Origin of the sequence: Lysobacter capsici (assembly GCF_018732085.1) — a bacterium.
In the GTDB taxonomy this organism is placed as follows: domain Bacteria; phylum Pseudomonadota; class Gammaproteobacteria; order Xanthomonadales; family Xanthomonadaceae; genus Lysobacter; species Lysobacter capsici_A.
In genome coordinates this window covers 2,982,357-3,040,027 of sequence record NZ_CP076103.1, presented here as the reverse complement: position 1 = coordinate 3,040,027, position 57,671 = coordinate 2,982,357, and the positions used below count along the sequence as shown (strand labels likewise).

At 67.2% G+C, this 57,671-nt stretch carries 44 protein-coding genes (2 of these 44 cut by a window edge); 18 read left to right on the top strand and 26 right to left on the bottom strand.

The window, feature by feature from the left end:
- The 8 genes from KME82_RS12855 to KME82_RS12820 all read right to left on the bottom strand — a co-directional run.
- Positions 1 to 228, bottom strand: partial view of a hypothetical protein gene (locus KME82_RS12855; protein WP_215498861.1) — the 5' portion only. It extends 69 nt beyond the left edge of the window; only the first 228 of its 297 coding nucleotides appear in the window; it begins with the start codon at positions 226 to 228; the stop codon falls past the left edge of the window.
- 47 nt (positions 229 to 275) lie between these two features.
- On the bottom strand, positions 276 to 437 hold the full coding sequence (locus KME82_RS12850; RefSeq protein ID WP_215498860.1) for a hypothetical protein: 162 nt from the start codon (positions 435 to 437) through the stop codon (positions 276 to 278).
- Positions 438 to 863: 426 nt separating this feature from the next.
- The gene (locus tag KME82_RS12845) at positions 864 to 1,685 is read right to left on the bottom strand and encodes an OmpA family protein (protein WP_215498859.1); all 822 of its coding nucleotides are present in this window, start codon (positions 1,683 to 1,685) and stop codon (positions 864 to 866) included.
- A 2-nt stretch (positions 1,686 to 1,687) separates the two neighbouring features.
- Positions 1,688 to 2,674, bottom strand: a complete 987-nt coding sequence (gene tagF, locus KME82_RS12840) for a type VI secretion system-associated protein TagF (RefSeq protein WP_215498858.1) — start codon at positions 2,672 to 2,674, stop codon at positions 1,688 to 1,690.
- The gene (gene tssM / locus KME82_RS12835; protein ID WP_252255734.1) at positions 2,674 to 6,447 is read right to left on the bottom strand and encodes a type VI secretion system membrane subunit TssM; all 3,774 of its coding nucleotides are present in this window, start codon (positions 6,445 to 6,447) and stop codon (positions 2,674 to 2,676) included. The genes tagF and tssM overlap by 1 nt, the downstream gene beginning before the upstream one ends.
- A gap of 37 nt (positions 6,448 to 6,484) precedes the next feature.
- Positions 6,485 to 7,963 (bottom strand): hypothetical protein, encoded by a 1,479-nt coding sequence (locus KME82_RS12830; RefSeq protein WP_215498856.1) that lies wholly within the window; start codon positions 7,961 to 7,963, stop codon positions 6,485 to 6,487.
- 101 nt (positions 7,964 to 8,064) lie between these two features.
- On the bottom strand, positions 8,065 to 8,328 hold the full coding sequence (locus KME82_RS12825; protein WP_215498855.1) for a PAAR domain-containing protein: 264 nt from the start codon (positions 8,326 to 8,328) through the stop codon (positions 8,065 to 8,067).
- A gap of 133 nt (positions 8,329 to 8,461) precedes the next feature.
- The gene (locus KME82_RS12820) at positions 8,462 to 9,355 is read right to left on the bottom strand and encodes a M15 family metallopeptidase (RefSeq protein WP_252255732.1); all 894 of its coding nucleotides are present in this window, start codon (positions 9,353 to 9,355) and stop codon (positions 8,462 to 8,464) included.
- Between the two features lie 240 nt (positions 9,356 to 9,595).
- Between KME82_RS12820 and KME82_RS12815 the strand changes: the two genes are divergently transcribed.
- Complete coding sequence (locus tag KME82_RS12815; RefSeq protein ID WP_215498854.1) at positions 9,596 to 10,438, top strand: hypothetical protein; 843 nt, start codon at positions 9,596 to 9,598, stop codon at positions 10,436 to 10,438.
- A gap of 248 nt (positions 10,439 to 10,686) precedes the next feature.
- Positions 10,687 to 11,073, top strand: coding sequence for a hypothetical protein (locus tag KME82_RS12810; RefSeq protein ID WP_215498853.1), 387 nt, complete (start codon positions 10,687 to 10,689; stop codon positions 11,071 to 11,073).
- A gap of 88 nt (positions 11,074 to 11,161) precedes the next feature.
- On the opposite strand, the gene KME82_RS12805 is transcribed toward KME82_RS12810, so the two are convergent.
- The 14 genes from KME82_RS12805 to KME82_RS12740 all read right to left on the bottom strand — a co-directional run bounded on the left by KME82_RS12805 (position 11,162) and on the right by KME82_RS12740 (position 28,721).
- Complete coding sequence (locus tag KME82_RS12805) at positions 11,162 to 12,034, bottom strand: DUF4198 domain-containing protein (RefSeq protein WP_215498852.1); 873 nt, start codon at positions 12,032 to 12,034, stop codon at positions 11,162 to 11,164.
- Positions 12,035 to 12,043: 9 nt separating this feature from the next.
- On the bottom strand, positions 12,044 to 12,562 hold the full coding sequence (locus KME82_RS12800; RefSeq protein ID WP_215498851.1) for a hypothetical protein: 519 nt from the start codon (positions 12,560 to 12,562) through the stop codon (positions 12,044 to 12,046).
- Positions 12,559 to 13,170 (bottom strand): HupE/UreJ family protein, encoded by a 612-nt coding sequence (locus tag KME82_RS12795; protein WP_215498850.1) that lies wholly within the window; start codon positions 13,168 to 13,170, stop codon positions 12,559 to 12,561. Before KME82_RS12795 ends, KME82_RS12800 begins: the two co-directional genes overlap by 4 nt.
- Positions 13,167 to 14,411 carry a DUF4331 family protein gene (locus KME82_RS12790; protein WP_215498849.1) on the bottom strand — a complete coding sequence of 415 codons (1,245 nt, stop codon included), beginning with the start codon at positions 14,409 to 14,411 and terminating at the stop codon, positions 13,167 to 13,169. Before KME82_RS12790 ends, KME82_RS12795 begins: the two co-directional genes overlap by 4 nt.
- 220 nt (positions 14,412 to 14,631) lie before the next feature.
- Positions 14,632 to 16,131 carry an XVIPCD domain-containing protein gene (locus KME82_RS12785; RefSeq protein WP_215498848.1) on the bottom strand — a complete coding sequence of 500 codons (1,500 nt, stop codon included), beginning with the start codon at positions 16,129 to 16,131 and terminating at the stop codon, positions 14,632 to 14,634.
- Positions 16,132 to 16,345: 214 nt separating this feature from the next.
- Complete coding sequence (locus KME82_RS12780) at positions 16,346 to 17,359, bottom strand: GGDEF domain-containing response regulator (RefSeq protein WP_215498847.1); 1,014 nt, start codon at positions 17,357 to 17,359, stop codon at positions 16,346 to 16,348.
- Positions 17,356 to 18,375 (bottom strand): chemotaxis response regulator protein-glutamate methylesterase, encoded by a 1,020-nt coding sequence (locus KME82_RS12775; RefSeq protein ID WP_215498846.1) that lies wholly within the window; start codon positions 18,373 to 18,375, stop codon positions 17,356 to 17,358. The genes KME82_RS12780 and KME82_RS12775 overlap by 4 nt, the downstream gene beginning before the upstream one ends.
- Complete coding sequence (locus KME82_RS12770) at positions 18,372 to 20,678, bottom strand: hybrid sensor histidine kinase/response regulator (protein ID WP_215498845.1); 2,307 nt, start codon at positions 20,676 to 20,678, stop codon at positions 18,372 to 18,374. Before KME82_RS12770 ends, KME82_RS12775 begins: the two co-directional genes overlap by 4 nt.
- Entirely contained in the window at positions 20,675 to 21,067 is a 393-nt protein-coding gene (locus KME82_RS12765) for a chemotaxis protein CheW (RefSeq protein WP_215498844.1), read from the bottom strand. Before KME82_RS12765 ends, KME82_RS12770 begins: the two co-directional genes overlap by 4 nt.
- A gap of 34 nt (positions 21,068 to 21,101) precedes the next feature.
- Positions 21,102 to 21,452, bottom strand: coding sequence for a chemotaxis protein CheW (locus KME82_RS12760; protein ID WP_215498843.1), 351 nt, complete (start codon positions 21,450 to 21,452; stop codon positions 21,102 to 21,104).
- Positions 21,453 to 22,284: 832 nt separating this feature from the next.
- Positions 22,285 to 24,255 (bottom strand): methyl-accepting chemotaxis protein, encoded by a 1,971-nt coding sequence (locus KME82_RS12755; protein ID WP_215498842.1) that lies wholly within the window; start codon positions 24,253 to 24,255, stop codon positions 22,285 to 22,287.
- A 630-nt stretch (positions 24,256 to 24,885) separates the two neighbouring features.
- Positions 24,886 to 26,724 (bottom strand): CocE/NonD family hydrolase, encoded by a 1,839-nt coding sequence (locus tag KME82_RS12750; protein ID WP_215498841.1) that lies wholly within the window; start codon positions 26,722 to 26,724, stop codon positions 24,886 to 24,888.
- Between the two features lie 253 nt (positions 26,725 to 26,977).
- Positions 26,978 to 28,081, bottom strand: a complete 1,104-nt coding sequence (locus KME82_RS12745) for a polysaccharide biosynthesis/export family protein (RefSeq protein ID WP_252255730.1) — start codon at positions 28,079 to 28,081, stop codon at positions 26,978 to 26,980.
- Between the two features lie 295 nt (positions 28,082 to 28,376).
- On the bottom strand, positions 28,377 to 28,721 hold the full coding sequence (locus tag KME82_RS12740; RefSeq protein WP_215498840.1) for a hypothetical protein: 345 nt from the start codon (positions 28,719 to 28,721) through the stop codon (positions 28,377 to 28,379).
- Positions 28,722 to 28,726: 5 nt separating this feature from the next.
- Here KME82_RS12740 and KME82_RS12735 point away from each other — a divergent pair, with 5 nt between their 5' ends.
- From KME82_RS12735 to KME82_RS12665, 15 genes are all read left to right on the top strand, one after another.
- Positions 28,727 to 29,161 carry a low molecular weight protein-tyrosine-phosphatase gene (locus KME82_RS12735; RefSeq protein WP_215498839.1) on the top strand — a complete coding sequence of 145 codons (435 nt, stop codon included), beginning with the start codon at positions 28,727 to 28,729 and terminating at the stop codon, positions 29,159 to 29,161.
- 51 nt (positions 29,162 to 29,212) lie between these two features.
- The gene (locus KME82_RS12730) at positions 29,213 to 31,453 is read left to right on the top strand and encodes a polysaccharide biosynthesis tyrosine autokinase (protein WP_215498838.1); all 2,241 of its coding nucleotides are present in this window, start codon (positions 29,213 to 29,215) and stop codon (positions 31,451 to 31,453) included.
- A gap of 591 nt (positions 31,454 to 32,044) precedes the next feature.
- Entirely contained in the window at positions 32,045 to 34,402 is a 2,358-nt protein-coding gene (wecB, locus tag KME82_RS26880) for a non-hydrolyzing UDP-N-acetylglucosamine 2-epimerase (protein WP_215498837.1), read from the top strand.
- Between the two features lie 85 nt (positions 34,403 to 34,487).
- Positions 34,488 to 35,744 (top strand): UDP-N-acetyl-D-mannosamine dehydrogenase, encoded by a 1,257-nt coding sequence (gene wecC / locus KME82_RS12720; RefSeq protein WP_215498836.1) that lies wholly within the window; start codon positions 34,488 to 34,490, stop codon positions 35,742 to 35,744.
- A 31-nt stretch (positions 35,745 to 35,775) separates the two neighbouring features.
- On the top strand, positions 35,776 to 37,068 hold the full coding sequence (locus KME82_RS12715; RefSeq protein ID WP_215498835.1) for an oligosaccharide flippase family protein: 1,293 nt from the start codon (positions 35,776 to 35,778) through the stop codon (positions 37,066 to 37,068).
- 24 nt (positions 37,069 to 37,092) lie between these two features.
- A complete protein-coding gene (locus tag KME82_RS12710; RefSeq protein ID WP_215498834.1) occupies positions 37,093 to 37,611 on the top strand; it encodes an acyltransferase in 519 nt (172 codons plus the stop codon).
- A gap of 7 nt (positions 37,612 to 37,618) precedes the next feature.
- Entirely contained in the window at positions 37,619 to 38,818 is a 1,200-nt protein-coding gene (locus KME82_RS12705; RefSeq protein WP_215498833.1) for an O-antigen ligase family protein, read from the top strand.
- 54 nt (positions 38,819 to 38,872) lie between these two features.
- A complete protein-coding gene (locus KME82_RS12700) occupies positions 38,873 to 39,970 on the top strand; it encodes a hypothetical protein (RefSeq protein ID WP_215498832.1) in 1,098 nt (365 codons plus the stop codon).
- Complete coding sequence (locus KME82_RS12695) at positions 39,967 to 40,731, top strand: hypothetical protein (RefSeq protein ID WP_215498831.1); 765 nt, start codon at positions 39,967 to 39,969, stop codon at positions 40,729 to 40,731. Before KME82_RS12700 ends, KME82_RS12695 begins: the two co-directional genes overlap by 4 nt.
- A gap of 54 nt (positions 40,732 to 40,785) precedes the next feature.
- Entirely contained in the window at positions 40,786 to 42,939 is a 2,154-nt protein-coding gene (locus tag KME82_RS12690; RefSeq protein WP_215498830.1) for a bi-domain-containing oxidoreductase, read from the top strand.
- A 7-nt stretch (positions 42,940 to 42,946) separates the two neighbouring features.
- Positions 42,947 to 44,596 carry a heparinase II/III family protein gene (locus KME82_RS12685; RefSeq protein ID WP_215498829.1) on the top strand — a complete coding sequence of 550 codons (1,650 nt, stop codon included), beginning with the start codon at positions 42,947 to 42,949 and terminating at the stop codon, positions 44,594 to 44,596.
- Between the two features lie 6 nt (positions 44,597 to 44,602).
- Positions 44,603 to 45,856, top strand: coding sequence for a glycosyltransferase family 4 protein (locus KME82_RS12680; protein ID WP_215498828.1), 1,254 nt, complete (start codon positions 44,603 to 44,605; stop codon positions 45,854 to 45,856).
- Between the two features lie 12 nt (positions 45,857 to 45,868).
- Positions 45,869 to 46,711, top strand: a complete 843-nt coding sequence (locus KME82_RS12675) for a YdcF family protein (protein ID WP_215498827.1) — start codon at positions 45,869 to 45,871, stop codon at positions 46,709 to 46,711.
- A gap of 812 nt (positions 46,712 to 47,523) precedes the next feature.
- Positions 47,524 to 48,696, top strand: a complete 1,173-nt coding sequence (locus KME82_RS12670; protein ID WP_215498826.1) for a benzoate/H(+) symporter BenE family transporter — start codon at positions 47,524 to 47,526, stop codon at positions 48,694 to 48,696.
- A 109-nt stretch (positions 48,697 to 48,805) separates the two neighbouring features.
- Positions 48,806 to 49,822: a transporter gene (locus KME82_RS12665; protein ID WP_215498825.1), complete on the top strand. Its 1,017-nt coding sequence runs from the start codon at positions 48,806 to 48,808 to the stop codon at positions 49,820 to 49,822.
- Between the two features lie 169 nt (positions 49,823 to 49,991).
- On the opposite strand, the gene KME82_RS12660 is transcribed toward KME82_RS12665, so the two are convergent.
- The gene (locus KME82_RS12660) at positions 49,992 to 51,152 is read right to left on the bottom strand and encodes a M23 family metallopeptidase (protein WP_215498824.1); all 1,161 of its coding nucleotides are present in this window, start codon (positions 51,150 to 51,152) and stop codon (positions 49,992 to 49,994) included.
- Positions 51,153 to 51,372: 220 nt separating this feature from the next.
- Between KME82_RS12660 and KME82_RS12655 the strand changes: the two genes are divergently transcribed.
- Positions 51,373 to 51,681 carry a hypothetical protein gene (locus KME82_RS12655; RefSeq protein ID WP_215498823.1) on the top strand — a complete coding sequence of 103 codons (309 nt, stop codon included), beginning with the start codon at positions 51,373 to 51,375 and terminating at the stop codon, positions 51,679 to 51,681.
- Between the two features lie 217 nt (positions 51,682 to 51,898).
- Here KME82_RS12655 and KME82_RS12650 read toward each other — a convergent pair whose 3' ends face one another.
- The 3 genes in view from KME82_RS12650 to KME82_RS12640 are tightly spaced (at most 8 nt apart) and all read right to left on the bottom strand, a layout consistent with a single transcriptional unit that may run on beyond the window.
- Positions 51,899 to 53,323 carry an efflux transporter outer membrane subunit gene (locus KME82_RS12650; protein WP_215498822.1) on the bottom strand — a complete coding sequence of 475 codons (1,425 nt, stop codon included), beginning with the start codon at positions 53,321 to 53,323 and terminating at the stop codon, positions 51,899 to 51,901.
- Between the two features lie 8 nt (positions 53,324 to 53,331).
- Positions 53,332 to 56,538, bottom strand: a complete 3,207-nt coding sequence (locus KME82_RS12645; RefSeq protein ID WP_215498821.1) for an efflux RND transporter permease subunit — start codon at positions 56,536 to 56,538, stop codon at positions 53,332 to 53,334.
- A protein-coding gene (locus KME82_RS12640; RefSeq protein WP_215498820.1) for an efflux RND transporter permease subunit crosses the window boundary here: on the bottom strand, positions 56,535 to 57,671 show its end. 1,986 nt of this gene lie beyond the right edge of the window; the window shows 1,137 of its 3,123 coding nt (coding positions 1,987–3,123); its start codon lies beyond the right edge, outside the window — the gene reads right to left on this strand; its stop codon occupies positions 56,535 to 56,537. The genes KME82_RS12645 and KME82_RS12640 overlap by 4 nt, the downstream gene beginning before the upstream one ends.

The following is a 57,671-nucleotide window of genomic DNA, read 5'->3' as shown; positions in this document are numbered from 1 at the left end:
CGTCAACTCGCTCTCACTCTCGTCGATCCAATGCCGGACGCCTTCGCCTTCCTCGGGCGTCTCTTGGACGATGCGTACGATACGGCCATTCACCTTCGACCGGGCTGAAAAGAATCGATTTCTCCGAGTCATGTTTCCGGCTCGATCGAACGTGTAATCCACGCCGGCGTAACTGCGTTCCCGAGCCCATTCGCAAGTCAGAGAGACGTCGCCGACCACGCGCTTCATTCGCGTGTCGTCGACACGGGTATGCAGGCGATCGCCGGTCGGATCGTTCAGGAAATTCGATATGCGAACGGCCTAGACAGCGATTCGGTCCCGCGCATGCGGCGCACGACGAAGGCTTCGGGTTCGAGCGGGGATTTGACCCGGATCAGGCGCGTGTCCTGATTGAGCTGGACGAGCTTGGCCAGGCAGGCCGGTGTGTATCCGTACACGGGGAGCGTCCTGTTTTGTCGTGATTGCGTTGTCGCTGCAGCGTCTCTACGGGCGTGCTTACCTTCTGCACTACGATTGCGAGCGGGGATTGCGGACCTTGCTCGCGAGGTTGCGCGGGGCATGCAACCCGCCCCGCGATCATGTGCCGCACCTGCCGACTGGCGACAGGTTCGCTTCATCCCCCGTTCGATGTCTTGCCTATGCGGGCTCAGCGTATTCGCGCGCCGGCGCGTGAATTGCGACAACGATCAGAAAAATCGGCGATTCGTCGCGTTGTGTCACATCCAGGCACACAACACGGCAAATGGACGAATGTCGTGCATATCGTTGATGCCGCGATGGCGCCCGTTGCGAGCCGCTCGTCTCGAGCTTTTCAGTCCGGCTCGAAGGCACCGCGCAGAAGCGCTGCGCCGTGAATCGGCTGCCTACAACACCTTGAATGCGATGCGCCGGTTGCGCGCGCGGCCTTCGGCGGTGGCGTTGTCGGCGACCGGCTGGTCCGGGCCGGCGCCGAGCACGCTGAGCAGGCCGCCGTTGACGCCGCGCACCTGCAGGTACTGCTTGACCGAATTCGCCCGCGCCAGGCTCAACCCCAGGTTCGATTCGCGGCGGCCGGCGGCGTCGGTGTGGCCGACGATCAGCACCCGCTTGTTGCCGATCTGCTTCATCGCCGCGGCCATCTCGTCGAGGATCAGCTCGCCCTTCGGCGTCAGCGTCGCGCTGCCGCTTTCGAACTCGACGATGCGGTTGGCCAGCGCGTTGTCGAGCAGGTTCTGTTGCGCGCCCGCGGCGATGCGCAGCTGCTTGCCGTCCACCGAATAGGTCGGGTTGTTGATCCGCGTCGACAGGCCGCTGACGATCTGCTGGCGTTGCAGCTCGTTGGCGACGTTACCGCTGACCCGCACCGCGTTGCCGTTGATCTCCAGCTTGCCGGCGGTAACCTGCTGCAAGTCCGGCGCGAGCATGTTGACCACGTTCTGGCGCCAGTTCGGCGGCGCGACGACGCCGGGGCTGACCTCGATGCGGTCGATCACCCGCTCGTTGCCGTACAGCTCGCGCAGGCGCGTGAGCACCGCTTGCTTGCTGGCTTCGTCGGGCACCTTGCCCGAGGCGATGATCGGCTTGGGCGCGCCGGCGCCGACGGCGGCGGGCAACGCGGTCTGTGCGTGAACGCCGGACGCGGCGAGAGCCACGGCCAACGCGATCAGCGCGACCGCCCGATGCGGGAATAAGAAAGTGCGGCGCATGCTCACGCTCCGAGAAAGGTTTCGCCGAAGGCCTTGCGGGCCACGCGCAGCGAGAGGTCGTCGCGTCCGATGTAGCTGACCAGCTTGTTGAGGGCGTAATCGCCGGCCACATGCTCGTCCACCCATTCGGCGTCGTCGACACGGATGATCTGCTCGCCGGCGACTTGCGGGTCCAGCACCGCCTGCAAGGTGCGGCCGTCGGCGCCGTTGAAGCCGATGATCAGCCGCGGCGTCGCCTCGTCCTGGATCAGGATCGCCAGTTCGAAGTCGGCCCGCGCGATGAAGCCGCTGATCAGGTCGAGCCAGAACGCGGCGACCATCGGCCGGTACAGGGCGTCGCGCGGCAGCGGCAGCGACAGCGCCTTGTCGATCTGCGACGCCGCGCCGGTCAGCACCGGCTGCAACAGCAGGCCGAGCGCCGGCAGCACCCAGCGCAGTTGCACGTGGCTGTGGCCGGACTGCTGCAGCAGGTCCTGCAGCGAACCCACGTCCTGCAGGTCCAGGAAATCGGTGAACGCCGCGTCGTAGACGCTGGGATCGGTGTTGACCGCGATCTTGTTCTCGGACAGTTCGCGCAGCAGGTCGGCGGCGTCCTCAGCCTGCACGGCCTGTTTGCCGAGCTTGGCCATGCCGGTCCACATGCGCGCCAGCGCCAGCGGGCTGCGGGCGATGAACGCCAGCGGCTGGGCGATGTCCAGGCGGGTCGCCGACAGGAACGGAAAACGCCGTTCGGTGGCGTCGCGACTGGGCAGGAAGTGGCCGCCGATCGCGAGCCGGCTGCGCGAACCCAGGAACGCGAAGTGCATCGGCGGCGCGCGGTCGTAGAGCTGTTTCCACGACGGGTCCTGGGCCAGCAGTTCGACTCCGGCGCCGGCCCAGCGATCGAGCAGCACCATCAGCTGATGGCTCTCGGGCGTGCGCACGAAATCGCCGCGCGAGGGCAATTTGCCGAAGTAACTTACCTGGGCCATGGCTTCGATGGTCGCCATTACAGGCCTCCTGCCGGCGCGGCGGCGGTGGGCGCGGTCGGTGCCGCCGGTGCGGTCGGAGCGGCCACGACGGCGCCTGCCACTTCACGCGGCAGGCGCTGTCCACGATCGCTGCCAGCATCGGGCCTGGAATCGGCCTTGATCGGCGTGCGAATGACGCGCAACTCGAAATCGACGGAGATGTCGTCCTTGTTCAACGACATGAGGAAGTGCTTGTCGCCGCCGCTGCCCTTGCCCTTGTAAGCTTTTTCGAAGAGCTGGTTCAGGCCCTTCGATCCGGGCTCGTTGAACACTTCGACGCTGCGACCGTCGAGGGTGACCGCGTCGATCCGCACGCTGCTGGAATTGACCAGTTCGATCGTCTTCCACTGCGGCGGCTCGTTGCGATAACGCAGGGTCTGCCCATCGATGGTGATCGTGTACTCGCGACCGGTGGCCGCTCCGGGCAGGATCTCGATCACCATGCCCGAGTTCGCATCGCCCTTCGAAGCGCCGCTCGCACCGCCCACCCAGTTCGAATAGTTGGCGGTGAACTCAGGCCGCAGACTCACGCCCATATTGGCCCACTGCTGCGGCGTCATCACCGTGCCGCGACGGATCACCAGCGCACCGAGCGCCTCGTTGCCGAACTTCGCGATCGACCCGTTCGCGCCGAACACCACGTCGCGATCGGCCTGGGTGGCCTCGGCGGTGGCGCTGGCGTTGTACGGATACAGCTTGCCGATGCCGTCCTCGAACGGCTGGTAGACCTGCTCGACCCAGGTCCGGTTGATCTCGCCCTCGGTCGGGCGTATCAGCGCGGCGAAGGTCTGCATCAGCGGACGCACCAGCAACGGACGCATCGCGTCGCGCTGGCTTTCGTTGAGGCCATTGAGCATCTGCTCGTCGATGATCTTCTCGATTTCGAAGATCTCCGAGCCGCTGCCGCGCTCCAGCGTTTCCTGCATCAGCTTGCGCGCGCCCGGACCCGGATCGCCCTGGGTCTTGACCCCGTTCAGGCGCGAACGCAGCTTGCCCATGGCATCGAAGTAGGCGTTGATCATCGGCGGACTGCTGTCGCGTTGCGCGAACAATCGCGCCAGGCCGGCGAATTCCGCGCCGATCGGCCCCATCTGCACCGCGACCTGCTTGCCGGTGTTGGGGTCGACCTGCACGTTCATGCCGGCCGGCTGGCGGCGCAGGATGGTGCGGTTGAACCACTCCACGATGCCCTTCTTGGCCACGCCGAGGGCCTTGTTGGCGGCCTCCGGGTTGTCCCAGATGGTTTCGTTGTTGACCGCTTCGAGAATCTTGCGCAACGGCGAGTTCTGCGGATCGCCGATGGTGTTCATGCGGGTCACAGCCTGATCGAAATTGCCGAAATCGCTGACCGTCACGCCCTGCATGAACTTGCGCCATTCCTGCGCGTATTCGGTCTTGTACAACTGGGTGAGTTCGCGCGCGATGTGCTCGGGACTGCCGCTGAGGGTGAGATCGCCCTGCACGGTGTCGGCCAGCACCCAGTCGGTGGCGCTGAGCTGTTCGTTGGCGGCCTGCTTGATCGCGTCCTTGACGTAGTCGTCGTAGGCCTTGCGCGAGAACGCGCCCGACACGCGATAGCTGCCGGCGACGCCGGCGCGCGCGTTCTCCTCGCCGATCAGCGAGGCCACGGTGATCTGCGGGAACCGCACCGAGGCGCGCTGCTTGATCTGGTCGTAGACGCGGTCGCGCGCCGGGGTGCCCTTCATGACGCCCTTGAGCACGCTGCGGCTGTCGCTGACCAGGGCGAATTTCTCGTCGATGGTCGGCCAGCCGGGTTGTTCGTACTGGCTGACGTAGAACGCCATCAGGCGCTCGGCCGAGCGCGCGAGTTCCTCGCGCGACATGGTGCCGCGGTTGTCGTCGAGCCAGCCGCGCCAGAACCGGGTCAGCTGATCGCTCAGGTGACTGCCTTCGACCTTGCTGGTGTCGGCCAGCATCAGATAGGTCTTGAGCGCGTTGTAGGCGTCGTTGGCGTCGGTCGGCGACGCGTCCTGATACAGGGTCTGGCCGACGTTGACCTGGGCGGCCACCTGCGCGGTCGCGCTCGCCGCATCGGTGACCTTGACCCGCGCGCGGTTGGCCAGCACTTCGCTCAGATAGGCTTCCAGCTTGGTCTGCACCGGCGTGAGCATCAGCTGGCGCATGCCGTGGAAATACTCCTCGCGCACCTTCTTCTCGATCCGGCCGCCCTGGTACAGGCCCAGGCCCATCGACAGCGAATGCTGCTCGCGATAGCTCTGCAACTGCTCCAGCCGCGCCTGCAGCACCAGCAGCGCCTGGATCCGCGACTGCACGTCGAAGCGCCCTTCCTGCAAGGCCTTGGCCTGGCGCAGGTCCTGCACCGAATTGGCCACCAGTTGCCCGTTGCTGCGGTACGACCAGCCCCAGCCGGCCAGGCACAGTCCGAGCAGCGCGAACGAGGCCAGGAACATCACCTTGCGCAGGCGATTGCTGTTGGGGCTGGAATACTGCCGCACCAGTTGCTTGTCGGCGAAGATCACCTTGCGGAACAGGCCGAGCAGGAAGTGGCCGTTGTCCGACATCGGCGCGCGCTCGGCGGCGCTGGCGCGCGGGCGCAATGCGAACTGGCGCGCGATGCGCTCGGACGCGTGCTGCACCGACACGCCTTCCTGCAGCGCGCTGGTGAAGTAGAAGCCGCGGAACACCGGCTTGAACTGGTAGGGATTTTCCTCGAACAAGGTGGCGATGAAGGTGCGCAGCGCCGGCTTGATGCCGGTGAACTCCATCGGCAGGGTCAGCAGGCCGGGGCCGATTTCGCGCCCGCGCTGCATCGCCATCTGCGACAGGCTCATTTCCTTGAGGCCTTCGGACAGCTCGTCGAAATGGCTGTCGAACGCGGCGAGCGCGTCGGTCTCGCCCTTGGCGTCGTAGGGCAAGGTCGCGCCCCACACGTTCTCGCGCTCGGCCGGGTCCAGGCCCTGGAAGAAATCGGCGAAACCGGCGATCAGGTCGGCCTTGGTGAACACCACGTAGACCGGCACGAACACTTCCAGCCGCTCGGTCAGTTCTTGCACGCGCTGGCGCAGGTTCTTGGCCAGTTCGATCGCAAATTCGGGCTTGCTGCCCGACAACTCGGCGATCGAGGCGGCGATGATCACGCCGTTGATCGGCGCGCGCGGGCGGTTCTTCTTGAGCAGGTCGAGGAAGGTCAGCCATTCCAGGCGATCCTCGGGGCTGACCGTGTAGCGGCCGGCGGTGTCGAGCACGATGCCTTCGGTGGTGAAGTACCAATCGCAGTTGCGGGTGCCGCCCAGGCCCTGGATGACGTTGCTGCGGTTGTCCTCGAACGGGAAACGCAGGCCCGAGTTGAGGATCGCGGTGCTCTTGCCGGCGGCCGGATTGCCGATGATCGCGTACCACGGCAGTTCGTACAGCGCCGCGCTGCCCTTGAGCAGGCCCAGCTTGGACGACTTGATCGCCTTGACCGCCTCGGCCATGCGTTCGCGCAGTTGCTCGGTGTCGGCGCGCGCGGCGGGCTTGGCGGCGACCACCGCCTGCTCGGCATGCTGCTGCACCATCGCGTCGAGCTGCTTGGCCGCGCGCGCAGCGAGGATCCGGCGCACGATCCACACCACGATCCACACCAGCAGCGCGAGCACCGCCAGGGCGAGGATCCAGCCGCCGATGGTCTTGAGTTTGTCGGCGCCGAAATACGCCACCCCACCCACGGCGAACACGCCGATCGCGGCGATCACCCGGTAGTCGGTAAGAAAATATCTGAGCCTGCTCATCAAGTACGTCGTCCGTGTGGGCTGCTAGGTGCGCCGCTTAGGCGGCCTGATCGTCGCTGCGATCGGCTGGGGTGGAGGAAGGAGGAGGAACCGGCGTCACCGCGATCGCCGCGCGCGCTTGTCCGTCGGCCAGGCCGACCGCGAGCACCGGCGCGCGGGTGCTGCGCGCCTGCGCGGCGGCGACGGCGATCACCGCCCACGGCGCGACCGCGCCCAGATGGCCGCAGGCCACGCCGAGGTTGAGGCTCTGGCCGACCGGATCGAGTTCGGGACACACCACCGCGATCGCGCTGGCGATCTCGATCGCCCGGCTGGGACGGTGATCGGCATCGCTGACCACCGCGGTGACCGCGTCCGCCGATTGCGTCGTGCAGGCCAGCGCCTTGTTCATCAGTTCCGAGCTTTGCCGGGTGGCGTTGCGGCTGGAGGTGCCGGCGGCGACGTGGCCGCGCTGCAGCACGTGCAGTTCCAGGGCCTCCGGCGATGGGTCGCGGCCCGGTTCGGGCGGGCCGCTGAGCCACAGCCCGGCCGCGCCTTCGCCGGGGACCAGGCCTTCGGGACGGCCGCTGCCGAACAATCGTTGCGAGGCTTCGAGGCTTTCGATGCTGCTGTCGCCGAGCTGCGACGCGCAGGCCAACAGCAGATAGCGATCGGGCGTGACTTCGCCGTGGTAGCGCCGGCCGATCTGGTCGATCAGGCTCCAGCCCTGGCTCGCGTCGTTGACCGGCACGATTTCCACCGCGATCCGGTCGGCCGGCAGACCGAGCGATTCGGCCTTGCCCATCACCCAGTCGCCGAGAAGCTGACGGGCCGGCTGCGGCCAGGATTCGGCGACCAGCAGCAAGGTGCGCAGGCGCGACTTCGGCGGCGCGACCGCATCGGAACGGCGACCGGACAGCGAAGGCGCGGGCTCGCCGCCGAGCGGCGTCAGCCCGGCCACCACTTCGGATTCGAGCACGAGCAATTGCTCGACCACCGGTTCGAGCAAGGCGATCGCGCGCAGTCGTTCTTGCGGGAACAGATGATCGAAATCGTGATCGGGCGCGATCACGCGCAGCGCGTCGGCCATGGCGTCGGTGTCCACGTCCTCCACCGCCACCGCCATCACCGGCATGCCTTGGGCGTTCTTCAAGCTCGGATGCAATCCCGGGCGCACCGGTTCGACCAGGTTCGCCGCGGCTTCTTCGGGAGTCGTGCCGATGGCCAGATGCACGGCGGCGGCGTGCAGGTGCAGTACGTAGTCGACTGCGGGCGCATCGTGCTCACCGGATTGGCCCGCGCCCTTCGCCGCCGACGCGGGCGCGGCGGCCTGTTCGGCGGCGCGCTCACGGCGCTGGCGCAGGCCGTAGCGCACCAGCAGCACCGTGCCGATCGCGAGCAGGGGCAAGCCGCCCAGGTACAGCGCCAGGTCCGATCCGCTCGGCTGGGTGTCGTTGACCTGCCACGCCAGCACCACCACGAACCAGATCGCACCGGTCAGCAGGGCCAGCAGCAGGATCATCTTGAAGGCTTTCATGCCGGGACCTTCCTCATCCCGGTCTTGCCTGCGTCCATGTCAGACCAATGCACGTGCTTCATCCTTGAGTGCCTATCCGTCTTATCGTGCCGGCGTATCCATCAGGCGTCGACCGTGGCGTGGAATTGCCCGGCGATCAGATGCGCGCCGCAGGCGGTCATGTCGCCGTGGCGCGCGATCGGCTGACCGTCGACGATCAGGCTCGAATCGCCGCTGGCGATGACGGTGGGGCCGTGCAGGCTGCAGATCACCCGATCGCCGATGCGGGCGAGCGGGCGGCCGTCCACGTCGGAGGCCTGCGAGCCGCTGACCACGGCGCCGCCGTGGTCGATGCAGTCGCCGACGAGAATGAAAGGACGGGACATGGCCATGCTCCTGTTGGCGAGTGACGATCCAGATGTCAGCCGGGACGATAGCAGGAGTGGGTCCGCTTTATCACCCCGGGGCCGTCGCCCCGCGTCCCGGCCGGGCCGACGCCGGCCGCGGTCGGCGGCCGGTTCAGCCCGCGCCCGCCGCCCGCCGCGCGGCACGGCACTGGGCCTTTTGTTCCAGATGCACGTAGTCCTTGATGCTGCGCCATTGCCCGCCCCACTCCAGCCCAGCCTCCTGGGCCAACTGGCCGTACAGGAAATAGGCGTCGCGGGTCCAAGCGTCGTTCATGTCCCACTGCAGCTTGCCGTTGCGGATCGGCGCGCTGTCCACGGCTAGGCCGTACTGGTGGCAGCTCTGGCCGGCGCCGGCGCGGGTGGCCTTGCCGCCGGCGGCCAGCTCGGCTTGCCGTTGCGCACTGCGGAAGCCTTCAACCAGCACCATTTTGATGCCACGACCTTCCATGACCTTGTAGATGGCCAGCACGCGTTGCTTGAAGTCCGGGTCGATCTGTTCCCAGCGACGGTCGGCGCTGACGATCTGTTCGGGCGCGGCGATGCTCAGGCGCGCGGTCGGCGAAAGTTGCGCCAGTTCACGTTCCGCCTCGACGAAGACTTCCGGCGGCGGCGGTTCGGGCGGCACCAGGTTCTCGCCTTCGAGCAGTTCGCGTATCTGCGAACTGGACGCCACCGGGATCGGATCGATGCCGCCGTCCAGGATCACCTTCTGCCGCAACCCCAGGATCAGCGTCACCGGCAACACCACCATCGCCACCGCGGCGATCAGCAGATACTTGTTGCGCGACATGCGCCGCGCATAACGCGTGCCTTTATTGCGTAATGCTTGCCCCGAATCGCTGGCCTGGGTCGATGCTCGCTGGCGCAGTCGGTCGCCCGCCGCGCTGCCGCGACGCAGCATTCGCGCCAACACCGCTCCCGCTGCGTCGCGCGCGTCGGGAAACATCGCCAGCCATGCGGCGACGCTCAAAATCACGAAGAAAGAGCCGATCACAATCCAGACCACGCGCCGCGCCTCATCCTTGGGTCAGTGCTCCGCGAGCCGCCCGCATGCTTGCGTGCGCGCCCGAATTGACGCCTGCGTCGGCGTTCGCCCAGAATGCCGACGAGGCCGGTTCCGGCCCAGCCTGCATGGAAAGGAGTCCACGTGGATCGGCAAGAGGGAAAGCCGAATCGTCCGAGCCTGATCTCGGGAGCCGAAAATCGCTCCGGTAGCGCCGCGCCTGCGGGACGAATCCTAGCAGACATGGAAAGCCGGAAAGAGCGGCCGGCCGCGCCCGGGCCATCGCGCCGGATCGCGCCGATCGTGCTGGTCGCCGGTGCCGCCGCGGTGTTTTTCGCCAGCGCGTATTTGCTGTTGCGCGGCGACGAGGGAGCGTTCGATCCGTCGCCGAAGCCCGCGATCGTCGACAAAACCCCGACTGCGCCCGCCGTCGCCGCACCGGTCGCGCCCACCCGCGCGGCGCCCGCCCCCGCCGCGACCACGCCGGCCAAGATCGTGCTCGACGACGATCCGGCCGACGCCAATCCCTTCAGTGCCGGCGATCCGTCGCCCGCGCACCAGCCCGGCCCTAAACCCGCACCGGCAACGCCCGCGCCCAAACTCGTGGCGTCGGCGGCGCCGCCCAAGGCCGCCGGCAAACCGGCGATCGCGTCCGCCCGCACCGGCACCGCCGCCAGCAAACGCGGCGGTTCCGCGAAAAGCGATGAAGACGGGTTGATGGCCGCTCTGCTCGGCAACATCGACGCCGACGCGCAATCCGGCGGCAAGCGCACGGCCAAACCGCGCAACGGCAACGCCAAGGAAGACCAGGATGCGCTCGAGCAGTTGATCCGCAAGGTCAACGCCGAAAACGCGGTCGTGGCGAAGAAGGCCGCGGCCAAGCCCGTGACCAAACCCGCGCCCGCGCCCAAGGCGAACGCGACCCCGGCCAAGAGCGCGGCGACGAAAACCGCTGCGACGCCGCCGGCCAACCCGGTCCAGACCAGCCTGCGCAAATGCCCGAAGGCGAACACCACCAAGGGCCTGCAGTGCCGGCAGAAGGTCTGCGCCAAGTACGCCGGCCAAGACCCGGCCTGTCCGGTGTGAACCGACCAGGCCGGGGTATCTGCGGACGTTGCCGTTAGCTCCGGCCAGGGCCATCCGCCTGCGATAGTCATCGATCGGATTGTGCTTAAGCTGGTTTCGTATCTGCGCACCAAGTTCGCCATCGCGCTTCACGACGGTGATGGTCGTTCGTCTGTTACGCCGGAGTTTCGAAGGATTCGCTCGCGAACGCACACCCGGCCGTGCCAACCGGCACGGCTCCCGCGTTCGCCACATCAATGGGCAGGCGCATGCAAGAGTCCGACTATCGCCGCAACACCGACGAGCGAACCGCATGGGGCTGGAGGGGCTTCGCATTGGCCGCGGTCGTGTTCATCGGCATCGTCGGCGCGGCCGGCGGCACCGCGTACCAGATCGGCAAGCAGCAGGCCGCGGCCGACGAGCGCAACAAACTCTCGGCCGAGCGCGCGGCCGTGACCGAACGCCAGATCGCGCAGGCGCAGGTTGCGCAGATCGTCGCCGAACGCAACGCCTTGCGCGATCGCGTGCTGGAGCTGGAAACCCAACTGCTCGCCGAGCGCAGCGCGCAGCCGCAGCAACAAGCCTCGCTGCGATGCATCAACGGCGAACTGGTAGTGCGGCGCGGCAACAGTTGGTCGTCCGCGGGGCATTGCTGAAACCGCGAGTTTTCCGGGATCTTTCGCTCAGCCCGCGCTGTCGGGACATGCAGGACTGGATCGCACCGCGAACAACGCAAGCGCACCATCAACGTGTCGCATCGTCCAATTCGAAACTCAGGCTGGAAAACACCGTCTCGTAGTCGGTTTCGCTCGACGCCGGCAATGGCTTGGTCCAGATCACGTTGAGCAACCAGCGGCCCTGCGCGGGCATGGCGAACTCGGCGCGGCCTTCGGCGTCGGTGTAGCGGGTCGCGAACGGCTGGGCGTCGTCTTCGAGCCGGGTCAGCTTGACCAGGGCGCCGGCGAGCGTGCGGCCTTCGTAGAGCACGCGCAGCGGCAGTCGCGACGGTCGCGGATGCGCATACGGATTCTGATCGAGCACGATTTCCAGCGGCAGGCCGAGCGGCCGACTCAACATCGTGCGCCACTGCGCCGGCGTCGTCGCGTCGCAGGCGCCGACCCGCACGATCGCCTTGCTGCGCCGGCTGTAGTTTTCCGAGCCTTCGGCCTGCATGCGCCCGTTGCGCTGGCGATCCTGCAAGGCCGGCGTCAGCCCTTCGGCCCGCAGGTAGTCGTTGAAACGAATCGCCGGCAGATGGCTCTGCGCGCGCGCATCGGTTTCCAACACCAGCTGGTAGCCGCCGGCCGGCAGTTCGAAGTCGCCATCGCTGGCCTCGCCGGGATGCAGACGCCCGCGCAGGTCGATGCTGTGTCCGTCCGCGGCGACGGCCGCGAAGCGGGTGATGCGACGCAGGCCGATCTTCGAACGCTGGCGGTCGCTGCCGTGGCCGACTTGCAGGGTCAGTGCGGTCGGCGTGTCCGGCGCGATCCGGTAGCGTTCGGGCTGGATCCAGAAATCGTGGGCTTGCGCGGCCGTGGCGAGCGTCGACAGGCCGACCGCCAACGCGATGCCTGCGCCTTGCGATCTCGCGCGCCGCGGCCAATCGATAGCGAACATGGATTACCTCTATTCGAGATGATCGGGCAGATAGCCCGGTGTGACCGGCAGCCACGCCAGCGTTGCGGCCAATACCGCGACCGCGAGCAGCCAGCTGCAGACGACGTTGACCGCGGCCGCGACGCCGCGATCCACCAACCATGCCGCGGGCCACGACAGCAGCAGCCACGGCAGCGCGCGCAACAGGCCGATGCCGTCGCCCTGCCCCGACACCGCGACGCCGCAGCACAGGCCCGTGCCCAGCGCGAGCAGCGGTGCGATTTTGGGCGCGAACCTTCGCAACGCCGCAGCCGGCAGATACACACTCGCCGCGCATACGACGACGCCGAACCAACAGACCTGCGTGACCTCCCGCGCGATCATCGCAATCCACGCCTGGCGCATGCCGTATGCGCTCACGACCAGCACGATGATCGCCGCGACGGCGGCGAGCGCCGCGCTCGTCCACCTCATTCGCAGCGGCGCGAATGCCAGCGCCAGGCCGCATGCGGCGCAAAGCAACGAAGGCGCGAGCGCATCGGCGTTCAAGCGATGATCGCCGACCACAGGTAAAACGCTCCGACCAGCCCGATCGCCGCGCCCAGCGCACGGATGAGCCACACATGGCCCTTGCGCAACGCGCCCTCGCCCAGGCCGATGCCGAGCACGTGCAGCAATCCGGTCGCGAACACGAACCCCAGGCTGTAGCCGACCGGATCGGCCGCCGACGGCAATTCGCGGCCGTGCGCATAGCCATGGAACACGGCGAACAACGACACGATCGCGATCGCGAGCCACGGCGGCGCGCGCCATGCCGTCGCGATGCAGCCGCCGAGCACCAGCACCGACAAGGCGATGCCGAATTCGACCGGCGGCATCGGCAGCGCGAACATGCCGGCCACCGCGCCGGCCACCATGAGCAGCGGAAACACCACCGGCAATGCGTACCGCAACGGCGGCCCCAACAACGCGCCCCAGATACCCACGCAGACCATCGCGAGCAGATGATCGCCGCCGCCGAACGGATGAGCGAAGCCCGAGGCGAAACCGCCGGCCAGCCCGGTGCCGCTGTGCGCCGCGGCGTCACCGGCGAACAGCGACAACGACAACGCCGTCAGCGCATGCAAGTGTGGTGCGTTGAAGCGCGCGGCGCTCATCGCGGATACCCCGCCGCATCGGCCGGCGCCAGGAACGGGAACTGCGAGATCGAATGCACCTTGTCGTCGCGCTCCACGCCGTCGTCGACGCGATCGGTGCTCGCATCGACCAGCAGCGAACGGTAGACGTTGATCGCGCCGACATTCGGCGTGCGCCCGCCGCAGTCGCGACGCCAGGCCTTGTTGTGTCGATCGAACTGCGCCAGTTCGACCGCGAACGGCCGCGCGCAGACCTTGGACGCGCTGTTGATCCACAGCCGATCGTCGGCGAGCAACTCGGCCAGGGCGCGATACGGCGACGACGGCGGCGGCGGCGCGCGCCGCGCCAGCCATTGATTGCCGCAGCGGCCGTCGAAGCCGTCGTACAGTCCCAGCGATTTCTCGATCTCTGGCACGAACGGCGCGCCGGTGGCCGGGGTGGCGGCGTTGTAGCGCTCCTTGAGCGCATCGCTGACCTCCTCGCCGTCCAGCGTTCCCAGCAGCGCATTGCCGGTCAGGGTGCGGCCGGCGCGGTCGATCTGGCGTTCGGGCGACACCGTCGCCGCCCATACCGCGAGTAATTTTCCGCCGCGATTCACCGCGTCCAGATCGACCTGGATCACGATCGACGCCGGGGTCCAGCCGGCGAGCAGGTTGCGCGCCGGGCCGCCGTCGGTGTGTTTCCATTGTTCGAAGATCGCATCGGAGGTCGCGCGATCGAACTGCGGGCAATGCGCGGCATCGACGGCGGCGCCGCGTTTCAAGGCGGCATCGGCGACGTTGTAGGCCGCGCGCGTGCCCTTGACGTTGTTGAAGAACGGATCGTCGCGCAGGCCGGCGAACACGCGAAAGCGGTGCTGCCGGCTCCACAGGCCTTGCTCGTTGCTGGCGTCGCCATGGGCGCGGTCGATCTCGCCGAGCGCGCAGTCGGCGCGTTCGGGCGCGGCGAAGCGGCAGCCGATCCGGGTGGTCTTGCCGGTTCCGCCGAAACGCTTGACGCTGTCGATATGGAACACGTAATCGAGCTTGTCGGAGAAGCCGTGTCCGACGATGGTCATGACCAGATTCAGATGGCGGCCGTCGGGCGCCATCCATGCGTACAGGTCGCCGATGTCGGCACGCGGGTCGGCGATCACGCTCGGCGAGTCGAGATGATCCGAGGCGCTGGCGGCCTGCCCGACCGAGGTCGCGAACAGGCCGATGGCGAGCGCAGCGGCGGCGAAGCGCCGGCGGGAGACGGGAAATCGCGATGGGTCGGACATGGGATCGGCGCCTGGCGGGAAGGCGCTCAGTAGAGATTCGGCGGCGGCGGGCCGCTATCGGAATCTTTAGCGATCGTAGGGTGTGGCGCGGCGGTCCTCGCCCAGACGCCTGCCCGTTCCGGCGGCCTGGGCCGCGCCTGCCGGGATCGACCCGGCATCCGGCCGCGGCGCGACCCTACCGTCGCGCCGCTGTTCGCATGACCTTCGCGGCTGGCGAGCGCTAGTGGCCGTGCCGGCCGATTTGCGCCGGCTGCACGTCGATGTCCATGCCCTGCGCCTGCACGATCGGCGGCGTCTGCGCGGTGGGCGCGATCTCACGGGCCTCGCGCGAGCTGACCGCGATCGGCTTGTCGATCGCCGCCCGCACATCGACGCCGGCCCATTGCATCGCCTCGCCCTGCCCGCGCACCGCGAACAACTTGTCCGGTTGCTGGAACAGCACGCTGTCGATCGCCGGCAGATGATTTTGCTTGGCCGCGACGGTCAATGCGGCCGAGGCGTTGTCGAGTTGCTGCTCGCCGAGGTTCCAACCGTACTGGCCGTTCAACGCGCCCATCTGCTGCCGCGCCTGGCCGAACAACGCGTGATCGGGATTGCGCTCGTCGTTGAGCCGGTAATGCGCCTGCGGCGTATGCACCGGCGCGTCGTCGCCGAAGGTCCGCGGCGGATGCGCGTTGCGGTCGAGCATGCCGCGCAGGTCGTCGAGCGCGTGCTGCTCTTGCTCGGTCACCGGTCCGTGCTCGATGAAGGCGCGGTCCTCGTCGGTCTCGGGCGCCTCGCGGTCGCGGTATTCGCCGTGCGCATCGAGTTCCCACTCGTGCGAGCAGTTCGCGCTGCGGCTGACCAGGCGAAGATTGCTGGTGTCGTTGTACAGGTTCAAGGCTTCGGCCTTGCTGATCGAACCGCCGGATTGCTCGACCCGCTCGCGCGCCACGTCCTCGAACGGCCGGACGTGGTCGATATCGAACGCGTCGCGGGTCACCAGTTGCCGGGTCACCGGACACTGGAACAGATGCACGTTGCGACGCGAACCGTCCTCGTCGGAGACCATTTCGACCGAGCCGGCGTAATGCTGCGACAACTGGTGTTCGAACCACTTGCCCTGCACGCGGGTATCGAAACTCAATGTCGAGCGGCCGTCTTCGAGCGTCCACGGCTGATTGAGCGTGGTGGCGGTACGGCGGGCGGCGTCGCGCTGCGGGTCGAAGGCCGGATGCGCTTGGTTCGGGTCGTAGCGGAAATGCTGGTCGGACCAGTTGCGCCATGCGTCCGAATCCAGGCCCTGTTCGAGCGCGCGCTCGGCGCTGGTGCGGGCGCGATTGATCACCCCGGGCAGCGCGCGCAGGTTGCCGACGTCGTTGTAGGCCTGCTGGGCGTCGGCCATGCTGAGCGTGCCGACATCGCGCAGGTGCTGTTTCCACGGCTGCACATGGTCGATGTCGAGCGCTTCGGCGGTATGCCAGGTATCGCTCTCGCGATTGCGGTACAGCAGCAGATTGTGCTGGCCGGCGCTGACCGGCACCACGTCCATGTTCGCGCTCGCCCAGTCGTTGCGCATGTAGTGGACGGTCGAATCGTAGAACGCCAGGCCGGTGCGGCTGGCCTCGGGATTCCAGGCGCGCTGCTGCAGGTCGGGGCCATGCACGGGCGGCTGCAGGTCGTCCCAGGTGGCAAGCCGCACCTGGCCGCCGCCGCTGAGGGTCTGTTGGTAGGTTCCCATTCGATGGGGGTCCTCTGGCTTTGATGTCTGCACAAACGCGATAGGCGCAGGCGGGCGGCCACGATGTCGCGCGATGCGGGTGTTCTTGCGATTCGCATTGGCGAGGTCGCGGCGATCCGTGACGAACGCCGAAATTATTTGCCCGCGCGCCGTGCGTTCGCGATGATCGAGCGAGGTGGCTCGATCCTATTCAACTTGATTCAACTCGATTCCACTAACCCAGTTCGCGCAGAATCGCCTGGTTCTTGCCCATCCGCTTGGCTTCGTAAAGGGCGAGGTCCGCGGCCTCCAGCAAGGTTTCGTGCGACTCGACATGGCTCAGCGAGCAGGTCGCGCCGCCGACGCTGACGGTGACCCGCTCCAGCGGCGCGCCGCGGTTGGGAATGCCGAGTTGATACACGCTCGTGCAGATCAGGTCGGCCACGAGCTTGGCGCCGTCCATCGAGGTCGCCGGCAGGATCAACGAGAACTCCTCGCCGCCGAAGCGCGCCGCCACGTCGGCCGGACGATGCGCGCAGCGCTGGATTTCGCTGGCGACGGTCTTGAGCGCCTCGTCGCCGGCCAGATGGCCGTAGACGTCGTTGTAGGCCTTGAAGTTGTCGACATCGATCATCAGGATCGAGAAATCGCGGCGTTCGCGCGCGGCGCGGCGCCATTCCTGATCCAGGTAGCGGTCGAGATAGCGCCGGTTATTGAGCCCGGTCAGGCCGTCGACATCGCTGAGCCGGCGCAGGGTCTCGTTCATTTCCAGCAGTTTCTGCTGGCTTTCGTGCAGCGCTTGATACGCCAGATCGCGCTCGACCTGATTGAGGTAGGACTGCGAGTAATGGCGCACCCGCGCGATCAGCTCGATCGGATCGGGCAGCTTGACCAGGTAATCGGTGGCGCCGGTCGCGAACGCCTGGCTCTTGACCGCCGCATCCTCCTTGCTCGACAGCACCACGACCGGCACGCTGCTCAGGCCCGGATGCAGCTTGTACAGATGCACCAGGGTCATGCCGTCGACATCGGGCATGATCAGGTCCTGCATGATCACCGTGGGCTGCAGCGATTCGGCCATCGCGACCGCGTCGCTGGCGGAGCTGCAGTAATGGAAATCGATGTCGCGTTCCTTGGCGAGCGCGCGGCGCACCGCCTCGCCGATGAAAGGCTGGTCGTCGACCAGCAGCACGACGATGCGGCGTTCGTGCGGCAGTCCCGCGGGACGGAAGCTGGGAGGCAGGGTCATGAGCTTGCATTCCTGGTGTCTCCGAAGAGGGATTCCAACTTCGAAGCGATTCGATTCAACGGAAGAATATCGACCGCGGCGCCGCGGTCGGCGGCGGCCTTGGGCATGCCGTATACGGCGCTGCTGGCCTGATCCTGGGCGATGGTGTGATGGCCGCGCAGACGCAGCGCCTGCAGCCCCTTGGCGCCGTCGCGGCCCATCCCGGTCAACAGCACGCCGACGATGTCGCCGGTCCAGTTCGCATTGATGCTGTCGAAAAAAACGTCGACCGAAGGGCGATACGGCTGATCGACCGGATCGGGCGTGTACGCGAGCGCCCCGCCCTGTTCGAGGATCAGATGCTCGTTGGTACCGGCCAACAGCACCGTGCCGGCGAGCGGGCGGTCGCCGGGCATCGCCAGCCGCACCGGATTGGGCGAGAAACGGTTGAGCCACTCGGCCATGCTCAAGGCGAATTTTTCGTCGATGTGCTGGACGATCACGATCGCCGCCGGAAACCGCGCCGGCAACCCGCCGAGCAGATCGGCCAATGCGGCCGGGCCGCCGGCGGACGCGCCGATCGCGACCAGGCGCCGCGCGCCGGGGCTGCGCACCAGCGGCGCGCGTACCGGCTGCACGGGCGCATCGCCGATCAGGCGGCCGATCAGATCGATCTTGGCCAGCAGTTGCCGCACCCCGACCGAATTGTCGACGCCGAGCGAAGGAACGTCGGTGGCGTCCATCGCGCCGTGGCCCATGGCTTCGAACACCAGCGGCGCGTTGCCGCCGACGCTGGCGGTCACGATCAGGATCGGGCACGGGCTCGCGGCCATGATCCGGCGCGTGGCTTCGACCCCGCCGATGCCGGGCATCAGCAAGTCCATCAGCACCAGATCGGGAACGTCCTGCGCGCAGCGCTCGACCGCCTGCTCGCCGCTGGACGCGGTCCAGGCCACGCTGTGTTCGCCGCGCAGGCCGATCGCGCGGCGCAGCGCCTCCACCACCAGGGCCAGATCGTTGACGATGCCGATCCTCATGCCGAGGCCTCGCCGATCAAGTCGACCACCGCCTGCAACAACGCCTCTTCATGGAACCCGCCCTTGGTCAGATAGAAATCGGCGCCGGCGTCGAGACCGCGGCGGCGGTCTTCCTCGCGGTCCTTGTACGACACGATCATCACCGGCAGCGTGCGCAGCCGGGGATCTTTCTTGATCAGGCCGACCAGTTCGATGCCGTCCATGCGCGGCATGTCGATATCGGTGACCACCAGGTCGAAATGCCCCGAGCGCACCGCGTTCCAGCCGTCCATGCCGTCGACCGCGACCTCGACCGCATAGCCGCCGTTCTCGATCAGCTTGCGCTCGAGTTCGCGCACGGTCAGCGAGTCGTCGACCACCAGCACGCGCTTGCGCGTCACCGTCTGCGCGTGGTCGTGATAACGCAATTGGGTCAGACGACCGGTGGAGACCAGGCGTTCGACCGAACGCACCAGATCGTCCACGTCGACGATCAGCACCGGCGTGCCGTCGTCGAGCAAGGCGCCGGCGCTGATGTCCTTGACCTTGCCGAGCTGGCCGGGCAACGGCTGCACGACCAGTTCGCTGACGCCGATAAAGCGTTCGACCGCCAGCCCGTATTCGTGCCCGCCGCTGCTGGCGGCGACCACGATCACCTGCAGTTGCTCCGGCGAGGTATGGGCTTCGGCGCCGCCGAGCACCTGCGCCGCCGACACCAGGCCGATGCTGCGCGCGTTCAATTGAAAATGCTGCCGCCCTTCCAGCCACTGCACCTGTTCGCGCGGGACCATCGCGGTGCTGCTGATCTGGGTTAGCGGGAACGCGTACGGCTCGCCGCCGATCTCCACCACCAGGCCGCGCAGCACCGAGGTGGTCAACGGCAGATGCAGCTGGAAACGCGAACCGCCGCCGGGCCGCGACGACAGCCGCACGCTGCCGCGCAGTTCCTTGACCATGGTCTGGACCGCGTCGAGGCCGACGCCGCGTCCGGAAATCTCGGTGACCACCTCGCGCAAGGTGAAGCCGGGCAGGAACAGGAATTCCATCAGTTCGGCCGGGCTCAATCGCGAGGCGGTGTCCGCATCGGTGAGGCGGCGCACGACGACGGTCTCGCGGATACGCTCCAGGTCGATGCCGCGGCCATCGTCTTCGATCACGATTTCCAGCAGGCCCGAAACATGATGGGCTTCGAGCCGGATCGTGCCGGCCTCGGGTTTGCCGGCGGCGCGACGCGCCTCGGCCGATTCGATGCCGTGATCGACCGCGTTGCGCAACAGATGCGCGAGCGGCGCTTCCAGGCGCGCGAGCACGTCGCGGTCGACCTGGGTCTTGGCCCCGGCGATGTCGAGCTGCGCCTGCTTGCCCAGTTCGCGCGCCAGATCGCGAACCATGCGCTTGAACCCACGGGTGCCGTCGGCGAACGGACGCATATGGCTGGACAGCGCTTCGTCGTACAGCCGATGCGCGACGCTGGCGGTGCGGCGTTCGAACAGGTCGAGCTGGGCGATGCGATCGGCCAGCAGGCGCTGCGATTCGGCGATCTGCGAACGCGCCTGGGCCAGCAGCGCGGCGGCGTGTTGATCGCGCGCCAGGCCGGGCGCGACCTCGGCGAGCCGATCCAGCGCGATGGCGCTGTCGCGTTGCAGGCGCTTGAGCCGTCCGAGCGAATGGATGTACGGGTCGAGCCAGCGCGAGGCCACCAGCGATTCGCCGGCCAAACCGAGCAGGCGGTTGAGACTGCGCGCGGTGATGCGCAGCACCCGTTCTTCGCCGATCGCATCGCTCACCGCGTCGTTGCGCGCCGGTTCGGTCGGGGACGATTCGATCTGGGACGCTTCGCTCCGGGGCGACCGGGCGAGCGGCGATTCGACGCGCGGCACCGTCGCCTGCGCGGATTCGCGCGGCGGACTGACGCCCGAGCGCAAGGCCTCGGCCAACACCTCGCAGTAGCGCCTGGCCTCGGGCGCATCGTCGCGCATCCACGGCTCGGCCTGTTCGGCCGGCGTGGCGGCGATGCGGCTGAGCAGATCGACGCCGTTGAACAAGGCATCGATCGCGGCATGATCGAGGACCAGGCGATGTTCCTGCGCCGCGACCAGGCAATCCTCCATCGCGTGCGCGATGGTCACCGCCGCCGACAGGCCGACCACCCGCGCCGCGCCCTTGACCGAATGCGCCGCGCGCATGCACGACTCCAGTTGCGCGGCGGCGTCGGGCTGGCCTTCCAGCACCAGCAGGCCGTCGGTCAGCAACTGCGCCTGCCCGTCCACCTCCATGCGGAACAGGTCGTGCAGCGAATAATCCCGCAGGTCGCCCGTGCTCATCCCAACCGCCGATTGATTGCGCTGAGCACTAGGCCGTCGTCGAGCAATCCCACGCTGCGGTTTTCCATCGCCAGCACGCCGGTGCTGAAGGCCGCGCTGGCCAGGGCGACGGTGCCGGGCACCTCGCCGACCAGCGCCGGATCGTAGCGATGCGCGCCATGCACTTCGTCGGATTCGAACGCCAGCCGCTGATCCTGCAAGGACAGCACCACCAGCCGCCGGCCCAGCACGCCGGCCGCGCTGGCGGACGAGCGCTCCGGATCGGCCCGCGCCGCATCGATCTGCAACAAGGATTCGAGCGCCACGCACACCGTGAGCTGCCCGCGCACGTTGACCAGGCCGCGCACCAGGCCTAAGAGGTGCGCGCAGACTGTGGATCGGGCGGGCACTTCGTCGACGATCGCGCGGGGAACAGCGAGCGGGTCAGCGGACGCGCGGGGTCGTCGGCAGGCGATCGCGAGTGGTCGCCTGCGGTGGCGCCCCGGGGCGGGCGCGCGGGGCACGTTTGACCAGGCCGCGCACCAGGCCTTCGCGACGGTGCGGCAGACTGTGGATCGCGCGCGGCTCCAGCACTTCGTCGACGATGGACGCGGGCAAGCCGAGCCATTCGCCACGCAGGCGGAACACGAACAGCGAGCGGGTCAGCGAACGCAGGTCGTCGGCCTTGGCCGCGACCTCGCCGGTGGCGCGGTGCAGCGCCTGCGGATCGGGCGCGCGGCCGAGCAGTTGCGCGACTGCGCTCGCCGAAGCCTCGATGGCGGGATGATCGGTCATCGATGCGGTCCTATCGGCTCGCCGCCGCGCGGCAACGCTGCGCGCGCAATCGCAGCACGCGGCCGCCGGCTGCATCGCCGCGGGTTTCCGCGATCTGGCGGAGGCGAAGGCCCCATGGCCTGCGCAATGGTTTCGTCGCGGTCGGCTGCGGCTGAGGCGCATGGATGCGAAGGAATTCGGCGAAGGGGTCGCGGCGCGAAGGGCAGCGGCGCATTCGACGCGAGGGCTCGATCGCGTGACGGTTTGCTGTGAGGCGCGCGTTCGCATATGCATGCGGATTCGGGGGTCGGCGAGTCGAATGGGAAACGCGTCGAGGCGAGCGGCAGGAAGCGGTCGAACAGGCCTTGGTTTGACAAAGGCCGGGTTGAAGCACCGGGGGTCGGTCGGTCGTCGCGTGTTGTTGCCGGGTCGCGGGCGCGCGCGGGAGGGGTTCGGAGTGCCGGGAGCGGGAAATGGAAATGGTCGGGCGGGGGAGTTGTGCGAAGCAAGGTCGAGTTGGCTGGAGTTGATTGAGGACAGCGGATCGAAGTGCGTTGAACCATGTGAGGGATTGTGGAGTCGAACATGGTCGGCCAGGGGCCGCGAGGAAGCCGCAGCGGGTCGAGGTCGGGGATGTCGCTGCGGGAGGTCGTCGCGAACCCGTCGCGGAAAACCAGGTCTCCGGCGAAGATCAGCTCCTGCTGCTCCGGGGGAGATAGGCGGGGGCGGCGAGGCCGGCGCGGCCGCGGGCGCGACCGCGCGGGGAGGGTCGGGCCGATGGTGGCGAGAAGATTGCTGAAGCCGTCGAGTTTCATGCCTGCGCCGGTCGGCGGGTCGCGCAATTCGGAGCCGATCAGTTGAATCGGCCCGCGCGCATCGCTGGCGACCGGGCCCAGATAGGCCGCATCCGGGCTGTCGACGCCGCTGGCTTCGAATTCGTGCGCATCGCGCCGCAGCGTTTCCAGCTGGGATCGGGCGTTGTCGCGATGGGCGTGCGGGGCGCATAGGGTAGCAGGTTCGGCAAGTCGGCGTTGGGGGCGGTCGGGGGCCGCGGTCGGGGAACTGCGCGGCGGGGGAAGGGGTCGCGGTTGGATCGGATGCGGCGGGGATGCGGAGATTCGCGCATGATCGATGGCGGCGGTGCGATCGAGGGATTGATGGAACACCAGCGAAGCCACGGCCGCCATCGCCTGAGACGTCGATGGCGATCGCTTCGCTTGAACTTCGACACCCCGTCGCGCAGGCCGGCGCTGACCTGATGCAGTTCGTCGATGGCCTGGTTGGACTGCTTGAGCGCATCGACGGTCTGCTGCGCAGCCTCGCTGAGTTGCGCCAGCGCCAGGTTGATCTGCTCGGCGCCGGCGGTCTGCGCCTGCACGCCTTCGTTGACGGTCTCGAAGCGCGGCACCATCGCCTGCACGTGCTCGATCACCTTCGACAGCTGGCCGCCGACCTTCTGCACGTCGCCGGTGCCGCGACGGACTTCCTCGGAGAACTTGTCCATGCCCATCACACCGGCCGACACCGCCGACTGGATCTCGCGCACCATCTGCTCGATGTCGAGCGTGGCGACCGCGGTCTGGTCGGCGAGGCGGCGGATCTCCACCGCCACCACCGAGAAGCCGCGGCCGTATTCGCCGGCCTTCTCGGCCTCGATCGCGGCATTGAGCGAGAGCAGATTGGTCTGGTCGGCGACCTTGGTGATGGTGGTGACGACCTGGCTGATGTTGCTGGCCTTCTCGGCCAGCACCGCGAGCTTGCTGCTGATCGCCGCGGTCGCGTCGATCATCCGGCCCATCGTGTCTTCCATCTGCGCCACGCCGACCTGGCCGTCGCCGGCGAGGTCGGCGGTCTGCTCGGCGCTGCCGGCGACATCGCGCATCGCCCGCGCCAGTTCCTTGGAGGTGGCGGCGATCTCGCGCGAGGTCGCGCCGATCTCGGTGGTGGTCGCGGCGATCTGGGCGGCGGTGGCGTGCTGCTCGCGCAAGGTCGCGGTGATTTCGTTGATCGAGGAATTGACCTGGATGCCCGAGGTCTGGATCTGCCCGACCAGTTCCGACAGATCGGTGCTCATGCGGTCGTAGCCCTGCGCGACCGCGCCGAACTCGTCGCTGCGGGCGAAACCCAGGCGCTGGCTGAAATCGCCCTTGGCCATCACCGCCGAGGCGCGCGCCAACTGGTCCAGCGGCCGGGTGATCGCCCGCCACAGGAAGAACCCGGCCAGCGCGGCCAGCAACAGCGCGCCGGCGAAGGCCAGGGCGATGCCGAACTGGGCCGACTTGACCGCGTTGTCGATGCGGATGCCCGACTCCACCGACTGCTTGTAGTTGTACTGGATGATCGAACGGATCCGTTCGGCCGACTGGTTGAAGGCCGGGCTGATCCGCGTGCGCAGCGCCTGCTGCAGCGCTTCGTCGCTGGTCTCGCCGGCCTTGATAAGTTCCGGCTGCAGGGCGAACACCGAGGCGGTCAGGCGGCCGAACTGCTCGAAATTGCGCCGGTCTTCGCTGGCGTTGATGGTGGCGCGATAGCGGCCCATCGCCTCCTCGAAGGCGTCGTGGCGGGTGCGCAAGCTTTCCACCGCCGCCGCCCGGTCGCTCGCGGCCGGCGCCGACAGGCCGTGCAGCGCCGTGTAGTACGCATGCCATTCGGTCTCGATCGTGCCCGAGGAATACAGACCGGGAATCGAATCGCTGCGCAGGGCGCTTTCTTCTGTCTGGATGTGATTCAGCCGCTGCAGGGCGATTCCGCCCATCAACACCATCACCGCGATAATCATCGCGAAACTGAACATGATCCGCTGGCGGATCGTGAATTGGCTCATGACCGGTTCCCGTTGTGTCGTCCGAACGCCCTGCCCGCGCGCCCTGGCGATGGCCGAACGGCGGCCACGCCGATTAAGGTATGTGGTTGATTCCACTGGAGTCCGGTCGCCTCAGGCCGGCGACGCCGACCTGCTCCAGCACGTATATTCTGGCAGCATAAGTTATACCTGATGCCAGTAATTGGCACTTTAAGCGCTCATTTTCTGAAGCTTATCGACTGCCTGGGCGGCGCCGGTCCGGCCGGGGCGCGCGCCATGCCCCGAACCGGCGTCCACACGGGCGCGCCGCTCGCGGATCAGAACGCGGCCGATGCGCCGCGGTGAATCCCGCGGGGCTAACGGTGGCACCGAGGGCGGTGTCGGGCGCTTGGTTGCCGGATCGCGTAGCGGCACGGTCGCCCGCCACAACGGACGCGGGCCGTCGTCTGGCCGCGATGGCGCGATCGCCCGGCCGTTTGCGTGAGTGTTCGAGCCTGCATTGCGGGCGCCGCGCGCGCCGCTCCGCTCCATGCTTGCGTCGCGGTCGCTGCTTACGCCGCTCCTGCAGGGGCACCGTGTGCGGACGAGCGAGGCTGGCGAAGGCCGCGCGTATCCGATCGGTCGACGCTGCGATCTGGTGCTCAGGCCGGCTTACTTGCCCACCGACGACTTCGCCGCGATCGGAACGTACAAGGCGCTGGGATGCTGCGCGTCGTGGTACAGCGCGACCGTGACCTTGCGCGCGTCCTTGCCGGATTCTTCCGCGACCACGCCGCCGCTGTTGTAGTTCTTCTGCATGCTCAGGCTGTTGAGCGGCGCGATCACCAGCCGCAACCGACTGCCCTTGGCCAGGCGCCGCGCGGTGAAATTGAAACGTTCGAAGTCGTAGCGCTCGACCTGACCGGGCGTGACGAGCTCAGGTTGACGCAGGCTCTTGCGATACCGCGCGCGCATCAGCTCCTGGGCCAGGAACACGCTGCCGCCGTCGGCCTTGACCTCATAGATCCTGGCCGAGAAATCGGTGTCGGGCTGATCCAGCGCGATGTAGGCCGACAGCTTGAAGAACCCGGCGATGTCGGTGTCGCGTTCCAGCGCTGGCGTGTGATAGACCAGCTGCTTGCCCGAGGACATCACCAGGCCGCGCTGATCGGTGAGATAGGCGTAGGTCGGCGTGAGCACGTCCGGCCGGTCTTCGTATTCCAGCGGGCTGGTGTCGAGCGGATCGTACACGTAGCGATCGACGCCGCCGCCGGACGGGGTCGCGCGCAACTGGCCGGATTCGAACACGTCGTTGGCCCGGCCGTCGCGCGAATCCAGATACCAGGCCTGGGTGCTCGCGGTGACCGCCTGCAGCGATGGCGCATAACGCCAGGCCTCTTCGCCGACCACGTAGAACGCGACCTTGTCCTTGAGGAACTCCGGCTTGCTGCCCTGCTTCATCGTCCAGTCGTACCAGGCGACGTGCAGCGCGTTGATGTCGACCAGCGAGGCCTCGCCGAACTTCAGTCCGCCGACCTCGGCCTGCGGGCTGCTGGTGCCGGTGTGATCCCACGGCCCGATCACCAGGTAATGCATGGCCTTGGCGCGTTCGCTGCCGTAACGCATGTGGCCTTTGTAGTAGCTCATTGCGCCGGGCTGGTCGTCGTCGTAATGGCCGGTGACGCTGAGGATCGGAATGCTCAGCTGGGCGTATTGCTCCGGCGTGGGCCGATGGCTGTCCCAGTAGGCGTCCTGGTAGGGATGCGCGTTCCAGGCCTGGAAGGTCGGCGACGGGTTGCCGACGTATTCGTCGAGTTGCGTGTACGGCGCATGCGCTTCGTACCAGCGCCGGTACTGCGAGGCCCAGAAGCCGAAATCGCCGAAGATCCGGTCCTGCGAGGTGTGGCCGCTGACGAAGGTCAGCCACTGCATGTTGTAGGTGTAGGGAATGTTGTTGAGGATCGGGAAATCCACGCCCGGCCCGACCGATGCGATCGGCACGATCGTCGCCAGATGCGGCGGCAGTTCTTTCACCGTGGCCCATTGCGCGTAGCCCAGGTAGGAGCCGCCGCTCATCGCCACCTTGCCGTTGCACGAGGGCTGCTGCGCCAGCCATTCGACCACGTCGTGACCGTCGCGGGCCTCCTGCAGCAAGGGAGTGAACTCGCCTTCGGAATTGCCGCGTCCGCGCACGTCGACCGCGTAGTAGGCATAGCCGTGACCGGCGAAGTACTTGCCGCGTTCGTGATTGCGCTGCGCGGTGTACGGCGTCAGCGAAAACACGCAGGGACCGGCGCGCTTGCGATCGCGTGGCAGGTATTGGGTCGCGCTGAGCTTGACTCCGTCGCGCAAGGGGATGCGCACATTCCAGCGGAAATCGAACGGTTCCGGGTCGAGCTTGGCGTTGTGCTTGCTGTCGGGCTTGGCGTCCTGCGCGTAGGCATTCATGGACGCCAGGCTCGCCGATGCGAGCAATCCGCCGAGCAGCCAGCGTGCGACGCCTGCCTTCATGGTTGCGCTCCATCACGAGAAGTGACACGAGAAAGGAACACGAACAGCCGCTGGTCCGCGCGTCGCGGGCGGTGCAGCCGCCGCCCGCGCGGATAACGCTTCGTTTGCGCGCAGGCTAGCAGACCCGGGCCTCAGGGCGTCGTGCCGAAATTGCGAAAAACGCCCGTGCCGAAAAACCGCGCAGGCTGGCTGCGCGACTTACGACATACGCACTCGCACCGGCCCGCACAAACGAGCCGGACGACGGCGCGACTCAGCGTCCCAGCAGATCCTGGGTATTGGCCGCGTTGTTGATCACGTTCGACAACGGCAGCAGCTGATTGACGAAGCGGTTCCAGCGGGTCACCCCGGCCGGGCCGACGAAGACCACGTCGCCGGGCCGCACCGCGAACTGGCTGGCCAGCGCGTAGGACGCCGGCGATTTGGCGTTGAGGTGATAGATCGTCGCCGGTTTTTGCTGCATGTCCTCGACCCCGCGGATCACATACACCGCCTCGCCCTTGGAGGTCTGCGGGTTGAGCCCGCCCACGCGGCCCAGCGCCTGGGTCAGGGTCATGTCGGTGGTCTTGAAGTTGAGCGCCTGCGGGCGCATCACCTCGCCGACCACATACACTTCCTTGCGATCGTTGTACGGCAGGAACAGATGATCGCCGGCCTTGAGATAGATGTCGGGCGCATTGCTGTCGCCGCGATTGAGCGCATCCAGATCGAGCCGGTACTGCCGTCCCGCGCGCGTCAGCACCAGCCCGGACAGGTCCGCGCGCAAGGGATCGACGGTCGCCGCGCCGATCGCCTGCGACAAGGTCAGCGGCGTGGCGGTGATCGGCTGGCGGTCGGTCTTGACGAACGCGCCTTGCAAGGTCACGCGCTGACTGCCGTAATCGATGATGCTGACGTCGACCTGCGGGCTTTCGACCACGCGCGCGATGCGCTGGGTGATGACCGTGCGCAATTCCTCGATGGTCTTGCCGCGCGCCTCGACCACGCCGACGTAGGGATAGAACAAGGTGCCGTCGGGCCGGACCAGGCGTCCGTTGGCCGCCGGCTGCTGCTGGGTGCCGGCCGGGGATGTAAGTTCGGGATGATCCCAGATGGTGATGTACAAGGTATCGCCGGCGCCGATGCGGTACGGCTCGGGCTGATAGCTCAACAGCTCGGTCGGCAGCGCCGCGGCCGCGCTGGCCGCGTGCTCGGTCGCGAGGAACTGCGGAGTGATCGTGACGAGTTGGATATGCCCGTCCTCGATCGTCTTGCCGGGCGCGAACTGCCTGGACGACATGTACTGTCCGGGCGCCCACATGCAGCCGCTCAGTCCGACGATGGCGGTCAGAGCCACGGCGCGCGAAAACTTTGTCATGAGTGGATCGTCTCTAAGTCGCGAACTCAAGTTGAGAACTCCAAGCAAGAGCTCAAGGCCAGACACGCGCGTGGAATCGACGATCCTGTCGATGCGACGTTGCGATTCGATGGGACGGCGCGGCCGGCGCGGCGATGCGCGGCGAGCGATGCAGGCGGTCGACTGCGCGGGCGAGGCAGTCGCGGTACGGATCTGGCATGAAACCTCAACGATGAAATCGATCTTGCCGCCCTGTCGCAAAAGTATAGCGAGCGCTTTTACTTCGTCGCCGCGATGATCGGAACGCGATCACGTTTTAGCCATCGCGCGCGCGCCGGGTACAGCTCGCATTCGGAATACGCATGAATTTACGCTGCATTTGACGTTTATTTAACGACGCCTTCGCATTGCCGACGCGACGCGATGCTAACGCAATGCCCCGCCCAGCAAGCCTCTGCCCCGATGTCGCAAACATCGCGGTGACCTGCGTCACGGCTTCATGGCGAAAATTCACGTGTGTGTTGACCCTGTCATGGGCAGCTCTTACATTTTCGGCCGTCGCATCCGATGTGCCACGCATGCCGATGCACGCACGATCGCAAGAAAGTTTCGCGATCGCCGCCGTTCTGAAACGATAGTTCCGCAACGATTGAGGTCTCATAACGTGTGTTCCGTCGAGTTCTGATCGTATGCGTCGGCAATATCTGCCGAAGTCCCACTGCTGAAGTGCTGTTGCGCCAACAACTCCACGACCTGGACGTCACCGTCGAATCCGCGGGACTGGCCGCCGTCAAGGGCCACCCGATCGACGCCACAGCGCAGGCTGTGCTCAACCAACACGGAATGTCGGGGCAATCGCATGTTGCTCGACAGATCGACCGCGCGATGATCGACGCGGCCGATCTGGTGTTGACCATGGAACCATGGCATGTCGATGCCGTGCTCCGGATTTCGCCGCATGCGCGAGGCAAGACGTATCTGCTCGGGAAATGGCTGGACAACACCGCCATCCCCGATCCGTACCGGCAATCGCACAGCGTTTTCGAACAGTCCTACCAGTTGATCAGCTCAGGGGTGAGTAGCTGGCGGGGCTATCTATAAGTTGTCGCGCGACGCCTCGCGGCAGGTTTCACCTAACAGGTACTCACCCTAATGTCGGCAGTATCAACGCCACCTGGCTCGCGCCAGGACAGCAACGACGAGATCGATCTGGCCGCGTTGCTCGGCACCTTGCTCGACCATCGCTGGCTGATCGGCATCGTCACTGCGGCCGGCTTCGTGCTGAGCCTGATGTATGTGCTGCTGGCCTCGCCGGTGTATCAGGCCAATGCGATGGTGCAGGTGGAGTCGAACTCGCCCACCCTGCCCGGCCTGACCGCGGTCTCGCAGGCGCTGACCGATTCGGCGCCGCAGGCGGTCACCGAGATCGCGCTGATGACTTCGCGCACCGTGGTCGGCAAGGCCGTCGACGATCTCAAGCTGGACGTGCAGGTCGAGCCCAAGCGCTTTCCCCTGATCGGTTCGATGCTGGCGCGGCGCTATCAGCCCGCCGCGCCGGGCGATCTGGCCTCGCCGTGGCTCGGCATGAACAGCTACGGCTGGGGCGGCGAAAGTCTGTCGGTGTCGCAGTTGAGCGTGCCCGACGAACTGGTCGCCAAGCCGCTGGTGCTGGTCGCCGCCGAAGCCGGCACATATGCACTGTATGACGACGAAAACCAGTTGCTGCTCAACGGCAAGGCCGGCGAGAAAGCCAGCGCGGGCGCGGTGAGCCTGCGCGTGGAACAGATGAGCGCGCATCCGGGCATGCGCTTCGAGATCACCCAACTGCCGCGCCTGGCGATCCTCACCGCGCTGCAGAACAACCTCACCGCGAGCGAGAAGGCCAAGGACTCGGGGATCATCCAGCTCAGCTACGAGAACGGCGACCCCGACCTCGCGGTGGCGACGCTGGACGCGATCACCCGCCAATACACCCGCCAGAACGTCGAGCGCAATTCCGCCGAAGCCGCCAGCAGCCTGGAGTTCGTGCAGAAGCAGTTGCCGAACGTGCGCGGCGATCTGGAAAAGGCCGAGCACGCGCTGGCCGAGTATCAGTCGCAGGCGCATACCGTCGATGTGACCCTGGAAGCCAAGTCGCTGCTCGATCAGGTCGTCGCGCTGGACAACAACGTTTCGCAATTGAAGCTGCAACAGGCCGAAGTCAGCCGCCGCTTCACTCCGCAGCATCCGGCCTATCGCGCCTTGATGGCGCAATTGGGCGAATTGGAAGGCAAAAAGCAGGAAATCAACGACCGCATCGGCGGCCTGCCGCAGACCCAGCAGCAATTGCTCGGGCTGACTCGCGAGGTCCAGGTCAGCACGCTGACCTACACCAACCTGTTGAACCAGGCGCAGCAGCTCGACATCGCCCGCGCCGGCACCGTCGGCAATGCGCGCGTGGTCGACAAGTCGGTGGTCGACGTCAGCCAGCCGATCAAGCCCAAGCGCCTGCAGTTGCTGGTGATCGGTACCTTCCTCGCCGGTTTTCTCGCCGTGGCCTGGGTGTTCCTGCGGCAGATGCTCAACCGCGGCATCGAGGACGTGAAGCAGATCGAGGACCTCGGCCTGCCGGTGTATGCCTCGATCCCGATGAGCGATTACCAGCGCGACCATGAAAGCAATGGCCGCAAGCTGCGCGCCGGCAACGGGGCCGGCGGCAGCGGGCGCGGCAACCGTCCGCACCTGCTGGCCCTGGATGCGCCGTCGGACCTGGCGATCGAAGCGATCCGCAGCCTGCGCACCTCGCTGCATTTCGCCCGGCTGGAAGCGAAGAACAACATCCTGATGATCTGCGGCTCCAGCCCCGGCGCCGGCAAGACCTTCGTCTCGACCAACCTCGCCGCGGTGATCACCCAGGGCGGCCAGCGCGTGTTGCTGATCGACGGCGACATGCGCCGCGGCACCCTGCATCGGGTGATGGGACACCGCAACGACAACGGCCTGGCCGACCTGCTCGCCGGCAAGATCGACCTCGCCACGGCCACGCGCGCGTCGGCCATCGACGGGCTGCATTTCATCCCGCGCGGCGAAGCGCCGCCGAATCCGTCGGAACTGTTGATGCGCCCCAACCTCGCCGCGCTGCTGCAGACCACCGCGCAGCAATACGACCTGGTGATCGTCGACACGCCGCCGATCCTGGCGGTGACCGACGCGGCGATCATCGGCCGCCATGCCGCGACCAGCCTGATGGTCGCGCGCTTCGGCCTCAATCCGGCCAAGGAACTGGCCTTGGCCAAGCAACGTTTCGAACACAACGGCATCGAACTGCGCGGCGCGATCTTCAACGCGGTGGAACGGCGCCACGACACCCATTACGTCTACGGCTATCAGTACCAGGGCAAGGCCGATGCGTGAGCACGCGAAAAAACCGGTCATGAAGCCGCGTTGCGCGGCCCGGAATCGGCGCGATGGCCGCCGCAGAAGCGAACGATTCCAGGCGCGCTATCGCAATCAAAATGAGCGCCTCATAACGCATCGCAATGACGGCATGCCCGGCCCGCATCAATCGCTAACAACAGAAACATTTGCGCGACAACATCAACCACGAGACATGTGTTTACAGCTTATGAACTTCGCGCACGTTTCCGGCAAGCAATCGTAAAAGTACCGATAAACTCCTTACCAACTCACAGTATCGCGCAACCCGAAGTGGCACGATGCATTCGAGGCGGAGACATCCGATTTTCCCGACGCAACGCGCACCACATCGACTTGAACACGCTCGACCACAGCGCCGCGCATGCGGCGGTAGGGATGCGGCAGCAACAACAACCATAACAAGCCGGCATCGCCATGAGGTTCCAACAAGATCGAACGCTCCGCCGGATCGACAGGAGCAATGCGTAGCTGCGTAAACAACGAAACAGGCAACAGCAATAGAACAGGATTGACCGAGGGGGCGGTCGTCGGCTGGTCACACCGAAGACTTTCCTTGGACTCACGGTCATGTTGAAAGAACAGTTCGTCATAGCGTGCACGCTGACTTTATTGGTCACCTGCATCGCGATGTATGCGATGTACCCCGCCGCCAACGCACTGGGCCTGATCGACCGGCCCAACGCGCGCAAACAGCACAAAGGCCATATCCCGGTGATCGGCGGCCTGTGCTTCTTCGCCGGATTGCTCGCCGGCGCGGTCTACCTGGGCCTGCACGATCGCTTCGCGCTGTGCCTGCTGGGCAGCGCCGCGCTGATCGTGGTGGTCGGCGCGGTCGACGACGCGCGCGACCTGAGCGTGCGCACCCGCCTGCTGGTGCAGACCGGCGCGGCGGCATTGATGATCTCCGGCACCGGCCTGTACCTGGATCACCTCGGCGACCTGTTCGGCACCGGCGCGATCCGCCTGGGCTGGCTCGGCATTCCGGTCACGCTGATCGCGGTGGTCGGCATGATCAACGCCTTCAACATGCTCGACGGCATCGACGGCCTCGCCGGCAGCCTGGCCCTGGTCTGCATCGGCGCGATCTTCCTGTTCGGCGGCGGCAGCGCCGGCTCGGGCGGCGCGCTGCCGGTGCTGTTGCTGCTGTTCACTGCGCTGACGCCGTACTTGTTCGTCAATCTCGGCGGCGTGCCGGGGCGCAAACTGTTCATGGGCGACGCCGGCAGCATGCTGATCGGCTATGTGCTCGCCTGGAGCCTGATCTACCTGAGCCAGCGCGGCTCGCCGCGCATCGATGCGGCCGAGGCGGCGTGGTGCGTGGCGCTGCCGGTGTTCGAAACCCTCACCGTGATGTACCGCCGCGTGCGTAAGGGCCTGTCGCCGTTCAAGCCCGATCGCCAGCACCTGCACTACATGCTGATCGATCAGGGCCGTTCGCCGAACAACGCGCTGCTGACCATGATCGGCATTGCCTGCAGCCTGATCGCGTTGGGTTATGCGCTGCGCCAGCAACCGATCGGGATCGGCCTGCTGCTGTTCGCCGCGGCGCTGTGCGTCTATGCGATCAGCCTGTCGTACGGCGGAAAACTCAAGCGCGCCCTGCTCGAGCCGGCCGCGGACAACGACGGCGAACTGGCGTTTTCGCCGCACAATCCGAGCAAACTGCCCGACGCCGAGACGCCGGTGCCGCTGGCGTACGCCCGCACCGGCCTGGCCGGCGAACTCGCGGCCGCAACGGCGCCGGTGCCTGCCGGCGCGATGCCGCAGGCCGCGCGCACGATCAAGACCCTGTGCGTGTTCGGCACCCGCCCCGAAGCGATCAAGATGGGACCGCTGGCGCTGATGCTGGCCCAGGACCCGCGCTTCGACGCGCGCGTGTGCGTCACCGGCCAGCATCGGCAGATGCTCGATCAGGTGCTGCAGTTGTTCGAGATCCAGCCGCACTTCGATCTGGACATCATGAAGCCCGGCCAGGACCTGACCGACATCACCACCGCGATCCTGACCGGCATGAAGAAGGTGCTGTCGGAACTCAAGCCCGACGTGGTGCTGGTCCACGGCGACACCTCGACCACCATGGCGACCACCCTGGCCGCGTACTACCAGCAGATTCCGGTCGCCCACGTCGAGGCCGGCCTGCGTACCGGCAACCTGTATTCGCCGTGGCCGGAAGAAGCCAACCGCAAGCTCACCGGCGCGCTGGCATCGATGCATTTCGCCCCGACCGAGCTGTCCGGACGCAACCTGCTCGACGAGGGCATTCCGGACGCGCGCATCCAGATCACCGGCAACACCGTGATCGACGCGCTGCGCGAGGTGTTGCTCAGAATCGAGAACACGCCGTCGCTGCGCCGCGAGCTCGAATCGCAATTCGCGTTCCTCGATCCGAAACGGCGGGTGGTGCTGGTCACCGGGCATCGTCGCGAAAGCTTCGGCGGCGGTTTCGAGCGCATCTGCCACGCGCTGCGCGACACCGCGCTGCGCCATCCCGACGTCGACATCGTCTACCCGGTGCATCTGAACCCGCAGGTGCGCGAACCGGTCAACCGTCTGCTGCGCGACATCCCGACCATCCATCTGATCGAGCCGCTGGACTACCTGCCCTTCGTCTATCTGATGAATGCCGCGCACATCATCCTGACCGACTCGGGCGGCATCCAGGAAGAAGCGCCGTCGCTCGGCAAGCCGGTGCTGGTCATGCGCGACACCACCGAGCGGCCCGAAGCGGTATCGGCCGGCACGGTCAAGCTGGTCGGCACCGATCGCAAGCTGATCGCCGACGGCATCACCGCGCTGCTCGAAGACCGCGCCGCCTACGAGGCGATGAGCTTCGCCCACAACCCTTACGGCGACGGCAAGGCTTGCCAGCGCATCGTCGAAGCGCTGGCGCTGTTCAAGCACGGCGAATCGCGCCTGGCCGCCTGAGCTCCCTTCCCTGTGCCGCGGACCTCAGCGTCCGCGGCGGATACGACACCCATTGCGCCTCCCCACGGGGCCTACCGGAGTTTTCATGAGTTTCGACACCGTCAGCGTCATCGGCCTGGGCTACATCGGCCTTCCCACCGCCGCCGCCTTCGCAGCCGCGCGCAAACGCGTGATCGGCATCGACGTCACCGCCTCGATCGTCGATACCATCAACCGCGGCGAGATCCACATCATCGAACCCGAACTCGACACCGCGGTGCGCGCCGCGGTGTCCGGCGGTTTCCTGCGCGCCTCGCTGCGGCCCGAGGCCGCCGACGCCTTCCTGATCGCGGTGCCGACGCCGTTCAAGAACGATCACGAACCCGACCTGAGCTACATCGAAGCGGCGGCTAAATCGTTGGCGCCGGTGCTGCGCAAGGGCGACCTGGTGGTGCTCGAATCGACCTCGCCGGTCGGCGCGACCGAACAACTGGCCGGGTGGCTGGCCGCCGCGCGTCCCGACCTGAGCTTTCCGCAGGACGCCGACGAGCAGGCCGACGTCAACATCGCCTACTGCCCCGAGCGCGTGCTGCCCGGGCATGTGATGCGCGAGCTGATCGAGAACGACCGCGTGATCGGCGGCATGACCGCGCGCTGTTCGCAGCGTGCCTGCGAGTTGTACAAGAGCTTCGTGCGCGGCGAATGCATCGTCACCAACGCGCGCACCGCCGAGATGTGCAAGCTGACCGAGAACGCGTTCCGCGACGTCAACATCGCCTTCGCCAACGAGCTGTCGATCATCTGCGACAAGCTCGGCATCAACGTCTGGGACCTGGTCGGCCTGGCCAACCGCCATCCGCGCGTCAACATCCTCCAGCCCGGCCCCGGCGTCGGCGGCCACTGCATCGCGGTCGACCCGTGGTTCATCGTCGACAGCGCGCCGGACGAAGCGCGGCTGATCCGCACCGCGCGCGAGGTCAACAACGGCAAGCCCGGCTGGGTCATCAACAAGATCGACGAAGCGATCGCGCAGGCCAAGGCCGACGGCAAGCCGCACGAGGACCTGACCATCGCGGTGTTCGGCCTGGCGTTCAAGCCCGACATCGACGATCTGCGCGAAAGCCCGGCGCTGGACATCGCGGTCGAACTCGCCGGCCGCCATCCCGGCCGCGTGCTCGCGGTCGAGCCGCATATCTCGGTGCTGCCGGCCAAGCTCGATGCGTCGAAGTTGATTTTGGTGGACCTGCCGACCGCCAGCGCCCAGGCCGACATCGCGGTGCTGCTGGTCGATCACAAACCGTTCAAGGATCACAGCCTGCCCAGCCATATGAAGATCATCGACACCAAGGGCATCTGGACCTGAGCGCCCACGCGCTCGATTCGGACCGTAACCCATGATGCGACGCCTCATCGGCACCGCCAGTCTGTCCGCGCTCAGCGCGCTCGCCTCGCGCGGCGCGCTGTTCGCCGGCGTACTCGCGGCCGCGCATTTCCTCGGTCCGACCGCGTTCGGCCAGTTCACCCTGATCCAAACCACCGCGCTGCTGTTCACCACGTTCTGCGCGCTGAGCCTGGGCCAGATGGCGACCAAGATCGTGTCCGAGGCGGTGGCGACGAAACCCGATCGCATCGCCGCGGCGCTGACGGTGTCCTACGGCTCGGCGTTGTTGGCTTCGTTGTTGTTCGCCGGTTTGCTGCTGGCGTTTTCGCAGCCGCTGGCGCTGCGGGTCGGCGGCTCGGCGGACCTGGTCGCGGTGTACGCGAGTTCTTCGTTGCTGGTGCTGACCGGTTTCATCGGCGCGGTCCAGAACGGGGTCGCGCTGGCCTTGCACAAGGTCAAGCAGCAGGCGCTGGCGAATCTGATCACCGCGCCGCTGGTGTTCGGCATCATGCTGCTGGCGGCGAGCCGGCGCGATATCGGCTGGGCGGTGTACGGCTCGATCGCGGCGCAATGGCTGATCGTGATCGGCCAGGAACGGGTGCTGCGCCGCTATCGACGCGAGCACGATTGCGCGCTGTCGTGGACGGCGACCCGACGCGAAGACTGGTCGGTGGTGTGGCGGCTCGGCCTGCCGTCCTCGCTGTCGGGCCTGCTGACCATGCCGGCGATCTGGCTGTCGATGGCGATGCTGTCGCACAGCGTCGGCGGCGCGACCGAACTGGGCAATTTCTCGCTCGGCAATCAGGCCCGCTCGATCCTGCTGTTCGGCATGGGCGTGGTCGCCAACGCCACCCTGCCCTTGCTCGCTTCTGCGGTCGCTCGCGGCGCCAGCGGCGAAGCCAGCACGGCCTTGCGGCATTCGATCGCGCTGCTGGTGATCGCCACCAGCGCGATCGCGATGGTGCTGGCGATGGCCGCGCCGTTCTTCATTCACCGCCTGGCGCCGGCCTACATCGACGCGATCGTGCCGCTGCAATGGCTGCTGTTGTCGGCCATCGCCACCGCGCCGACCACGGTGCTGATGCGCAAGGCCACCGCCGACGGACGGCCCGGCGTGCTGCTGGCCGGCAACGGCGTGTTCGCGCTCGCGCTGATCGGCGCCAGCGTGGCCTCGCTGCATCTGCACGGCGGCGCGACCGGACTGGCGATCGCCTATCTGATCGCTTCGAGCCTACAACTGGCGACCTATTCCCTGTGCAACCGCCACGAGTTCCGCTGGAACTCGGCGACCGACGGCAGCCGATAAGCGCATGCCGATGAGAGCAGTCCAATGAAAATCCTGCGTTTGATCAAGAAAGCCGTGGTCCTGACCGTGATCCGGGTCGGCTGGTTCATCAAGCCCGGCCTGGTGACGCGCCTGTACGCCTGGTTCCTGCGTTCGGAAGGCGCCAACGTCGAAGCCGATCCGAATTACCTGTCGGCCAAGATCTGGTTCGACGGCACCGACTATTCGCTGATCAGCCTCGGCCGCGGCTGCACGATTTCCAGCAACGTGCGCATCCTCACCCACGACTGGGCGATCCACACCGTCGCCAAGGAACTCGGGCTCAAGTTCGACACGCCGCAAGGGCGGATCAGGCCGATCTCGATCGGCCGCCACGCCTTCATCGGCACCGGCTCGATCATCATGCCCGGCACCGACATCGGCGCGGGCTGCATCGTCGGCGCCGGCACGGTGGTGCGCGGCACGATTCCGCCGCTGAGCATCGTGATCGGCAACCCCAGCCAGATCGTCGGCTCGGTCAGCGACTACGTCGACAAATCGCTGCGCAAGGGCCGCGAGGCCTGAGCCGTCCATGCGCATTCCCGCTCCCCGCCTGTTCCTGGCACCGGCCGCGCTCGGCGCGTTCCTGCTGTCGGGCTGGGCCTCGGTGTTCTTCAGCGTGGACACCGACGTGGTGCAGTACGCGGCGATCGCCGCGACCATCGTGCTGGGCGCGTTTTCGCTGTCGTATTCGGGCCTGAACCGGTTCGCGTTTTTGCTGCCGATCATCGCCACCTTGATCGTGTTCGCTCAGATTTCCTTCCTCGACACGCGCCAGCCGCATCCGCCCAAGGAACTCAAGTTCTATCTGATCCTGGTGTTCTGCGCCTATTGCGCCTGTTTCGTGTTGCGCGGCGCGGCGGCCGAGCATTTCGTGCGCATCTACGTGGCGTTGTGCTTCGCCCTGAGCCTGGCCGCGCTGGGCTTCAACCGCACCGCCGACACCGGCGCGCAGCGTTTGATGCAGGGCGACGGCAATCCGATCTGGATCGCGCGCGCGGCCGGCACCGCGATCATGTACTTCGCCTACCGCTTGTTGATCGAACCGCGCCATCGCGCCGCGCGCCTGCTCGCGCTGCTGCCGTGCGCGGCGGCGCTGATCCTGGCCGGTTCGCGCGGCCCGATCGTGTCGTTGCTGCTCGGCCTGGGCGCACTGGTGGTGATGACCAACCGCGGTGCGTTGCTGCTGTCGCGCAAGGTCTGGGCGGCGGCGGTGCTGGTCGTGCTGCTGGCGATCGCGGCGGTGGTGCTGGCGCCGCAGGGCATCCAGGATCGCCTCGCCAGCCTGTTCGTCAGCAACTACAGCGGCAGCGACGTGCTGCGCATGAATCTGTACGAAGTCTCCTTCGGCATGTTGCGCGAAACCTTGTTCGGCCACGGCTTCGGCGCGTTCGAGGCCAGCGGCGCGCTGCAACCCTACCCGCACAACCTGCTGATCGAAGCGCTGATCGAGCCCGGACTGATCTTCAGCGCGTTCTTCTTCGCCCTGATCGGTTACGCGATCCGTCGCCTGTACCTCAGCGCCAAACGCAGCCAGGGCCGCGAGCTGGTGCCGACCTTCCTGTGCGCGCTGGCGATCTATTCGCTAGCCAATGCGATGTTCAGCGGCGACATCACCAGTCCGAAGGAGCTGTACCTGTGCCTGTTCTTCGCGCTTTCGACTGCGCTGGTGGTGCGACGCGAACCGGCGCCGGTGCGATCGCCACCAACCCGACATCCAATCCCGACCTGAGCGAATCGCCCCATCCCGAATCTCGAATCCCCAATCACGAATCCCGAGCCAGCCATGCAAGCGATCATCCTGGGCCAAGGCAATCCCTACCTGAAGAATCCGTACCTGAGCAAACTGTCGAAAGTGCTCGACAGCGCCAGCGTGCCGTACGAGTTCTGGATATGGAGCCGCGACAAACAGCCCGCCGATCTGCCCAAGGTCAAGGTGCTGCTGAACTTCGGCTCCTGGGGCGGCGGCGCGGTCAATGCGCTGGGCTACGCGCTGTGGGTGGCCTGGCTGACCGTGCGCGTGTTCGCCCAGCCGCGCGCCGGCGTGTACTTCTGCTCGCGCCTGGACGCGGCGCTGCCGTGCGCGATCGTCGCCTCGGTGCGTCGCTGCCGCTACGTATTCCTCGACCGCGACAAGCTGTCCAAGAGCTACGCCTGGCCGGCGCCGGTCAAACGCGCGATCGAGGCGATCGAAGGCTTCGTCGGCCGTCGCGCCAGCCTGCACGTGGTGCCCGGTTCCTCGCGCGCCGGCGACAACGACAGCGACAACCTGCGGATCGTGCGCAACACCCCGCACACCGAGGTGATCGAACGCGCGCGCAGTCTGGCCGAGCGCCTGCCGCCACGCAGCGGCCGACTGCGGGTGCTGATCAGCGGATTGATCTCGCCCGAACGCGGCGCGCGGATGATGCGCGAGGCGATCGAACGTACCGCCGGCGAGGTCGAATTCATCGGCGCCGGCCGCCTGCTCGGCGAGGATGCGCAGCGCCTGGTCGAACGCATGGGTCCGGACTATCGCGGCATCGTCAGCAACGAGGACGCGCTGGCGCTGCTGCTGAGCGCCGACCTGGTGCTGGCGTTCTACGACCCGGCCCTGGAGATCAACCGCCTGGCCGAGCCGAACAAATGGTTCGACTGCGCGGCGCTGCAGATCCCCTTCGTCACCAACCCCGGCCTGCTGACCTCGGCGCCGTTCGAGCAGCACGGCGCGTGCTTCCTGTGCGAGTACGGCGACGGCGAGCAACTGAGCGCGCAATTGCTGCAGATCGCCGCCGACCGTTCCTTGCTGGAAGCCCGCCGCGCCGGCCTGCGCCAGCTGCGCTACGAAGCCTGGGACACCGCGATGACGCGGGTGATCGCCGAGTGCGTGAGGCTGGCGCCATGAGCCGGCGCGGCACGCTGTTGTTGACGATGCTGCTGGTCACCGCGCCGCTGGGCGCGCGCGCCGGCGAGCGCGGCTTCATCCTGTACAACAACACCAAGTACACCGATCTGGTCGACCAGCGCCTGGCGATCGCGCGCTCCAACCTCGTCGGCGAACCGCACCTGCCCGAACTGCGCGACGGGATCATGCCCGACGAGCAACGCTTCAAGGCCGCGATCAAGGCGAACCTCAAGAACCCCGGCCCGCTGGTGCTGGATTTCGAACACATCAACCTCAGCCGCGACGCCGAAATCTCGGCCAAGCACCTGCAGATGTTGCAGACCCTGGCGCGCTGGGCGCACGAGGCCGCGCCGGGCCGCAAGATCGGTTACTACGGTTTTCCCGGCGCGATCGACCACGCCGATCCGCAGCGCGCGAAACAACTGGCGACTTCGGTCGATCTGTTTTTCCCCTCGCTGTACACCGTCGACGACGATCGCGACCGCTGGCGCCGGCGCATGGACAACATGGTCGCCGCGGCGCGCAAGCTCGATCCGGACAAACCGGTGCTGGCGTTCATCTGGCCGCAGTACCACGACGCCACCGCGCGCAGCGCGCAGTTCGTCCCGGCCGATTACTGGCGCTTCCAGCTCGATCAGCTCCAGCGCGCCGCCGACGGCGCGGTGATCTGGAGCAAGCGCGTCGACGGCGGCGACCGCGACTGGGTGCCGGTCACCCGCAGTTTCCTCGACAAGGCCGCGCGCGCCGCGCCCGAGCGCTGAGCGCACGCAACGCCCTGTCCCTTCCCGAATACTCGCTCACGCATTGGAATCACCATGCAACAAGTCCTGCAAAACCTGCGCGACGGCAGCACCGAAGTCGCCGACGTGCCCGCCCCGGCCCTGCGCCGCGGTCATCTGCTGATCCGCAGCCACATCACCCTGGTATCGGCCGGCACCGAGCGCATGCTGGTCGAGTTCGGCAAGGCCAACATGCTGCAGAAGGCGCGCCAGCAGCCCGACAAGGTGCGCATGGTGCTGGAGAAGGTCCGCACCGACGGCCTGGCCACCACTCTCGATGCGGTGCGCAGCAAGCTCGATCAGCCGCTCGCGCTGGGTTATTGCAATGTCGGCACGGTGATCGGTGTCGGTCCCGGCGTCAGCGGTTTCGAGATCGGCGACCGGGTCGCGTCCAACGGCAAGCACGCCGAAGTGGTCGCGGTGCCGGTCAACCTGTGCGCGAAGATTCCCGACAACGTCGGCGACGAAGCCGCGGCGTTCACCGTGCTCGGCGCGATCGCGCTGCAGGGCATCCGCTTGGTCCAGCCAACGCTGGGCGAAACCGTGGTCGTCACCGGCCTGGGCCTGATCGGCCTGATCACCGTGCAGTTGCTGCGCGCGCACGGCTGCCGGGTGCTCGGCATCGACTACGACCCGGCCAAGCTCGCGATCGCGCGCGAGTACGGCGCGGAAACCGTCGATCTGTCCAGGAACGAAGACCCGCTCGCGGCCGCGGCGGCGTTCTCGCGCGGACGCGGCGTCGATGCGGTGCTGATCACCGCCTCGACCAAGAGCAACGAACCGGTCGCGCAGGCCGCGCACATGTGCCGCAAGCGCGGCCGCATCGTCCTGATCGGGGTCACCGGGCTGGAACTGTCGCGCGCGGATTTCTACGAAAAGGAACTGTCGTTCCAGGTCTCGTGCTCGTACGGCCCCGGCCGCTACGACCCGTCCTACGAAGAACGCGGCAACGATTATCCAGTGGGCTTCGTGCGCTGGACCGAGCAACGCAACTTCGAGGCCGTGCTCGACATGATGGCCAGCCGCGCGGTGCAGGTGCAGTCGCTGGTCACCCATCGCTACCGCGTCGCCGAGGCCGAACGCGCCTACGCCGTGCTCGGCGGCGGCGAACCTTCGCTCGGCATCGTGCTCGATTACGGCCTGGGCGAAGACATTCCCGAGCAACTGATGCGGCGCAAGGTGCCGCTGCACGCCAAGCCGTCTGCGAACGAAGTGCCCAGCGAGGCCGGCGGCAGCGCGATCGCCTTCGTCGGCGCCGGCAACTACGCCGGCCGCGTGCTGATCCCGGCGTTCGCGCGCACCGGCGCCAAGCTGCACACGCTGATCACCAACAACGGCGTCGGCAGCGTTCATTACGGCAAGAAGTTCGGCTTCCGCAACGCCAGCACCGACACCGACGCGGTGCTGCGCGACGCGAGCGTGGGCTCGATGGTGATCGCGACCCAGCACGGCAGCCACGCCGAACTGGTGTTCAAGTCGCTGCGCCGCGGCAAGCACGTGTTCGTCGAAAAACCGTTGTGTTTGACCTTGGAAGATCTGCAGACCATCGAAAAGGCCCACTCCGAGCAATCGGTATACGGCATCCCGCCGGTGCTGATGGTCGGCTTCAACCGCCGCTTCGCCCCGCAGGTGCGCAAGATGCACGCGTTGCTCGCGGGTGTGCGCGAACCCAAGGCCTTCGTCATGACCGTCAACGCCGGCGCGATCCCGGCCGATCACTGGACCCAGGACCCGCAACTCGGCGGCGGCCGCCTGATCGGCGAAGCCTGCCACTTCGTCGACTTGCTGCGTTTCCTCGCCGATTCTCCGATCGTCGGCCATCAACTCACCGCGGTCGGCAACGTGGCCGGCGTCGGCATCCGCAGCGACCGGGTCAGTTTCACCCTGAGCTTCGCCGACGGTTCGTTCGGCACCGTGCACTACCTCGCCAACGGCGACAAATCCTTTCCGAAGGAGCGCCTGGAAGTGTTCGCGGCCGGGCGCGTGCTGCAACTGGACAACTTCCGCCGCCTGCGCGGCTACGGCTGGCCCGGTTTCACCCGCATGAACCTGTGGCGCCAGGACAAGGGCCAGGCCGCGTGCGCCCAGGCCTTCATGCAGGCGGTTCAAGGCCAGGCGCCGGCGCCGATTCCGATCGAACAGATTGTGGAAGTCGCGCGCGTGACCATCGAACTGGACGCATCGGTCTGAGCGCGCCATGACCTCGTTATCGCGACTGCCGCGCATGTGGCATACCGTGCGCCATCTGCGTCCGGTGCAGATCTACGGCCGCGCCTGGCACCGGCTGCATCGTCCGCGCGTGGACGCGTCGCAGGCGCCGGCGACCGCGGCCCTGCGCGACCGCTGGATCGGCTGCGCGCGCACGCCCACGATGTTGGCCGCGCGTCGCTTTCGTTTCTTGAACGATGAGCACGAGCTGCCCGCCGACGGCTGGAACAGCGCCGCACTGCCGAAGCTGTGGCTGTACAACCTGCACTACTTCGACGATCTAAACGCCGACGGCGCCGACTCGCGCCTGCGCTGGCATCGCGATCTGATCGGGCAATGGATCGCGGCCAATCCGCCGGCCGCGGGCAACGGCTGGGAGCCGTATTGCCTGTCGCTGCGCATCGTCAACTGGATCAAGTGGCGCTGCGCCGGTCACGGTCTGGGCGACGACACGGCCGAACACGCCATGCTCGACAGCCTGGCGACCCAGACCCGCTACCTGCGCGGCCGCCTGGAACGGCATCTGCTCGGCAATCATCTGTGGGCCAACTACAAGGCGCTGCTGTTCGCCGGCGCGTGCTTCGAAGGCGAACAGGCGCAGCAGTGGCGCGAGCTGGGCCTGCACGGGCTTCGGCGCGAGATCGGCGAGCAGATTCTCGATGATGGCGGCCACTTCGAACGCAGCCCGATGTATCACGCGATCCTGCTCGAAGACCTGCTGGACCTGGTGCAACTGGCGGAACGCTTTCCGAACGCATTCGCGATGCACGAGGTCGCGCTGTGGCGCGAACGGGCCTTGAGCATGTTCGCCTGGCTCGCGGTGATGACCCATCCCGACGGCCGCATCGCCTTCTTCAACGACGCCGCGTTCGGCATCGCGCCGACCCTGGCGCAGCTGCGGGCCTATGCGCACGCGCTCGGCATCCACGTGCCCGCCGCATCCGAACAGCCGCTGCAAGTGTTGGCCGACTCGGGCTATGTGCGGATGCAGGCCGGCAACGCAGTGCTGATCGCCGACGTCGGCGAAATCGGCCCGGACTACCTGCCCGGCCATGCCCACGCCGACACGCTCAGCTTCGAGCTGTCGATCGACGGCCGGCGCGTGCTGGTCAACGCCGGCACCTCGCGCTACGACATCGGCGCGCAGCGGCTTTGGCAGCGCGGGACCGCGGCGCATAACACGGTGCAGATCGACGGCCGCGATTCGTCCGAGGTGTGGAGCAGCTTCCGGGTGGCGCGGCGCGCGCATCCGCTCGCGGTTGTGCATGGCGTCGATGACGACGGCCTGTGGCTGGACGCGAGCCATGACGGTTATCGGCGGCTCAAGGGCCGGCCGCTGCACCGTCGCTGCTGGCGCCTGCAGGCCGATTGCCTGCGTATCGAGGACGCGATCGAGGGCGGCTTCGAACATGCGGTCGCGCGTTTCCGCATCGCCCCGGACCTGCGCGTCGACGGCGATCGCGTGCGCGCCAAGAACGAAGACGTGCTGCATTGGCAGATCGAACCACCGTCGGCGCTGACCCGCATCGACGTGAGCACCTACCACCCCGAATTCGGGCTGAGCCAGGCCTGCGAAGTGATCGAAGTCGCACTCGAACCCACCGGCCGATCGGTCGCCACCTTCCGCTGGGACGGTTGAACCCGCATGCGCATCCTGTTTTTGTCCGACAACTTTCCGCCCGAGGGCAACGCGCCGGCCACCCGCACCTACGAGCACGCGGTGCGCTGGGTGCGCGCCGGGCACGAGGTCACGGTGATCACCTGCGCGCCGAATTTCCCCGAGGGCCGTTTGTTCGACGGCTATCGCAATGCATGGCGCAGCGTGGAAACCATCGACGGCATCCGGGTGGTGCGGGTCAAGACCTACATCACCGCCAACGAGGGCTTCGTCAAGCGCAGCCTGGACTACATCAGCTTCATGACCGCCTCGGTGCTGGCCGGCGTGTTCGAGCCGCGTCACGACGTGATCGTGGCGACCTCGCCGCAGTTCTTCTGCGCGCTTGGCGGCTGGGCGCTGGCGCGGCTGCGGCGGCGGCCGTTCGTGTTCGAGCTGCGCGACCTGTGGCCGGCCTCGATCACCGCGGTCGGGGCGATGAAACGCAGCCTGGCGATCCGCGTGCTCGAACGGCTGGAGATGTTCCTGTACCGCAGCGCCGACGCGATCGTGCCGGTGACCCAGTCGTTCCGCGAGGAACTGATCCAGCGCGGCGTCGACGCCGGCAAGATCCATGTCGTGCTCAACGGCGTGGACCTGCAACGTTACGCGCCGTGCGCGCGCGATCCGGAGCTGGGCGAGCGCTACGACCTGCATGGGCGGTTCGTGGTCGGTTATCTCGGCACTCATGGCATGGCGCATGGTTTGGAAACCGTGATCGATGCGGCGCAGCGGCTGCAGCACGACCCGCGCATCGCGTTCTTCTTCGCCGGCAGCGGCGCCGAGCGCGCGCGGGTCGAGCAGTTGGTGGCGCAGCGCGGGCTCGCCAACGTGCGCATGATTCCGCGCCAGCCCAAGGAGATGATGCCCAAGCTATGGGGGCTGTGCGATGTGTCGCTGATTCCGCTACGCGACAACCCGGTGTTCGCCGGGGTGATCCCGTCCAAGCTGTTCGAAGGCATGGGCATGGGGGTGCCCGCGCTGATGTCGCTGCCGCGCGGCGAAGCCACCCGCATCGTCGAGAGCACCGGCTGCGGGGTGTGCGTGCCGGCCGAGAACGCCGAGGCGATGGCCGCGGCGATCGTCGCCCTGGCCGAGGACCCGGCACGCATGCAGCGCCTGCGCGCGGCCAGCGTCGCCGCCGCGCCGGCGTATTCGCGCGATCGCCAGGCGCGGTTGATGACCGATGCGCTGGCGAAGTTGGTCGATGACGATACTCAGGATTTGCTGCGGGTCGGCAAGTAGGCGCGGCGGGTCGTGGCGGGCGCCGTGCTGAGTTGGCTGATCGATCCGCTGCATACGAGCGTCTGCCTGTTGGTACTCGGCAGCCTGGTGGTCTGGCGATGGCGACGTGGCGCTCGACTGGGCCTGGGGTTTGGCTTGATCGCGATCGGACTGGGCTGGGGCCTGCTGTGGTCGCTGCCGGTGGCGTCGGAGGCCTTGCGTGATTCGTTGGTTCGGCGGCGTCCGTCGCTGCCGCTGCCTCAGTCGTCGCAGCCGTTGCAGTCGCGCTCGTCATCGCTGCACCCATCGCAGTTGCACCGGCCACAACTGCAATCGCCACAGTCGCACACGCCAAGAGCCGACGCGATCGTCCTGCTCGGCGGCGCGATCGGCCCGGTCAGCCGCTTCGATCAGGGCGATGCGGATGCGCCGGCCCTGGCCGGCAATCGGGTCGCGCTGGCGGCGCGGGTCTGGCGTGAGCACCGCACCGCTTCGATCCTGCTCAGCGGCGGACCGGCGGCGCGTACGCGCGGGGTCAGCGAGGCGCGGATCATGGCCGCGGCACTGCGCAAGCTCGGTGTTCCGCAGCAGGCGATGGTGCTGGAGGATCGCAGCACCAGCACTGGCGACAACGCCCGCAACAGCGCGGCGATCGCACGGCAGCGCGGCTGGCATCGGGTGGTGTTGATCACCTCGGCGATGCATCTGCCGAGAGCGACGCGGCTGTTCGAACGCGAGGGGCTGCAAGTGCTGCCGATGTCGCCGCCGGAGCCGCGCGTCGCCATCGGTCCCGCGTGGCGACCTTCGCTGCAGGCGGTGCGGCGCAGCGGCGAGACCTTGAAGGAATATGGGTTGTTCTTGCTGTCGGCGGCCTGATCGAAAGGCGTCGAGGCTGAAGCCCCTCCCACAAAAGACTTCCGAGCACTTCGCGATCCGGGTGGCGAGCCTTGCATTCCCCTATCGAACGACATCTACAAATCCGCTGCGATCAAATCGCCGCGCTATCGCGAGGTTTGTTGTGGTAGGGGCTTCAGCCCCGACGCCTTTCGATCAGGCCGTCATGCAATCACCTTGCCTGAAACAAGAGCATCGGGGCTCAAGCCCCTGCCACAAAAGACCTCAGGCGGCGTCGCGATCCGAGTGGCGAGCCTTGCAGTCCCCTATCGAACGAAATCTGCAATCCGCTGCGATCGAATCGCCGCGCTATCGCGAGGTTCTTTGTGGGAGGGGCTTCAGCCCCGATGCCTTTCGATCAGGTCGCCAAGCAATCGCCTTGTCTGAAACAAGAGCATCGGGGCTGAAGCCCCTCCCACAAAAGACCTCAGGCGGCGTCGCGATCCGAGTGGCGAGCCTTGCAATCTGCTATCGAACGAAATCTACAATCCACACAATCCACTGGGACCAAATCACCGCGCTGTCGCGAGGTTTTTGTGGGAGGGGCTTCAGCCCCGACGCTTTTCGATCAGGTCGTCACGCAATCACCTTGCCTGAGACAAAAGCATCGGGGCTAAAGCCCCTCCCACAAAAGACTTCAGGCGGCATCAAGATCGGGATCGCGATCAGGTGAATCGCCTCTGCGACCGCCCGCGTCCCCGACTCGCTGCGCAACCACCAAAGCGCAACCCCGTACAAGCCAGCCCGCGCGGGTTTGCTGCATGATGGCGCTCCACCCTCAACGCCTTACGACCATGCGCCTGCTGCGCGATCTGTCCCTGTCCGCCGTCATCGCCGGCTTCGTCGCGGTGCTGGTCGGGTTCACCAGTTCGGCGGCGATCGTGTTCAGCGCCGCGCAGGCGTCGGGGGCCAACGATGCGGAAATCGCCTCGTGGATGTGGGCGCTCGGGCTCGGCATGGGCGCGACCTGCATCGGCTTGTCGCTGCGCTACCGGGTGCCGGTGGTCACCGCCTGGTCGACCCCGGGCGCGGCGATGCTGATCACCGGCGCGGCCGGACTGCCGCTGGCGGAAATCATCGGCGCGTTCGTGGTCAGCGCGGTGCTGACCACCGCGCTGGGTTTCAGCGGCTGGCTCGAACGCGCATTGAGCCGGCTGCCGACCAGCCTGGCCTCGGGCATGCTCGCCGGGGTGCTGCTGCGCTTCGGCTTGAACGTGTTCACCTCGATGCCGGCGCAGTTCGCGCTGGTGTTCGCGATGTTCCTCGGCTGGCTGCTGGCGCGGCGCTGGAGTCCTCGCTACGCGGTGGTCATCACTTTGGCGATCGGCGTGGCCATCGCCGCGGTCCAGGGCCAGCTGCACCTGGGCGAGGTGCGGCTGAGCATGGCGCAGCCGATCTGGATCACGCCGAAGTTCTCGCTGGCGGCGGTGATCGGGGTAGCGATCCCGCTGTTCGTGGTCACCATGGCCTCGCAGAATATTCCCGGCATCGCGATCCTGCGCGCGCACGGCTACCAGGACACCCCGGTGTCGCCGCTGATCGGCTGGACCGGGCTGGTCACCCTGGTGCTGGCGCCGTTCGGCGCGTTCGCCCTGAATCTGGCGGCGATCACCGCGGCGATCTGCATGGGCAGCGACGCCCACGAGGACAGCCGGCGGCGTTACGTGGCCGCGGTCGCGGCGGGCGGGTTCTACCTGCTGACCGGCCTGTTCGGCGCCACCGTCGCCGCGCTGTTCGCCGCGTTTCCGAAGGAACTGGTGCTGGCGATCGCCGGCATCGCCCTGCTGACCACCATCGGCAACGGCCTGGCCGCCGCCGTCCACGACCCGCAGGAACGCGAACCGGCGCTGATCACCTTCCTGGTCACCGCCTCGGGCGTGAGCGCGTTCCAGATCGGTTCGGTGTTCTGGGGCATGGTCGCCGGGCTGCTGGCGCTGGCGATCACCCGCCGCCGGCCGCCGGCCTGAGTCGCCTCGCGGCGGCTGGCCATGGCGCAGGCTCACGCAGCGATGGGACTTGCAAGCCCTTTGAGCTAGCGTATGCGCTGCCACCCCGCCCTGACGGTGCAACCTTCGAATGCGCATCACCGACGCCAGCTACGGCTCCAACGAAGACGGCCTGATCTGGGGCTATCGCTTCGTCCCCGGCGAACCGGCGCAGCCGATCAGCACCGACGCGGTGGCCGCGTTCCTGGCCCAGGCGCAGCAAGGCGCGAACCCGGGCTTCCTGTGGCTGCACTTCTCGCTGTCCAACGTCGGCGCCGAACGCTACCTGCACCGCGCGCTCGACCTGCCCGACGCGTTCTTCGACAGCCTTCGCAGCGAGGTCGGCTCGACCCGGCTGGAGCTCGACGATGGCGCGCTGATCGCGGTCATCCACGACGTGCTGTTCGACTCCAGCTTCGACGCGTCCGAGGTCGGCACCACCAGCCTGTGCATCGGCCCGCGTCTGCTGGTCAGCGCGCGCCTGCGGCCGTTGCGCTCGGTCGATCAACTGCGCGCGGCGGTGCGCAGCGGCCAGATCTTCCGCTCGCCGGTCGAACTGCTGGCCCACCTGCTGCGCGATCAGGCCAGCGTGCTCGGCGACATCCTGCGCAAGTCCACCGTCCAGGTCGATCGCATCGAGGACCGTCTGCTCGCCAACCGCATCGCCGACGACCGCAAGCAACTGGGCGCGCTGCGGCGTTCGCTGGTGCGCCTGCAACGGCTGCTGGCGCCGGAACCGACCGCGCTGTTCCGCCTGCTCAACCGTCCGCCGGACTGGATCGATCGCGACGACATCCAGGACCTGCAACAGGCGGCCGAAGAATTCTCCACCGCGATCGGCGATTCGGCCGCGCTGGTCGAGCGGGTCAAGCTGATCCAGGAAGAACTGGCCGCGCTGGTCAACGAACAGACCGGCCGCACCTTGTTCGTGCTGACCGTGGTGACCGTGCTGGCGCTGCCGATCAACCTGATCGCCGGCCTGTTCGGCATGAACGTCGGCGGCGTGCCGCTGTCGGACAACCCGCATGGGTTCTGGAGCGTGGTGGTCGGGCTGTTCGTGCTGACCGCGGTGCTGGCGTATGCGGCGTTCGGGCGGCGGCGGGATTGAGGGGGGCGTCCGATGGGGCGCGCGCGCCCTGATCCGGCCCTTCGGGCCACCTTCTCCCGCAAGCGGGAGAAGGGAGTTTCAGGCACTCTCCCGCGTGCGGGGAAGGGAGCTCTGAGCCCCTCTCCCGCTTGCGGGAGAGGGGTTGGGGTGAGGGAAACACGGTTCGCGCTCAACGCGGAAACTGCACCACGCTGTTGGACCCAGGCAACTCATCGACCCGCTCGGCCGTAACCTCGCCGCTCAACGCCTGCCATGGCTTCGACCCCAGCCGATCAAGCTGCGGGTAATACCCCAGCAACCGAAACCCGGCAAACCCATACGGCACGCCTTCCGACGCCAACGGCGTGCGCCCATCGGCAAGATGAAAATGCAGATGCGGCCCGGTCGAATCACCGGTAAAACCCAGCGCGCCGATGGTCTGGCCGACCCGCACCGCGTCGCCTTCGCGCACCTTGATGCTGCCCGGACGCAGATGCTCGTAGGTCGCATAGCGGCCGTCGGCCAACGCCAGCACGACGTAGTTGCCGGCGGCCTGATCGAAATCGTGGCGCGGATTGTCCGAGACCTTGACGCTCTCAGGCTGCCCGTCGCGCACCGCCGCGACCCGCGCGTCGGCCACGGCCAGCACTTCGGCGCCGTAGCCCAGGCTGTTGGCGGCGATATCGGCATCGCCCTTGGCGATCCGTCCGTCCGCATCGACCCGCACCCAATCGATCGCATGCCGGCCCGGTAGACGCGCGCGGCCGTTCAAGGTGTAGAACACACGGCGATGACCGCGCGGCCACTGTGGCGCGTAGATCGCGACCCACGGCCCGCCGCGCAGCGGCGGCGCGAGTTGCAACGACGCGGCGGCGCCGACGTCGAGTTCGGCGCCTACGACCGTCTGCGTCGCCGATGCCGACACGGCGCTCTTGCCCGCGGCGGCATCGAGCGCGGCGAAGCTGAGTTGATGCCGCAGCCGCTTGGGCAACGCCTGCGTCGCCTCGAATTCCAGATACACCACCGCGCGTTCGCCGGGCTTGACCGAAGCGGTCGGCGCCGCAGCGCGGCCGATCACCTGGGTACGCGCGGCCAGTTCGCCGCCGCTCCAGGCCGCCACGCTCGCGCCGGTGGCGGCATCGATCGCGCGAAGCTCGGCCAAGGCCCATTCGGACTGACCGAAGTTGCTCAGGTGCACTTCGTAGACCAATCGCTGCCGGCCCTCGACCCGCACCGGTATCGGCGCCTGCGTCACGCTCATGTCGAAGCTATCGACCGGCGCGGCCGCGTGGGCCGGCGCGGCGACCGCCAACAAGTACAGCGAAACGGCCAGCGCGAGCGGACGCAGCATGCGGGATGATCCTGATTATGAAACCAGACAGAGGGACAAAGACCGTGCGAGGCAGCTTCAGTGAGGCGCGCAACGCCGTCCCATGCCATTTGTCATCTCGATCGCCTGCCCGCCGCCGCCGCGGAGTGTGCGTTCAGCCGGTTCGTGCCTGAAAGCGGCGCAGTCGCTTGACTGCTAAAATCGAAGCCATCATCCCATCCGTGCAGGACGTACAAAATCCATGGGCCTCAAGGGATTGCAGCTTTCAGCGCTGATCGTGTCGATGGTGTTGGTCGGGTACGGCGTGATCCGTATCTCTAGCGGCCTTCGACATGGCTATGCCTGGTCGCAGATGGATTGGAATCTTGACGGCGTCACTTCGGCTTTCGAACTGATCGCGGCAAGCGACATCGGCATGCGCTGGACCGAATACGACGATTCGCACTGCAAGGAATATTTCAGTCTCAAGGATGGCCTGCCGTTGAAGACGATCTGTCCTGTCGACGAAGTGGCGGCGGCACCTCGAGACAAAGCCGAAATGCCCAGGTAATCGATCTCGATCGCCAATTCAGCGCGGTAATGGCGCACCGCACGCCTGACGCCGCATACCGACCCCACCGGGATCGATCAGCACCACGCTCATCCACGGCACGCGGATCGCGATACGCCCCGCGGATACACGGCGGCGTTGGCGATGAAGGTGGCTCGCAGGCGTCTCGCAAGCCGAAGCGGGCCGGTGACCCACTGCGCGATGGCTCGGCAACGCTTTAGGGATTGGCTTCGCCCTGCCCCGCATGCCAACCGCCACCCAACGCCTGGATCAACGCGACCGCGGTGGTCTGTCGATCGCGGGTGGCCTGGGCCAGCGACTGCCGCGCCGACAGCGCGGCGGTCTGCGCGACCACCACGTCGGTGTAGGCGACTAGCCCGCTCTTGTAGCGGTTCAAGGCGATACGCTCGGCTTCGTCGGCCGATTGCGACGCCTGCGCGTAGAAGCCGGCGCGTTCGACCAGCACGCGGGTGGCGACCAGTTGATCCTCGACGTCCTGGAACGCGGTCAAGGCGGTCTGCCGGTACTGGGCCACGGTCTGGTCGTAGCCGGCTCGCGCCGCGTCGCGGGTGGCGCGGCGTGCGCCCGCGTCGAACAAAGTCTGGGCCAGGGCCACGCCGAGCGACCACAGGCTCGACGGCGCGTCGAACAAACGTCCGATCTGCGAGGCGCCGCCACCACGCGAAGCACTCAAGGTGAAGCTCGGAAAGAACGCGGCCTGGGCCGCGCCGACTTCGGCGTTGGCCGCGGCCACGCGGCGTTCGGCCGCGGCGATGTCGGGACGGCGCTGCAGCAGTTCCGAGGCCACGCCCGGCGGCAGCTCGGGCACCTGCGCGCGCCAGCCCGGATCGGGCGCGAGGGCGAAATCGGCCGGCGTCTTTCCGACCAGCACCGCGATCGCGTGTTCCAGTTGCGCGCGTTGCTGGGTCAGGTTCGCCAGGCTGGCCTGTGCATTGGCCAACTGGGTCTGCGCCTGCAGCACGTCGCTCTTGGCCGCGATCGCGGCGGCGTAGCGATTGCCGGTGATGGTCAAGGCGCGCTGATACGCCGCGACGGTCGACTGCAACAGCCCGGTTTCGATATCGGTTTCGCGCAACTGGAAATAGTTCGCCGCCAACTCGCCTTGCGCGGCCAAGCGCGCCGAAGCCAGATCCGCCGCGCTGGCATCGGCCTGCGCGCGTGCGCCTTCGACATTGCGCCGGATACGGCCCCATACATCGGGTTCCCAACTCGCGCCGATGTCGTAGCGATAGGTCTGGCCGACGCTCGAACCGCTGCTGCCGGCACTGCGCGCGCGAGTGCCCGAACCGTCCAGGCTCACGCTCGGAAACAAGGCCGCGCGCTGCTCGCGCACCAGCGCCCTCGCCTGCCGATACGCGGCTTCGGCCGCGGCGAGGTTCTGGTTCGACACCTCGACCTGCGCCATCAATCCGTCCAACGCCGGATCGTGGAATACCGACCACCACGCGCCGCGATCGGCCGCGTCGGCGGGCACCGCGGGATTCCAGTCCTTGACCGGTTCGCCTCGAGCCTCCTTGTATTCGGTCGGCACAGCCAGGCTCGGCCGAACATAGTCCGGGCCGGCGGCGCAACCGCTCACCACCGTGGCCACCAACGCGACTAGCACACCATGAGCGCGCATCCGATCTCCTAAGCGCCTTGCGCGTGCAGGCCGTCGTCGCCCAGGCGCGACAGCGAGGCTTCGTTGCGACCGGGCCGGCGCAGCCGGTCGAGGTAGTAATAGACCACCGGCGTGGTCAGCAGGGTCAGCACCTGGCTGGCCATCAACCCGCCGATGATCGCCACGCCCAGGGGCTGGCGCAGTTCGGCGCCTTCGCCGAATCCAACCGCAAGCGGCAGAGCGCCCAAGGCGGCGGCGAGCGTCGTCATAAGAATGGGCCTGAACCGCAACATCGACGCCTCATAGATCGCATCACGCGCCGACAACCCACGCGCACGCTCGCTCTCCAATGCGAAATCGATAATCAGGATCGCGTTCTTCTTGACGATGCCGATCAACAGCACCAACCCGATCAGCGCGATCACCGAGAACTCCATGCGCAGCAGCATCAACGCCAGCACCGCGCCGATCCCGGCCGACGGCAGGGTCGACAGCACCGTGATCGGATGGATCATGCTTTCGTAGAGAATGCCGAGCACGATGTAGATCGCCACGATCGCCGCCAGGATCAGGATCGGCTGGCTCTTGGTGGTGTCCTGGAAGGCCTTGGCGGTGCCCTGGAAGCTGCCGTGGACATTGGCCGGCATGCCGATCTGCGCCTGCGCGCGGGCGATCGCGTCCTGCGCGTCGCTGAGCGAACTGCCCGGCGCGAGATTGAAGGAGATGGTCGTCGCCAGCTGCGCGTCCTGATGGTTGATCGAAGTCGCCGCGGCGGCATCGGAAAACTTAGCGATCGCCGACAGCGGCACCATCTGCCGCGCGCTCTGGGTCAGCGCGCTGCCCTGCGAGGCGTTGCGCACCGGCGATGCGGTCGAGCCGGACTGCGCCTGCACGCCGGTGCTGGTCGGCGTGGCGTTGTTGGCCGGCACGTACACGTCGTTGAGCGCGGACGGATCGCGCGCATAGGCCGGATCGACTTCCTGGATCACGTGGTACTGGTTGAGGTTCTTGTAGATGGTCGACACCTGACGCTGGCCGAACGCGTCGTACAGTACGTTGTCGATGTCGGCCGGCGTGATCCCCAATCGCGAAGCGGTGGCGCGATCGATCTGCACGTACGACTCCACGCCGTGGGCCTGGGTGTCGGAATCGATATCGGTCAATTCGGGCTGCTGCTTCATCGCCGCGGCCAGTTTGTCGGCCCAGATGCGCAGCGCATCGCTGCTGTCGGCCTTGAGTGTGTACTGATAGCTCGCATTGCTCTGGCGCCCGCCCAGGCGCACGTCCTGGACCGGATTGAGGAACAAGGTCGCCCCCGCGATCCGCATCAGCTGCGGGCGCAGGCGCGCGATCACCTGCTCGCTGCTGTCCTTGCGCCCAGATTTAGGCTTGAGGGTGACGAAGACGAAGCCGCCGCCGGCGCGCGAGCCGCCGGTGAAACCGACCACGGTCGCCACCGCCGGGTCCTTGCGCACCACGTCGACGATTTCCTTGAGCTTGCCCTGCATGGCCTGGAAGGAAATGCTCTGGTCCGCGCGCAGGCCGCCGTTCAACTGGCCGGTGTCCTGTTCGGGGAAGAAGCCCTTGGGAATCGCCACGAACAGATACGCGTTCAGACCCACCACCAGCACCAGGGTGGCGAGCATCAACGCCGCATGGTCCAGCGCCCAGCGCAGGCTCGCGCCGTAGGCGCGATGGGCGCGGTCGAACTGGCGGTCGAAGAACGCGCCGATCCGGCCCGGCGGTTTTTTCTGCGAATGCGGCCGCAGCAGATACGCGCACATCATCGGCGTGGTGGTCAGCGACACCACCAACGAGATCAGCACCGCCGCCGACAAGGTCACCGCGAACTCGCGGAACAAGCGCCCGACGATCCCGCCCATGAACAACAGCGGGATGAACACCGCGACCAGCGACAGGCTGATCGAGACCACGGTGAACCCGACCTCGCGCGCGCCCAGCAGCGCCGCTTCGAACCGGTCCATGCCCTGTTCGAGATGGCGGCTGGTGTTTTCCAGCACCACGATGGCGTCGTCGACCACGAAGCCGGTGGCGATGGTCAGCGCCATCAGGCTCAGGTTGTTGAGGCTGAAACCCAGCAGGTACATCACCGCGACCGCGCCGAGGATCGATACCGTCACCGCGACCGCCGGCACCACCGTCGCGCGCCAGCTGCGCAGGAACACGCTGACCACGAGGATCACCAGGATCAAGGCGATCACCAGGGTCGCGGCCACTTCCTCCAGCGACGCGCGGATCGTGTTGGTGCGATCGGACGCGATCGACAGCTCGATATCCGCCGGCAATTGCTTGCGCAGCACCGGCAGGGCCGCGCGCACGCCGTCGACGGTGCGGATGATGTTGGCGCCGGGCTGGCGGCTGATCACCGCCACCACCGCCGACTCGCCGTTGAACAGGCCCAGGGTGTGGACGTCCTCGACGCTGTCGATCACCCGCGCCACATCGCGCAGGCGCACCGGCGCGGCGTCGCGCCAGGCCACCACCAGATCGCGGAAATCCGCCGCGGTCTGGCCGTTGTCGTTGGTGTATATCTGGAACGCGCGGTCGCCGTTCTCGACCACGCCCTTGGGCCGGTTGGCGTTGGCCGCGGAGATCGCCGCGCGGATGTCCTCCAGGCCGATGCCGTAGCGCGACAAGGCGTACGGCACGATCTCGACCCGCACCGCCGGCAGCGAGCCGCCGCCGATCTCGACATCGCCGACGCCTTCGACCTGCGCCAGCGTCTGCTGCACGATGTTGGTGGCCGCCTCGTAGATCTGCCCGGGCGTGCGGCTCTTGGAGGTCATCGCCACGATCATGATCGGCGCGTCGGCCGGGTTGACCTTGCGATAAGTCGGATTGCTCTTGAGCGTCGCCGGCAGATCGCCGCGCGCGGCGTTGATCGCCGCCATCACGTCGCGCGCGGCGCCGTCGATGCTGCGGCCCAGATCGAACTGCAAGGTCACCCGGGCCTGGCCGGTGGAGCTTTGCGAGGTCATTTCGGTGACGTCGGCGATCGTGCCCAGCCTTCGCTCCAGCGGCGTGGCCACGTTCGAGGCCATCGTCTCCGGGCTGGCGCCGGGCAGATTGGCGCTGACCGAGACGGTCGGAAAATCCACCTGCGGCAGCGGCGACACCGGCAGATTGAAGAACGCCGCGATGCCGCTCAACGCCAGACCGATGGTCAGCAGCACGGTGCCGATCGGACGGCGCACGAACGGCGCGGACAGGTTCATGGCGGCGACTGCGCGGGGCTGGACGGATCAGCCGATGCGACCGAATCGTTCGCGCGCGAAGACCGATCGCGACGTCGCCGCGCCAGTCGGTCGAACGCCAGATACACCACCGGCGTGGTGAACAAGGTCAGGATCTGGCTGAGGATCAGCCCGCCGAAGATCGCCACGCCGAGCGGACGACGCAGTTCCGAGCCCTCGCCCCAGCCCAGCATCAGCGGCAGCGCGGCGAACAGCGCCGCCAGCGTGGTCATCAGGATCGGCCGGAAGCGCAGCAGCGCGGCCTGATGGATCGCCTCGCGCGGCGCGCGGCCCTGCTCGCGTTCGGCGTCGATGGCGAAGTCGATCATCATGATCGCGTTCTTCTTGACGATGCCGATCAGCAGGATGATGCCGATGATTCCGATCACGCCCAGGTCCGATCCGGTCACCATCAGCGCAAGCAACGCGCCCACGCCGGCCGACGGCAGCGTCGAAAGAATCGTCAACGGGTGGATATAGCTCTCGTACAACACACCCAGCACGATGTAGACGCAGATCACCGCGGCCAGGATCAGCCACAGCTCGTTCTGCAACGAGGCTTCGTAGGCATTGGCCGCGCCGAGGAAGGACAGGCTGATGCCGGTCGGCAGGGCGGCGTCGGCGGCGGTCTTGCGGATCGCGTCGACCGCGGTGCCGAGCGACACGCCCGGCGCGGTGTCGAAACCGACCGTCGCTGCCGGGAACTGGGCGACGTGATTGACCTGCAGCGGCGCGGCGCGTTCGTGGATCTGCGCGATCGCCGCCAGCGGCGTGGGCGCGTTCGCGGTCGGCAGGTGCAATCGGCCCAGGTCGGCCGGTTGCGTGGCCAGGCCGGGCTGCGCTTCCAGGATCACCCGGTATTGGGTGGTCTCGTTGAAGATGGTCGAGACGATGCGCTGGCCGAACGCGCTGTACAGTGCTTCGTCAACGGTCGAGGCGCTGATGTTGAGGCGCGCGGCGCTGTCGCGGTCGATCGACACGTACGCGGCCGAACCGGTCGCGCCGGCGTCGGTGATCACGTTGCGCAGCTGCGGCAGCCCGCGCAGTTTGTCGACCAGCGCATTGGCGGTGCGATCGACCGCGGCCTGGTCCGAGCCCTGGATCGAGAAACGGTT

What these genes read in the sequence shown, in the direction of transcription:
- KME82_RS12845 (WP_215498859.1), bottom strand. Translation starts at nt 1,685, where the DNA reads ATGCGCCGCACTTTCTTATTCCCGCATCGGGCGGTCGCGCTGATCGCG.
- tagF (WP_215498858.1), bottom strand. Translation starts at nt 2,674, where the DNA reads ATGGCGACCATCGAAGCCATGGCCCAGGTAAGTTACTTCGGCAAATTG.
- tssM (WP_252255734.1), bottom strand. Translation starts at nt 6,447, where the DNA reads ATGAGCAGGCTCAGATATTTTCTTACCGACTACCGGGTGATCGCCGCG.
- KME82_RS12830 (WP_215498856.1), bottom strand. Translation starts at nt 7,963, where the DNA reads ATGAAAGCCTTCAAGATGATCCTGCTGCTGGCCCTGCTGACCGGTGCG.
- KME82_RS12825 (WP_215498855.1), bottom strand. Translation starts at nt 8,328, where the DNA reads ATGTCCCGTCCTTTCATTCTCGTCGGCGACTGCATCGACCACGGCGGC.
- KME82_RS12815 (WP_215498854.1), top strand. Translation starts at nt 9,596, where the DNA reads ATGGAAAGCCGGAAAGAGCGGCCGGCCGCGCCCGGGCCATCGCGCCGG.
- KME82_RS12810 (WP_215498853.1), top strand. Translation starts at nt 10,687, where the DNA reads ATGCAAGAGTCCGACTATCGCCGCAACACCGACGAGCGAACCGCATGG.
- KME82_RS12805 (WP_215498852.1), bottom strand. Translation starts at nt 12,034, where the DNA reads ATGTTCGCTATCGATTGGCCGCGGCGCGCGAGATCGCAAGGCGCAGGC.
- KME82_RS12795 (WP_215498850.1), bottom strand. Translation starts at nt 13,170, where the DNA reads ATGAGCGCCGCGCGCTTCAACGCACCACACTTGCATGCGCTGACGGCG.
- KME82_RS12790 (WP_215498849.1), bottom strand. Translation starts at nt 14,411, where the DNA reads ATGTCCGACCCATCGCGATTTCCCGTCTCCCGCCGGCGCTTCGCCGCC.
- KME82_RS12785 (WP_215498848.1), bottom strand. Translation starts at nt 16,131, where the DNA reads ATGGGAACCTACCAACAGACCCTCAGCGGCGGCGGCCAGGTGCGGCTT.
- KME82_RS12780 (WP_215498847.1), bottom strand. Translation starts at nt 17,359, where the DNA reads ATGACCCTGCCTCCCAGCTTCCGTCCCGCGGGACTGCCGCACGAACGC.
- KME82_RS12775 (WP_215498846.1), bottom strand. Translation starts at nt 18,375, where the DNA reads ATGAGGATCGGCATCGTCAACGATCTGGCCCTGGTGGTGGAGGCGCTG.
- KME82_RS12770 (WP_215498845.1), bottom strand. Translation starts at nt 20,678, where the DNA reads ATGAGCACGGGCGACCTGCGGGATTATTCGCTGCACGACCTGTTCCGC.
- KME82_RS12760 (WP_215498843.1), bottom strand. Translation starts at nt 21,452, where the DNA reads ATGACCGATCATCCCGCCATCGAGGCTTCGGCGAGCGCAGTCGCGCAA.
- KME82_RS12755 (WP_215498842.1), bottom strand. Translation starts at nt 24,255, where the DNA reads ATGAGCCAATTCACGATCCGCCAGCGGATCATGTTCAGTTTCGCGATG.
- KME82_RS12750 (WP_215498841.1), bottom strand. Translation starts at nt 26,724, where the DNA reads ATGAAGGCAGGCGTCGCACGCTGGCTGCTCGGCGGATTGCTCGCATCG.
- KME82_RS12745 (WP_252255730.1), bottom strand. Translation starts at nt 28,081, where the DNA reads ATGACAAAGTTTTCGCGCGCCGTGGCTCTGACCGCCATCGTCGGACTG.
- KME82_RS12740 (WP_215498840.1), bottom strand. Translation starts at nt 28,721, where the DNA reads ATGAGACCTCAATCGTTGCGGAACTATCGTTTCAGAACGGCGGCGATC.
- KME82_RS12730 (WP_215498838.1), top strand. Translation starts at nt 29,213, where the DNA reads ATGTCGGCAGTATCAACGCCACCTGGCTCGCGCCAGGACAGCAACGAC.
- wecB (WP_215498837.1), top strand. Translation starts at nt 32,045, where the DNA reads ATGTTGAAAGAACAGTTCGTCATAGCGTGCACGCTGACTTTATTGGTC.
- wecC (WP_215498836.1), top strand. Translation starts at nt 34,488, where the DNA reads ATGAGTTTCGACACCGTCAGCGTCATCGGCCTGGGCTACATCGGCCTT.
- KME82_RS12715 (WP_215498835.1), top strand. Translation starts at nt 35,776, where the DNA reads ATGATGCGACGCCTCATCGGCACCGCCAGTCTGTCCGCGCTCAGCGCG.
- KME82_RS12710 (WP_215498834.1), top strand. Translation starts at nt 37,093, where the DNA reads ATGAAAATCCTGCGTTTGATCAAGAAAGCCGTGGTCCTGACCGTGATC.
- KME82_RS12705 (WP_215498833.1), top strand. Translation starts at nt 37,619, where the DNA reads ATGCGCATTCCCGCTCCCCGCCTGTTCCTGGCACCGGCCGCGCTCGGC.
- KME82_RS12700 (WP_215498832.1), top strand. Translation starts at nt 38,873, where the DNA reads ATGCAAGCGATCATCCTGGGCCAAGGCAATCCCTACCTGAAGAATCCG.
- KME82_RS12695 (WP_215498831.1), top strand. Translation starts at nt 39,967, where the DNA reads ATGAGCCGGCGCGGCACGCTGTTGTTGACGATGCTGCTGGTCACCGCG.
- KME82_RS12690 (WP_215498830.1), top strand. Translation starts at nt 40,786, where the DNA reads ATGCAACAAGTCCTGCAAAACCTGCGCGACGGCAGCACCGAAGTCGCC.
- KME82_RS12685 (WP_215498829.1), top strand. Translation starts at nt 42,947, where the DNA reads ATGACCTCGTTATCGCGACTGCCGCGCATGTGGCATACCGTGCGCCAT.
- KME82_RS12680 (WP_215498828.1), top strand. Translation starts at nt 44,603, where the DNA reads ATGCGCATCCTGTTTTTGTCCGACAACTTTCCGCCCGAGGGCAACGCG.
- KME82_RS12670 (WP_215498826.1), top strand. Translation starts at nt 47,524, where the DNA reads ATGCGCCTGCTGCGCGATCTGTCCCTGTCCGCCGTCATCGCCGGCTTC.
- KME82_RS12665 (WP_215498825.1), top strand. Translation starts at nt 48,806, where the DNA reads ATGCGCATCACCGACGCCAGCTACGGCTCCAACGAAGACGGCCTGATC.
- KME82_RS12660 (WP_215498824.1), bottom strand. Translation starts at nt 51,152, where the DNA reads ATGCTGCGTCCGCTCGCGCTGGCCGTTTCGCTGTACTTGTTGGCGGTC.
- KME82_RS12655 (WP_215498823.1), top strand. Translation starts at nt 51,373, where the DNA reads ATGGGCCTCAAGGGATTGCAGCTTTCAGCGCTGATCGTGTCGATGGTG.
- KME82_RS12650 (WP_215498822.1), bottom strand. Translation starts at nt 53,323, where the DNA reads ATGCGCGCTCATGGTGTGCTAGTCGCGTTGGTGGCCACGGTGGTGAGC.
- KME82_RS12645 (WP_215498821.1), bottom strand. Translation starts at nt 56,538, where the DNA reads ATGAACCTGTCCGCGCCGTTCGTGCGCCGTCCGATCGGCACCGTGCTG.